At 60.7% G+C, this 57,671-nt stretch carries 54 protein-coding genes (1 of these 54 only partly in view); 28 read left to right on the top strand and 26 right to left on the bottom strand.

Translation table 11 applies throughout. The annotated features are described in order from the left end of the window. The 4 genes in view from hisA to coaA are tightly spaced (at most 17 nt apart) and all read left to right on the top strand, a layout consistent with a single transcriptional unit that may run on beyond the window. On the top strand, nt 1–493 hold the 3' portion of the coding sequence (hisA, locus tag K6N12_RS10590; protein WP_097625126.1) for a 1-(5-phosphoribosyl)-5-[(5-phosphoribosylamino)methylideneamino]imidazole-4-carboxamide isomerase. Its footprint begins 254 nt before the window's first position; the window shows 493 of its 747 coding nt (coding positions 255–747); the start codon falls outside the window, past its left edge; it ends in the stop codon at nt 491–493. Then, nucleotides 494–1,282 (top strand): imidazole glycerol phosphate synthase subunit HisF, encoded by a 789-nt coding sequence (hisF, locus tag K6N12_RS10585; RefSeq protein ID WP_097625125.1) that lies wholly within the window; start codon nt 494–496, stop codon nt 1,280–1,282. A gap of 17 nt (nt 1,283–1,299) precedes the next feature. Further along, on the top strand, nt 1,300–1,623 hold the full coding sequence (locus K6N12_RS10580) for a phosphoribosyl-ATP diphosphatase (RefSeq protein ID WP_097625124.1): 324 nt from the start codon (nt 1,300–1,302) through the stop codon (nt 1,621–1,623). Then, the gene (gene coaA / locus K6N12_RS10575; RefSeq protein WP_097625123.1) at nt 1,620–2,615 is read left to right on the top strand and encodes a type I pantothenate kinase; all 996 of its coding nucleotides are present in this window, start codon (nt 1,620–1,622) and stop codon (nt 2,613–2,615) included. Before K6N12_RS10580 ends, coaA begins: the two co-directional genes overlap by 4 nt. 20 nt (nt 2,616–2,635) lie before the next feature. Here the strand turns inward: coaA and K6N12_RS10570 are convergent, their stop codons facing one another. The 4 genes from K6N12_RS10570 to K6N12_RS10555 form a co-directional block, all read right to left on the bottom strand. Then, nucleotides 2,636–3,253: an alpha-ketoglutarate-dependent dioxygenase AlkB family protein gene (locus K6N12_RS10570; RefSeq protein ID WP_222148807.1), complete on the bottom strand. Its 618-nt coding sequence runs from the start codon at nt 3,251–3,253 to the stop codon at nt 2,636–2,638. 1 nt (nt 3,254) lies between these two features. Further along, nucleotides 3,255–3,698, bottom strand: a complete 444-nt coding sequence (arfB, locus tag K6N12_RS10565; protein ID WP_097625121.1) for an alternative ribosome rescue aminoacyl-tRNA hydrolase ArfB — start codon at nt 3,696–3,698, stop codon at nt 3,255–3,257. A gap of 107 nt (nt 3,699–3,805) precedes the next feature. Then, nucleotides 3,806–5,416: a phosphoenolpyruvate carboxykinase gene (locus K6N12_RS10560; RefSeq protein ID WP_097625120.1), complete on the bottom strand. Its 1,611-nt coding sequence runs from the start codon at nt 5,414–5,416 to the stop codon at nt 3,806–3,808. 104 nt (nt 5,417–5,520) lie between these two features. Beyond that, complete coding sequence (locus K6N12_RS10555) at nt 5,521–5,664, bottom strand: hypothetical protein (protein ID WP_165503893.1); 144 nt, start codon at nt 5,662–5,664, stop codon at nt 5,521–5,523. Between the two features lie 89 nt (nt 5,665–5,753). Between K6N12_RS10555 and K6N12_RS10550 the strand changes: the two genes are divergently transcribed. From K6N12_RS10550 to trxA, 12 genes are all read left to right on the top strand, one after another. Beyond that, nucleotides 5,754–6,488, top strand: coding sequence for a response regulator transcription factor (locus K6N12_RS10550; RefSeq protein ID WP_003589490.1), 735 nt, complete (start codon nt 5,754–5,756; stop codon nt 6,486–6,488). A 79-nt stretch (nt 6,489–6,567) separates the two neighbouring features. Continuing rightward, nucleotides 6,568–8,358, top strand: a complete 1,791-nt coding sequence (locus K6N12_RS10545; protein WP_003589491.1) for a sensor histidine kinase — start codon at nt 6,568–6,570, stop codon at nt 8,356–8,358. Continuing rightward, entirely contained in the window at nt 8,355–8,804 is a 450-nt protein-coding gene (locus K6N12_RS10540) for an HPr kinase/phosphorylase (protein ID WP_097625119.1), read from the top strand. The genes K6N12_RS10545 and K6N12_RS10540 overlap by 4 nt, the downstream gene beginning before the upstream one ends. Nucleotides 8,805–8,954: 150 nt before the next feature. After that, nucleotides 8,955–9,356 (top strand): PTS sugar transporter subunit IIA, encoded by a 402-nt coding sequence (locus K6N12_RS10535; RefSeq protein WP_003544139.1) that lies wholly within the window; start codon nt 8,955–8,957, stop codon nt 9,354–9,356. Between the two features lie 9 nt (nt 9,357–9,365). Next, on the top strand, nt 9,366–9,641 hold the full coding sequence (locus tag K6N12_RS10530; RefSeq protein WP_012559412.1) for an HPr family phosphocarrier protein: 276 nt from the start codon (nt 9,366–9,368) through the stop codon (nt 9,639–9,641). A 273-nt stretch (nt 9,642–9,914) separates the two neighbouring features. After that, nucleotides 9,915–11,315, top strand: a complete 1,401-nt coding sequence (gene ahcY, locus K6N12_RS10525; protein ID WP_097625118.1) for an adenosylhomocysteinase — start codon at nt 9,915–9,917, stop codon at nt 11,313–11,315. A 203-nt stretch (nt 11,316–11,518) separates the two neighbouring features. Then, nucleotides 11,519–14,104, top strand: a complete 2,586-nt coding sequence (locus K6N12_RS10520) for a PAS domain-containing sensor histidine kinase (RefSeq protein ID WP_131710937.1) — start codon at nt 11,519–11,521, stop codon at nt 14,102–14,104. Beyond that, nucleotides 14,101–15,612, top strand: a complete 1,512-nt coding sequence (tsaE, locus tag K6N12_RS10515; RefSeq protein WP_131710936.1) for a tRNA (adenosine(37)-N6)-threonylcarbamoyltransferase complex ATPase subunit type 1 TsaE — start codon at nt 14,101–14,103, stop codon at nt 15,610–15,612. Before K6N12_RS10520 ends, tsaE begins: the two co-directional genes overlap by 4 nt. Nucleotides 15,613–15,625: 13 nt before the next feature. Continuing rightward, nucleotides 15,626–16,357, top strand: a complete 732-nt coding sequence (locus K6N12_RS10510) for a nucleotidyltransferase family protein (protein WP_097625115.1) — start codon at nt 15,626–15,628, stop codon at nt 16,355–16,357. A gap of 3 nt (nt 16,358–16,360) precedes the next feature. After that, a complete protein-coding gene (addB, locus tag K6N12_RS10505) occupies nt 16,361–19,555 on the top strand; it encodes a double-strand break repair protein AddB (RefSeq protein ID WP_222135131.1) in 3,195 nt (1,064 codons plus the stop codon). Next, the gene (gene addA, locus K6N12_RS10500) at nt 19,548–23,099 is read left to right on the top strand and encodes a double-strand break repair helicase AddA (RefSeq protein WP_097625113.1); all 3,552 of its coding nucleotides are present in this window, start codon (nt 19,548–19,550) and stop codon (nt 23,097–23,099) included. Before addB ends, addA begins: the two co-directional genes overlap by 8 nt. Before the next feature lie 71 nt (nt 23,100–23,170). Continuing rightward, entirely contained in the window at nt 23,171–23,491 is a 321-nt protein-coding gene (gene trxA, locus K6N12_RS10495) for a thioredoxin (protein ID WP_003589503.1), read from the top strand. 75 nt (nt 23,492–23,566) lie between these two features. Here the strand turns inward: trxA and K6N12_RS10490 are convergent, their stop codons facing one another. From K6N12_RS10490 to K6N12_RS10450, 9 genes are all read right to left on the bottom strand, one after another. Next, a complete protein-coding gene (locus K6N12_RS10490; protein WP_179867096.1) occupies nt 23,567–24,919 on the bottom strand; it encodes a bifunctional folylpolyglutamate synthase/dihydrofolate synthase in 1,353 nt (450 codons plus the stop codon). A 27-nt stretch (nt 24,920–24,946) separates the two neighbouring features. Then, on the bottom strand, nt 24,947–25,852 hold the full coding sequence (accD, locus tag K6N12_RS10485) for an acetyl-CoA carboxylase, carboxyltransferase subunit beta (protein WP_097625111.1): 906 nt from the start codon (nt 25,850–25,852) through the stop codon (nt 24,947–24,949). 132 nt (nt 25,853–25,984) lie between these two features. After that, entirely contained in the window at nt 25,985–26,824 is an 840-nt protein-coding gene (gene trpA, locus K6N12_RS10480; protein WP_097625110.1) for a tryptophan synthase subunit alpha, read from the bottom strand. A 3-nt stretch (nt 26,825–26,827) separates the two neighbouring features. After that, a complete protein-coding gene (gene trpB / locus K6N12_RS10475) occupies nt 26,828–28,048 on the bottom strand; it encodes a tryptophan synthase subunit beta (RefSeq protein ID WP_097625109.1) in 1,221 nt (406 codons plus the stop codon). Between the two features lie 2 nt (nt 28,049–28,050). Next, nucleotides 28,051–28,719 (bottom strand): phosphoribosylanthranilate isomerase, encoded by a 669-nt coding sequence (locus K6N12_RS10470; protein ID WP_097625108.1) that lies wholly within the window; start codon nt 28,717–28,719, stop codon nt 28,051–28,053. Nucleotides 28,720–28,923: 204 nt separating this feature from the next. After that, a complete protein-coding gene (locus tag K6N12_RS10465) occupies nt 28,924–29,682 on the bottom strand; it encodes a M48 family metallopeptidase (protein WP_097625107.1) in 759 nt (252 codons plus the stop codon). An 87-nt stretch (nt 29,683–29,769) separates the two neighbouring features. After that, on the bottom strand, nt 29,770–30,204 hold the full coding sequence (locus tag K6N12_RS10460) for a DUF2852 domain-containing protein (RefSeq protein ID WP_003571403.1): 435 nt from the start codon (nt 30,202–30,204) through the stop codon (nt 29,770–29,772). Between the two features lie 145 nt (nt 30,205–30,349). Continuing rightward, nucleotides 30,350–31,627: a polyhydroxyalkanoate depolymerase gene (locus K6N12_RS10455; RefSeq protein ID WP_097625106.1), complete on the bottom strand. Its 1,278-nt coding sequence runs from the start codon at nt 31,625–31,627 to the stop codon at nt 30,350–30,352. A gap of 201 nt (nt 31,628–31,828) precedes the next feature. Beyond that, nucleotides 31,829–32,671, bottom strand: coding sequence for a fumarylacetoacetate hydrolase family protein (locus tag K6N12_RS10450; RefSeq protein ID WP_097625105.1), 843 nt, complete (start codon nt 32,669–32,671; stop codon nt 31,829–31,831). 253 nt (nt 32,672–32,924) lie between these two features. Here K6N12_RS10450 and K6N12_RS10445 point away from each other — a divergent pair, with 253 nt between their 5' ends. Together K6N12_RS10445 and K6N12_RS10440 are read left to right on the top strand one after the other, a co-directional pair. Further along, a complete protein-coding gene (locus tag K6N12_RS10445) occupies nt 32,925–33,209 on the top strand; it encodes a DUF2218 domain-containing protein (protein ID WP_097625104.1) in 285 nt (94 codons plus the stop codon). Nucleotides 33,210–33,249: 40 nt separating this feature from the next. After that, nucleotides 33,250–33,849, top strand: a complete 600-nt coding sequence (locus tag K6N12_RS10440; protein ID WP_097625103.1) for a nitroreductase family protein — start codon at nt 33,250–33,252, stop codon at nt 33,847–33,849. A 66-nt stretch (nt 33,850–33,915) separates the two neighbouring features. On the opposite strand, the gene gyrB is transcribed toward K6N12_RS10440, so the two are convergent. The 5 genes from gyrB to K6N12_RS10415 form a co-directional block, all read right to left on the bottom strand. Then, on the bottom strand, nt 33,916–36,351 hold the full coding sequence (gyrB, locus tag K6N12_RS10435) for a DNA topoisomerase (ATP-hydrolyzing) subunit B (RefSeq protein ID WP_097625153.1): 2,436 nt from the start codon (nt 36,349–36,351) through the stop codon (nt 33,916–33,918). Between the two features lie 135 nt (nt 36,352–36,486). Next, complete coding sequence (locus tag K6N12_RS10430) at nt 36,487–36,864, bottom strand: helix-turn-helix domain-containing protein (protein WP_012559396.1); 378 nt, start codon at nt 36,862–36,864, stop codon at nt 36,487–36,489. Further along, entirely contained in the window at nt 36,861–37,430 is a 570-nt protein-coding gene (locus K6N12_RS10425; protein ID WP_097625102.1) for a Smr/MutS family protein, read from the bottom strand. The genes K6N12_RS10430 and K6N12_RS10425 overlap by 4 nt, the downstream gene beginning before the upstream one ends. Beyond that, nucleotides 37,430–38,548, bottom strand: a complete 1,119-nt coding sequence (gene mltA, locus K6N12_RS10420; RefSeq protein ID WP_097625101.1) for a murein transglycosylase A — start codon at nt 38,546–38,548, stop codon at nt 37,430–37,432. Before mltA ends, K6N12_RS10425 begins: the two co-directional genes overlap by 1 nt. Next, on the bottom strand, nt 38,541–39,245 hold the full coding sequence (locus tag K6N12_RS10415; protein WP_097625100.1) for a Tim44/TimA family putative adaptor protein: 705 nt from the start codon (nt 39,243–39,245) through the stop codon (nt 38,541–38,543). The genes mltA and K6N12_RS10415 overlap by 8 nt, the downstream gene beginning before the upstream one ends. Before the next feature lie 131 nt (nt 39,246–39,376). On the opposite strand from K6N12_RS10415, the gene K6N12_RS10410 reads away from it, so the two are divergent. Continuing rightward, on the top strand, nt 39,377–39,883 hold the full coding sequence (locus K6N12_RS10410; RefSeq protein ID WP_097625099.1) for an FxsA family protein: 507 nt from the start codon (nt 39,377–39,379) through the stop codon (nt 39,881–39,883). Between the two features lie 101 nt (nt 39,884–39,984). Further along, on the top strand, nt 39,985–40,467 hold the full coding sequence (gene secB, locus K6N12_RS10405) for a protein-export chaperone SecB (protein ID WP_003589527.1): 483 nt from the start codon (nt 39,985–39,987) through the stop codon (nt 40,465–40,467). Between the two features lie 67 nt (nt 40,468–40,534). On the opposite strand, the gene dnaQ is transcribed toward secB, so the two are convergent. The 5 genes from dnaQ to K6N12_RS10380 are packed head-to-tail and all read right to left on the bottom strand — an operon-like array spanning nt 40,535 to nt 44,165. Continuing rightward, nucleotides 40,535–41,257: a DNA polymerase III subunit epsilon gene (dnaQ, locus tag K6N12_RS10400; protein WP_097625098.1), complete on the bottom strand. Its 723-nt coding sequence runs from the start codon at nt 41,255–41,257 to the stop codon at nt 40,535–40,537. Beyond that, entirely contained in the window at nt 41,250–41,861 is a 612-nt protein-coding gene (coaE, locus tag K6N12_RS10395; protein WP_097625097.1) for a dephospho-CoA kinase, read from the bottom strand. Before coaE ends, dnaQ begins: the two co-directional genes overlap by 8 nt. Beyond that, the gene (locus tag K6N12_RS10390) at nt 41,861–42,718 is read right to left on the bottom strand and encodes a shikimate dehydrogenase (RefSeq protein ID WP_097625096.1); all 858 of its coding nucleotides are present in this window, start codon (nt 42,716–42,718) and stop codon (nt 41,861–41,863) included. Before K6N12_RS10390 ends, coaE begins: the two co-directional genes overlap by 1 nt. Next, nucleotides 42,711–43,310, bottom strand: coding sequence for a Maf-like protein (locus K6N12_RS10385; RefSeq protein WP_097625095.1), 600 nt, complete (start codon nt 43,308–43,310; stop codon nt 42,711–42,713). Before K6N12_RS10385 ends, K6N12_RS10390 begins: the two co-directional genes overlap by 8 nt. A gap of 33 nt (nt 43,311–43,343) precedes the next feature. Continuing rightward, nucleotides 43,344–44,165 (bottom strand): pyruvate, water dikinase regulatory protein, encoded by an 822-nt coding sequence (locus tag K6N12_RS10380; RefSeq protein ID WP_097625094.1) that lies wholly within the window; start codon nt 44,163–44,165, stop codon nt 43,344–43,346. 400 nt (nt 44,166–44,565) lie between these two features. Between K6N12_RS10380 and hemE the strand changes: the two genes are divergently transcribed. The 8 genes from hemE (at nt 44,566) to K6N12_RS10340 (ending at nt 53,330) form a co-directional block, all read left to right on the top strand. Continuing rightward, a complete protein-coding gene (gene hemE / locus K6N12_RS10375; protein ID WP_097625093.1) occupies nt 44,566–45,597 on the top strand; it encodes a uroporphyrinogen decarboxylase in 1,032 nt (343 codons plus the stop codon). A 2-nt stretch (nt 45,598–45,599) separates the two neighbouring features. Continuing rightward, nucleotides 45,600–46,136: a protoporphyrinogen oxidase HemJ gene (hemJ, locus tag K6N12_RS10370; RefSeq protein ID WP_097625092.1), complete on the top strand. Its 537-nt coding sequence runs from the start codon at nt 45,600–45,602 to the stop codon at nt 46,134–46,136. 199 nt (nt 46,137–46,335) lie between these two features. Then, the gene (rho, locus tag K6N12_RS10365) at nt 46,336–47,601 is read left to right on the top strand and encodes a transcription termination factor Rho (protein ID WP_003589536.1); all 1,266 of its coding nucleotides are present in this window, start codon (nt 46,336–46,338) and stop codon (nt 47,599–47,601) included. Between the two features lie 101 nt (nt 47,602–47,702). Continuing rightward, the gene (gene mnmE / locus K6N12_RS10360) at nt 47,703–49,022 is read left to right on the top strand and encodes a tRNA uridine-5-carboxymethylaminomethyl(34) synthesis GTPase MnmE (protein WP_097625091.1); all 1,320 of its coding nucleotides are present in this window, start codon (nt 47,703–47,705) and stop codon (nt 49,020–49,022) included. Nucleotides 49,023–49,089: 67 nt separating this feature from the next. Then, on the top strand, nt 49,090–50,967 hold the full coding sequence (mnmG, locus tag K6N12_RS10355; protein ID WP_097625090.1) for a tRNA uridine-5-carboxymethylaminomethyl(34) synthesis enzyme MnmG: 1,878 nt from the start codon (nt 49,090–49,092) through the stop codon (nt 50,965–50,967). Nucleotides 50,968–50,989: 22 nt separating this feature from the next. Next, entirely contained in the window at nt 50,990–51,607 is a 618-nt protein-coding gene (gene rsmG, locus K6N12_RS10350) for a 16S rRNA (guanine(527)-N(7))-methyltransferase RsmG (RefSeq protein ID WP_097625089.1), read from the top strand. 19 nt (nt 51,608–51,626) lie between these two features. Continuing rightward, nucleotides 51,627–52,421: a ParA family protein gene (locus tag K6N12_RS10345; RefSeq protein WP_097625088.1), complete on the top strand. Its 795-nt coding sequence runs from the start codon at nt 51,627–51,629 to the stop codon at nt 52,419–52,421. A gap of 27 nt (nt 52,422–52,448) precedes the next feature. Next, a complete protein-coding gene (locus K6N12_RS10340) occupies nt 52,449–53,330 on the top strand; it encodes a ParB/RepB/Spo0J family partition protein (RefSeq protein WP_003589542.1) in 882 nt (293 codons plus the stop codon). 60 nt (nt 53,331–53,390) lie between these two features. On the opposite strand, the gene holA is transcribed toward K6N12_RS10340, so the two are convergent. From holA to leuS, 3 genes are read right to left on the bottom strand one after another with little or no spacing between them, the layout of a single operon-like run. Continuing rightward, nucleotides 53,391–54,431 (bottom strand): DNA polymerase III subunit delta, encoded by a 1,041-nt coding sequence (gene holA, locus K6N12_RS10335; RefSeq protein ID WP_097625086.1) that lies wholly within the window; start codon nt 54,429–54,431, stop codon nt 53,391–53,393. 10 nt (nt 54,432–54,441) lie between these two features. After that, nucleotides 54,442–54,963 (bottom strand): LPS assembly lipoprotein LptE, encoded by a 522-nt coding sequence (lptE, locus tag K6N12_RS10330; protein WP_097625085.1) that lies wholly within the window; start codon nt 54,961–54,963, stop codon nt 54,442–54,444. Continuing rightward, nucleotides 54,953–57,583, bottom strand: a complete 2,631-nt coding sequence (gene leuS / locus K6N12_RS10325; RefSeq protein WP_097625084.1) for a leucine--tRNA ligase — start codon at nt 57,581–57,583, stop codon at nt 54,953–54,955. The genes lptE and leuS overlap by 11 nt, the downstream gene beginning before the upstream one ends. Between the last annotated feature and the right edge of the window lie 88 nt (nt 57,584–57,671).

Here is a 57,671-nt window from a genome sequence, read left to right as displayed (position 1 = left end):
GCTCGATCATATCGAGGCATGGCTGTCGCGGGGGCTGCGGCGCGTCATTCTCGGCACCGTCGCGGTCAGAAATCCTGATCTGGTCATCGAAGCCTGCCGGAAATTTCCCGGTCACGTCGCCGTCGGCATCGATGCCAAGGGGGGCAAGGTGGCCGTCGAGGGCTGGGCTGAAGCTTCCGAACTCGGTGTCATCGAGCTCGCCAGGAAATTCGAAGGCGCCGGCGTCGCCGCGGTCATCTACACCGATATCGACCGTGACGGCATCCTTGCCGGCATCAACTGGGCCTCGACGCTGGAACTTGCCGAAGCCGTCTCCATTCCGGTCATCGCCTCCGGCGGCCTTGCCTCTCTCGACGACATCAGGCGTATGCTGGAGCCGGATGCGCAGAAGCTCGAAGGGGCAATTTCAGGCCGGGCGCTTTACGACGGCCGTATCGACCCCGCGGAAGCACTGGCGCTGGTCAAGGCCAGCAGGGCAAAGGAGACTGCGTAAATGACCCTCAAGGCCCGTGTCATCCCCTGCCTCGACGTCAAGGACGGCCGCGTCGTCAAGGGCGTCAATTTTCTCAATCTCGTCGATGCCGGCGATCCCGTCGAAGCGGCGAAAGCCTATGATGCGGCCGGCGCCGACGAGCTCTGCTTCCTCGACATCACCGCTTCTTCGGACAATCGCGATACGATCTTCGATGTCGTGTCGCGCACGGCCGACCAATGCTTCATGCCGCTGACGGTCGGCGGCGGGGTGCGCACCATCGCCGATATACGCAAGCTCTTGCTGTGCGGCGCCGACAAGGTCTCGATCAATTCGGCAGCGGTCAGCAATCCCGACTTCGTCACTGAGGCGGCCGACAAGTTCGGCGACCAGTGCATCGTCGTCTCGATCGACGCCAAGCGCAGACGCACGCAGGCGGTCGGCGGCGACAATCTCAGCGCCTGGGAAGTCTATACGCATGGCGGCCGCAATGCGACCGGCATCGACGCCGTCGAATTCGCCCAGAAGATGGTTGAACGCGGCGCCGGCGAATTGCTGGTCACCTCGATGGACCGCGACGGCACCAAGGTCGGCTACGATCTGGAGCTAACGCGGGCGATTGCCGATGCGGTGCGTGTGCCTGTCATCGCATCCGGCGGCGTCGGCGATCTCAACGATCTCGTCGCCGGGGTGAAAGAGGGTCATGCCAATGCCGTTCTCGCCGCATCGATCTTCCACTTCGGCACCTATTCCGTCGGCGAGGCGAAGCACTATATGTCGAAGTGCGGCATCGACATGCGTCTCGACTGAACCTTGAAAGCGGACATATGAGCGGATTTTCCCTTTCCGATCTCGAAAGCATCGTCGCAGAGCGCTCGACAGCCTCGCCGGAGCAATCCTGGACGGCGAAGCTCGTCGCCGCCGGCCAGCCGAAGGCGGCCAAGAAGCTAGGTGAAGAGGCGATCGAAGCGGTGATGGCGGCGGTGACCGGCGACCGCGAGAATCTGACCTATGAAGCCGCCGATGTGCTCTATCACCTTTTGGTCGTATTGAAGATTGCTGAAATACCGTTAGAGAATGTCATGGCCGAACTCGAGCGCAGAACCGCGCAGTCCGGCCTCAAGGAAAAGGCCGGCCGGCAGAGTTCATGAGTATCGCGACTGAGATTATCGGGGTGCCGGAAACGTTGGATCACTTCCAGTCGGACTCCTATTCGCCCTATCACTTCTTCTCTTCCGAACAATGGGCGAAGTTCCGCGCCGACACGCCGTTGACGCTGACCAGCGACGAGGTCAAACGGCTGCGCTCGATGGGCGACCCGATCGATCTCGACGAGGTCAGGCGCATCTATCTGTCGCTGTCGCGGCTGCTGTCGGCGCATGTCGAATCCTCGCAGATGCTGTTCGAGCAGCGCAACCGCTTCCTCAGCATCTCCGATGTGACGAAGACGCCTTTCGTCATCGGCATCGCCGGCTCGGTCGCCGTGGGAAAATCGACCACGGCCCGTGTTCTCAAGGAACTGCTGGGGCGCTGGCCTTCGAGCCCGAAGGTCGATCTCGTCACCACCGACGGCTTCCTTCATCCGAATGCCGTGCTGCAGCGGGAAAAGCTGATGCAGCGCAAGGGTTTTCCGGAGAGTTACGACACGGCCGCAATCCTGCGCTTTCTCTCGGCGATCAAGGCCGGACAGCCGGATGTCAAGGCGCCGAGCTATTCGCACCTCGTCTATGACGTGCTGCCGGACGAATACAAGATCGTCGACCGGCCGGACATCCTGATCTTCGAGGGCATCAACGTATTACAATCGCGCGACCTGCCGGCCGGCGGCAAGATCGTGCCGATGGTCTCCGACTTCTTCGACTTCTCGATCTATATCGATGCCGCCGAAGACCTGATTCACAACTGGTACGTCGCACGTTTCATGCGGCTGCGCGAGACCGCCTTTCGCGATCCGAATTCCTATTTCCATCGCTACGCTTCGATCAGCGACGCGGAAGCGCTCGAAATTGCCGGGGATCTCTGGGCGAACATCAACCTGAAAAACCTGCGGCAGAACATCCTGCCGACGCGGCCGCGCGCCGATCTGATCCTGAAAAAAGGCAAGGATCACCTGATCGAACAGGTCGCGCTGCGGAAACTATAGCAGGCGATCTTTGCTGACCATCAGCTTGGAGGATTGATGCGGCGCAGCGTCAGATTGATGCGGCCGCCATTCTTCAAGAGCGTCGACGTCGCCGGATGAATGCGGTCGACGCCGTGAAAACACAGTCTCCCCTCGCCGCCCAGAACGACCAGATCGCCGCTGGAGAGCTTGACGGATAGCGTGCGATGATTGCGGCTGAGGCCGCCGACGCGAAAAAGGCAGCTGTTGCCGAGCGAGATCGAGACGACCGGCGCCTGCAAATCCCTCTCGTCCTTGTCCTGATGCAGGCCCATGCGGGCTTCGTCGGAATAGAAATTGATCAGGCAGGCTTCCGGCGGTTTGTCGTAGCCGGCAACATCATTCCAGATATCGAGCAATTCCTGCGGCAGATCGGGCCAACGCCTGCCGGTTGCCGGATGCGTCGGCTGGTAGCGATAGCCGCGCTCCTTGTCGGTCACCCAGCCGAGCGGCCCGCAATTGGTCATCCGCACCGACATCGGCTTGCCGGTCCCGGGCATGACGGGCACATAAAGCGGCGCCTCGGCGACAATCGTGCGGATCACCTCGACCAAGGCCTCCTGACGCGCCCGATCGAGATAGCCGGGAAGATGGCGAATACCGCTCAAGAACTCCAGCATGTCATTCACCACTGCCGCCGCCAGGGCGGCCACGCATTTTCTTGACTTCCGAGCGGCCGGATTTTTCCTTCAGGCGGCGCTCGACCGAACCCTTGGTCGGCTTGGTCTTCTTGCGCGGCGGCGGCGGCGGCTTGGCGGCCTCCAATATCAATTCCTTCAGCCGCTCGCGCGCATCCTCGCGATTGCGGTCCTGGCTGCGAAACCGGCTCGCCTCGATCATCAGCACGCCGTCCTTCGACAGACGCCGACCGGCGAGCTTGACCGCATTGGTTTTGACACGATCGTTCAGCGACGGCGAATTCGGGATATTGAAAAACAGCTGAACCGCGGTCGAGACCTTGTTGACATTCTGCCCGCCGGGCCCGCCCGCCAGAACGAACTGTTCCGTCAGCTCCCATCCTGATATGGTGATCCTGTCGTCGATATAGAGTGCGTCGCTGGCCATGCGCCGTTCTATCTCACATCGGCAGCCAGTTGAAAATATCGGCCGTCAACCGAAAAACCCGGCAATCCTGCGATGCCGGGTTTCACGTGAGTCAAAGATTATTCGTTTTATTCAGCCGCAACCTTCACGCCCGGGGCCGCGTCGCGGACGCCGCCATCGACGTGACCTTCGAATTTGGCGAAGTTGGCGATAAACATCGAGACCAGCTTTTCGGCCTGCGCGTCATAGGCTGCCTTGTCGGCCCAGGTCGAGCGCGGGTCGAGAATGCTGCTGTCGACGCCGTTGACGGAGACCGGCACGGCGAAGCCGAAATTGGAATCCGCACGGAATTCGACTTGGCCGAGTTCGCCGGTCAGGGCGGCGGCGAGCAGCGCGCGTGTCGCCTTGATCGGCATGCGCTTGCCGGTGCCGTAGGCGCCGCCGGTCCAGCCGGTGTTCACCAGCCAGCATTCGACGCCGTGGCGGCTGATCAGTTCCTTGAGCAGATTACCGTATTCGGCCGGATGGCGCGGCATGAACGGAGCGCCGAAGCAGGTGGAGAAGGTCGCTTCCGGCTCGACGACACCCTTTTCGGTGCCGGCCACCTTGGCGGTGTAGCCGGAGAGGAAGTGATACATCGCCTGGTCGGGCGTCAGCCGCGCGATCGGCGGCATGACGCCGAAGGCATCGGCGGTCAGCATGATGATCGTCTTCGGATGCCCGGCCCGGCCGGTTTCCGAAGCGTTGGGGATGAAATCCATCGGATAAGCGCAGCGGGTGTTCTCAGTCAGCGAGCCGTCATCGAAATTCGGCTCGCGGCGCTCGTTCAGCACGACGTTTTCAAGCACGGTGCCGAAGCGCTGGGTCGTCGCGTAGATTTCCGGCTCGGCTTCGGCCGACAGACGGATGGTCTTGGCGTAGCAGCCGCCTTCGAAATTGAAGATGCCGTTTTCGCTCCAGCCGTGTTCGTCATCGCCGATCAGCGTGCGGGCCGGGTCGGCCGAAAGCGTCGTCTTGCCGGTGCCGGAAAGGCCGAAGAACACCGCTGCGTCACCATTCGGGCCGACATTGGCCGAGCAGTGCATCGGCATTACGCCCTTGGCGGGCAGCAGGTAGTTGAGGACGGTGAAGACCGACTTTTTCATTTCACCGGCATAGGAGGTGCCGCCGATGAGGACGAGACCGTTGGTCAAGTCGCAGGCGATCACCGTTTCCGAACGGCAGCCGTGGCGGGCCGGATCGGCCTTGAAGCTCGGCAGATCGATGATCGTCAGCTTCGGCGCAAAGCTCGGCAGTGCTGCGGCGTCGGGGCGAATCAGCAGATTGCGGATGAACAGCGAATGCCAGGCAAATTCGGTGACGACGCGGGTCGGCAAAGCATGGCCTTCCTCGGCACCGCCGATGAGATCCTGAACGAACAGGTCCTTGCCCGCGGCATGCGCCAGCATATCCGCGCGCAGCAGCGCGAAATGTTCCGGCGAGAGCGGCTTGTTGTTGTCCCACCAGATTTCGCCGTCGGTATTGCTGTCGCGAACGACGAACTTGTCACGCGGCGAACGGCCGGTGTGCTGGCCGGTGATAGCCCGCAGCGCCCCCTGAGCGGTGAGTTCGGCTTCGCCCCGGCGGATCGATTCTTCATAGAGCGCGGCGGCGGAAAAGTTGTAGCGAACGCTGGCTGCGCCGCCCAATCCAACCGTTGCCAGCTCTGTTGCCGGGTTATGAACTCCGAACATTTCCATGGCTAGTTCCCTTCGCTCAGGCTCGTTGCCGTTAAAACTAATCGCGAAAATACGGGTAGAATTTTTAAAACACAAGAGACAAAACTTGAAAAAATATAGTAATATCAATTATTTAATCGATTTAAATTTAACGCCATAATTTTAAATCGTTTTAAATTGGCGCGTTGAAACATTTTACCGCACCACTCACGATTGCCTTCGAATTCCACGACAATCTTTCCCTTTATCTTTGCCACAATTTGTTCCACCTTTATCCTCCATAAGCGCATCCGGTCACTGAGACCGCCTGGGGAGAGCAAATCCGGGAGATTGCGCACTGATGACGGAGACGAACACCATGCCGACAATCGCGCTCGTTGATGACGACCGCAACATCCTCACCTCGGTGTCGATCGCACTGGAGGCCGAAGGATATAAGGTCGAGACCTACACGGACGGTGCTTCGGCCCTCGACGGCCTGCTGGCGCGCCCGCCGCAGCTGGCGATCTTCGACATCAAGATGCCGCGCATGGACGGCATGGAATTGCTGCGCCGTCTGCGGCAAAAGTCGGATATTCCCGTCATCTTCCTCACCTCCAAGGATGAGGAGATCGATGAGCTGTTCGGCCTGAAGATGGGCGCCGACGATTTCATCACCAAGCCTTTTTCGCAGCGCCTGCTGGTCGAGCGCGTCCGCGCCGTGCTGCGCCGCGCCTCGAGCCGTGAAGCCGCAGCCGCCGGCGCCAGCCCTGTCGGCGCGCCGAAGAACGGCGCCGTGCAGCAGGCCCGCTCGCTGGAGCGCGGGCAGTTGGTCATGGATCAGGAGCGCCATACCTGCACCTGGAAGGGTGAGGCCGTGACGCTGACGGTCACCGAATTCCTGATCCTGCATTCGCTGGCGCAGCGCCCCGGCGTCGTCAAAAGCCGCGACGCGCTGATGGACGCAGCCTATGACGAACAGGTCTATGTCGACGACCGGACCATCGACAGCCACATCAAGCGGCTGCGCAAGAAATTCAAGATGGTCGACACCGACTTTGATATGATTGAAACACTCTACGGAGTGGGATACCGCTTCCGCGAAGCAGCCTGAGCCCAAACGGCGCAGCGCGAGACATTGTTGAGGGCTGCGGGCCGGTTTATCCGGCCTCGCCCTTCGAAAGGGCCAGTCGTTGGCACAGTTGGTGCAGGAAAGGGATCTCGACGATGCGGAGGGCGTGAGCACCCGTCGCGTCCGGGGCCGCCGTTGGTCGCATCCCTTCACGCTGATCCGCCGCATCTTCGGCAATGCCGTATTTTCGAGCCTGACGCGGCGCATCGTCTTCTTCAATCTCGTCGCACTGCTGGTGCTCGTCGGCGGTATCCTCTACCTCAACCAGTTTCGCGAGGGACTGATCGACGCCCGCGCCGAGAGCCTTTTGACGCAAGGCGAGATCATCGCCGGCGCCATTTCGGCCTCCGCATCGGTCGATACCAACTCGATCACCATCGATCCGCAGAAGCTGCTCGAGCTGCAGGCCGGCCAGAGCATCACCCCGGTGCCGAACGACGAAGACCTCGAATTCCCCATCGATCCCGAGAAGGTCGCGCCGGTGCTGCGCCGGCTGATATCTCCGACGCGCACGCGCGCCCGCATCTTCGATGCCGATGCAAATCTCCTGCTGGATTCCCGCCATCTTTATTCGCGCGGCCAGGTGCTGCGCTTCGACCTGCCGCCGGTCGAAGAGGAGAAGCAGACCTGGAGCGAATGGTTTGCCACCCTGTTCAACAAGGCGCTACAGCCCGGCAACCTACCGCTCTATAAGGAAGCGCCGGGCGGCGACGGCTCGATCTATCCCGAGGTGATGAACGCGCTAACCGGCGTGCGCGGCGCCGTCGTGCGCACGACCGAAAAAGGCGAGCTCATCGTTTCGGTCGCCGTGCCGATCCAGCGTTTCCGCGCCGTGCTCGGGGTGCTGCTGCTGTCGACGCAGGCAGGCGACATCGACAATATCGTGCATGCCGAGCGGCTTGCCATCATGCGCGTCTTCGGCGTCGCGACGCTCGTCAACGTGTTGCTTTCGCTGGTGCTCTCGTCGACGATCGCCAATCCGCTGCGCCGCCTTTCGGCCGCCGCCATCCGGGTGCGCCGCGGGGCAAAGACACGTGAGCAGATTCCCGACTTCTCCGCCCGCCAGGATGAAATCGGCAATCTTTCCATTGCATTGCGCGAAATGACGACGGCACTCTACGACCGGATCGATGCGATCGAGAGTTTCGCCGCCGATGTCAGCCACGAACTCAAGAATCCGCTGACGTCGCTGCGCAGCGCCGTCGAAACGCTGCCGCTTGCCCGATCCGACGATTCCAAGAAACGGCTGATGGACGTCATCCAGCACGATGTCCGCCGCCTCGACCGGCTGATCAGCGATATCTCCGACGCCTCGCGCCTCGATGCCGAGCTTGCCCGTGTCGATGCCGGTTCCGTCGACATGGAGGTGCTGCTGCGCGACCTCATCGAGGTTTCGCGCCAGGTCAGGAGCACCAAGAAGCAGGTGGAGATCGAATATGCGATCGACCGCAAGCCGAACGTCAAGACCCGCTTCGTCGTTACCGGCCACGACCTGCGCATCGGCCAGATCATCGCCAACCTGATCGAGAACGCCCGCTCCTTCGTGCCGGAGAAGGGTGGCAAGATTACCGTGCGGCTAGTGCGGACACGGTCGCGCTGCGTGACCACGATCGAAGACAACGGGCCCGGCATCCAGGCAGAAAATATCGACCGCATCTTCGAGCGCTTCTATACCGACCGGCCGGAATCGGAAGGCTTCGGGCAGAATTCGGGGCTCGGCCTGTCGATCAGCCGCCAGATCGCCGAGGCCCATGGCGGTTCGCTGAGAGCGGAGAACATCACCGATGCCGAAGGCGGACAGGTGCTCGGTGCCCGCTTTATCCTCGCTTTACCCGTCGATGCCGCCGCATGACGGCGCCCCGGAACATTCATGCGACGGCGATCGTCGTTGGCAGGACGGGGCTCTTGTTCAGCGGTCCCTCCGGCTGGGGAAAATCGATGCTTGCCTTCACCTGCATGACCGAGGCGCGCCGGCTCGGGCTGTTTACGGCATTGGTCGCCGACGACCAGGTTCTTCTCTCCGAAGAGACCGGCAGCGTGGTGGCCACATGCCCGCCATCGATCGCCGGGCTGATCGAGCTTCGCGGCACCGGCATCGTCCGACAGGAGCATGTGCCCCAGGCGGCGATGCATTATGCCGTGCTTCCGGGCAGCGCGTCCGGCGAAAACCGCGTGCCGCCGGAGGGTGAAATCGTCAGCCTCGCGCCCGGCCTTTCGCTTCCCGCATTGCGGCTGCTCACAGGCGTCGCTTCACCGCTGGCAATGTTGATGGCGAAAGCGCCCGATATCGGACATTGAAGCCTTCCGGATTGATCAATCTGCCTTATATATTCGCATTTTTATCTTGCACTTCGGCTTTTCATGGCCAAGATGTGCCCCCACCGGTGGACGTAATTGCTGCATTGCGATATTGGGGCCACCGTTCGCGTATATGGGAGCAGTAATATCATGATCGGACTTGTGCTTGTCACTCATGGCAAGCTGGCTGAAGAGTTTCGTCATGCTGTCGAGCACGTCGTCGGTCCTCAGAAATTCATCGAGACGGTCTGTATCGGCCCCGAAGACGACATGGATCAAAGACGGCAGGACATTCTGGAAGCTGTATCCGGTGCCGATGACGGCCATGGCGTCGTCATTCTGACCGACATGTTCGGCGGAACGCCGTCCAATCTCGCCATTTCAGTCATGAGCAGCGGCCATACCGAAGTCATTGCCGGCGTCAACCTGCCGATGCTGATCAAGCTCGCCGGCGTGCGTGGCGAGAACAACATGGAGAAGGCGCTGGTGGAGGCTTCCGAAGCCGGGCGGAAATATATCAATGTCGCGAGCCGCGTGCTCAGCGGAAAATAACGGCCCTTCATGACATCGCTCTCCCGGGAACTCCTCATCATCAACAAACGCGGCCTTCACGCACGCGCCTCCGCCAAATTCGTGCAGATGGTCGAGACCTTCGATGCCGCCATCACCGTTTCCAAGGACGGAATGACGGTCGGCGGCACCTCGATCATGGGCCTGATGATGCTGGCGGCAAGCCCCGGATCGAGCGTCGTCGTCTCGGCAAGCGGCAGCCAGGCCGCGGAAGCGCTCGAGGCCCTGGACCAACTGATCCAGAACCGGTTCGGCGAAGAGATGTGAGCTTTCCGAGCTCATATAAACATATAAAGACTTCTTTATATCCTTATTGCCTTCCCACCCGAAGCCTGCTAAACGGCGGATATGCCGTGCGCTAACGCATGTTGCATCGAACTTGCTTCATGCGACACGCTTCAGCTCTCTTTTTTGTGCATGTCGTCATCCCGGAACCGCTGCGCATCTCCGGGTGACCTGCATCAGGACGCGGCCCATCCATCGCGCGGTCATCTTCGCGCTTGCGCCAATTTTGAGACGTTTTTCAGCCTGGAGGCCTCTATGAGCACTGAAAAAGATTATGTCGTCGCCGATATCGGGCTTGCGGATTTCGGCCGCAAGGAAATTACCATCGCCGAAACCGAAATGCCGGGGCTGATGTCCTGCCGCACCGAATTCGGCGACGCAAAGCCGCTGAAGGGCGCGCGCATCACCGGCTCGCTGCATATGACCATCCAGACGGCCGTGCTCATCGAAACGCTGGTGGCGCTTGGCGCCGAAGTTCGCTGGGCCTCGTGCAACATCTTCTCGACGCAGGATCACGCCGCTGCCGCAATCGCCGCTGCCGGCGTTCCTGTTTTCGCCATCAAGGGCGAGTCGCTTGAAGATTACTGGGTCTATACCGACAAGATCTTCCAGTGGGCCGATGGCGGCCTTTCCAACATGATCCTCGATGACGGCGGCGACGCCACCATGTACATCCTGCTCGGCGCCCGCGCCGAAGCTGGCGAAGACGTGCTGTCGCATCCGCATTCCGAGGAGGAGGAAATCCTCTTCGCACAGATCAAGAAGCGCCTCGCCGCTTCGCCTGGCTGGTTCACCAAGCAGCGCGACGCGATCAAGGGCGTCACCGAGGAAACAACGACCGGCGTCAATCGCCTCTACCAGCTCAGCCAGAAGGGCCTGCTGCCCTTCCCGGCGATCAACGTCAACGACTCGGTCACCAAGTCGAAGTTCGACAACAAGTACGGCTGCAAGGAATCGCTGGTCGACGGCATCCGCCGCGGCACCGACGTGATGATGGCCGGCAAGGTTGCCGTCGTCTGCGGCTACGGCGATGTCGGCAAGGGTTCTGCCGCTTCGCTCTCCGGCGCCGGCGCCCGCGTCAAGGTAACCGAAGCCGATCCGATCTGCGCCCTGCAGGCCGCCATGGACGGTTATGAAGTCGTGCTGCTCGAGGACGTCGTTTCCTCGGCCGATATCTTCATCACTACCACCGGCAACAAAGACGTCATCCGCATCGACCACATGCGTCAGATGAAGGACATGGCGATCGTCGGCAATATCGGCCACTTCGACAACGAAATCGAAGTCGCCGCGCTGCGCAATCTCAAGTGGACCAACGTCAAGCCGCAGGTCGACCTGATCGAATTCCCCAAGGGCAACCGCATCATCCTTCTTTCCGAAGGCCGCCTGCTCAACCTCGGCAACGCCACCGGCCATCCGTCCTTCGTGATGTCGGCCTCCTTCACCAACCAGACGCTGGCGCAGATCGAGCTCTTCACCAAGCCCGATCAATATTCGAACCAGGTCTATATCCTGCCGAAGCATCTCGATGAAAAGGTCGCACGCCTGCATCTCGACAAGCTCGGCGTGAAGCTGACGGAGCTTTCCGAAGAGCAGGCTGCCTATATCGGCGTCTCGCCGAAGGGCCCGTTCAAGTCCGACCACTACAGATATTGATCTGATCGTTAATATCCACAAGATGTAGAAGCCGCGGCATTGACAAATGCCGCGGCTTATTTTTTGGGCGCTCTCTTCCCGCCGATTCCCATCCGAAGTATTGTTTTAAGACTTGATTCGTGGCGCCGGACCCCGTCCGGCCGCTCCGGAAATGGGATGTCTTGTCGTAATGCGGCACATTGAAGGACGGAGACATACCGCGGATGTCGGAACTGAAACACAGCCTGCCGGGTCAGGCGGATGATGGCGTTCGCGCCGGTCGCCGCCCGCTCATGGCGGGCCAAGAACAGCAATATGCAACGGCACACGAGGCCGCAAAGCAAGAGCATGGATCATTGGCGCGCTTTCTGAAAGCCTGCGCGGCTGGCACGGCGCTTGCCGCGCTGGCGCGGCCAGTTCTGGCCCAGACGGAGCAGCAAGCGGCGGCCGCGGCTCACCTTTTCACATCCTCGCAGGTCGTCGGCGTTTCCGTCGTCATCGGCGTCATATCGGCAGCACTGCTTTCGACATTGTGGCTGGTGCGCCAGCGCGGCAATCTGGAAAGCGAGAGCCGGGAAATCCGCTCGGCGCTGTCCGATGCCCAGCAGCGCATTTCGCAATACCAGGCGCTGATCGCCGACAAGAACCGGCGGATCGTCATCTGGGACGGCAATGCCCGTCCCGAACTGCTCGGCCAGCTTCCGCCCGAGACCGGTGCCCCGCAGGACGGCGAATTCCTGGCCTTCGGACTCTGGCTGAAGTCCCGCTCGGCCGCCGATCTGGAAAAGGCGATCGACCGGCTGCGCGATGGGGCACAGAGCTTCGACATGGTGGTCGAAACCATCCGCGATGAAATTCTCGAAGCACAGGGCCGGGTTTCCGGCGGCCGCGCCTTCGTCCGTTTTGTGGCGCTCAACAATCTGCGCGCCGAGCTTGCGGAGCTCAGGATCGAGCGCGACCGGCTGATGACCTCGATCTCGGCCTTCCAGACCATGCTCGACGCGATCGACATGCCGGCTTGGCAGCGCGATCCCGCCGGCCGCCTCACCTGGGTCAACCAGGCTTATGGCGAGGCCGTCGAAGCGCGCTCGCCGCAGCAGGCGATCAATGAAGGCCGCGAGATGCTGACGACCGTGGCGCGCGAACGCATTCGCGCGACGGTGACGCCGGAATCGCCCTTCCACGACACGATCTCGACGGTGGTGCACGGCAACCGCACCTTCTTCGACGTCGTCGACGTCAGGCTTCCCGGCGGCTCGGCCGGCATCGCAATCGATGTGTCCGACATCGAGGCGGTGCGCGCCGAGCTGGAACGGACGCTGAAGAGCCATGCCGAAACGCTCGACCATCTCGCCACGCCGGTCGCGATCTTCGACGGCGACCGCCGGCTGCAATTCTACAACCAGGCCTTCGTCGCACTCTGGGAGCTGGATATCGCCTTCCTGGAAGGCCGGCCGGACAATAGCGAGCTGCTCGAGCGGCTGCGGGCAGCCAAGAAGCTGCCGGACCAGCTCAACTGGAAGAGCTGGAAGGAAGCAGCCCTTTCCGTCTACCGCGCGCTCGACACGCAATCCGATCTCTGGCACCTGCCGAACGGGCAGACATTGCGCGTCTTTGCGACCGCCCATCCGCAGGGCGGCGCCACCTGGGTGTTCGAAAATCTGACCGAGCAGGTCGATCTCGAAACGCGCTACAACACGCTGGTCAAGGTGCAGGGCGAAACGATCGACCATCTATCCGAAGGTGTGGCGGTGTTCGGCCCGGATGGACGCATCCGCCTGTCGAACCCGGCTTTCCGCGCACTCTGGGGGATCACCGAAACCGAAGCCAAGCCCGGCACCCATATCCGCGCGTTGGGCGAGGCCTGTGCGCCGTCCTATGACCGGCCGGACGGCTGGAAGACCTTCGCCGAGCTGATCACCAGCTTCGACGACGAACGCCGCTCGGGCCAAGGAACGCTGGAACTGTTCTCCGGCCTGGTGCTCGACTATGCGGTCATCCCGCTGCCGAATGCCCAGACCATGCTGACTTTCGTCAACATGACGGACAGCGTACGGGCCGAACGGGCGCTGACCGAGAAGAACGAAGCGCTGCGCAAGGCCGACGAGCTGAAGAACGACTTCGTCCAGCACGTCTCCTACGAGCTGCGCTCGCCGCTGACGAATATCATCGGCTTCACCGACCTGCTGCGGACGCAGGGCGTCGGGCCGCTGAACGAACGGCAGGCCGAATATATCGACCATATCTCGACCTCGTCCTCGGTTCTTTTGACGCTCGTCAACGACATTCTCGACCTCGCGACCGTCGATGCCGGCATCATGCGGCTCAACTATGCGGATATCGATCTCAACGACCTGCTCGACGACGTCTCGATGCAGATCGCCGATCGCCTGCATGAAAGCGGCGTCGCGCTCGAAATCACCGCGCCGGCCTATCTCGGTTCGATCGTCGCCGACCCGCAACGGCTGAAGCAGATCCTTTTGAAGCTGCTTTCCAACGCGGCGAATTTCTCTCCCGAGGGCACCTCGATCTCCCTGGAATGCCATCGCGAAGGCACGGATTTCGTTTTCGCCGTCAGCGATCGCGGCCCCGGCATCTCACCCGATATGATCGCCACCGTCTTCGACCGCTTTGCGACCGGAGCGAAAAGCGGCAAACGCGGCGGTGCCGGCCTCGGCCTCTCGATCGTCGACAGCTTTGTCAGCCTGCATCATGGCGACGTGACGATCGACAGCGAGCCGGGCAAGGGCACGACCGTCGTCTGCCGCATTCCCTCGGTCGATATCCCGCATTCAGCTGCCGCCGAATGACGACCGGCGATACGATCTCGGTTTTTCTGAAGGACGAAGCGGCAACGATCCGCTTCGGCGACGATCTGGCGCTCGCCCTGAAAGCCGGCGATTGCCTGGCTCTTTCCGGCGATCTCGGCGCGGGCAAATCCTCACTCGCCCGTGCGATCCTGCGCGCCATGGCCGATGACGAGGGGCTCGAAGTCCCAAGCCCGACCTTTACGCTGGTGCAATCCTACGATCTGCGCATTCCGGTTTCGCACTTCGATCTCTACCGGCTCGGCGATCCGGCCGAATTGACGGAGCTCGGATTCGACGAGGCCCTGGAGAACGGCATCTGTCTCGTCGAATGGCCCGAGATGGCTGAGGGCGAACTGCCGGCCGATCGCATCGCACTAAGGCTGGACCAGGACGGCAGCGGCCGCCGGGCAACGATCAAAGCCGCAGAGCCGCAGGCCTCACGCATCCGCAGGGTCCTGGCGATCCGTGCCTTCCTCGACGAAGCCGGCTTTCCCACTGTCAAACGCCGCTTCCTGACCGGCGATGCTTCGCTGCGCGCCTATGAGGCGATCTATCTGGACGCTGCCCCGCGAAAAATACTGATGGATTGGCGCCCGCATCCCGAGGGACCGCCGGTCCATGACGGCAAGTCCTATCCCAAGGTCGCGCATCTGGCACAAAACGCCTATCCTTTCGTTGCGATTGCCGATGCCTTGCGCGAGCGCGGTTTTGCAACGCCGGAGATTTATCAGGTCGATTATGAGCAGGGTATCCTGCTGATCGAGGATCTCGGCACCGAAGGCGTGCTCGATGACGACGGGCAGCCGATCGTCGAACGTTACCGGCAAAGCGTCGCCTGCCTTGCCCATCTTCATTCCATGCAGATCCCTCAGAATATCCCGGTGTCTGCAACGCACACGCATCACATTCCGGACTTCGACCGCACGGCAATGAAGATGGAAGTGCAGCTTGTGCTCGATTGGCATATTGCCTGGAAGCGCGGCACACCTCCCACCGATATCGAACGGGCGGAGTATCTGGCGATCTGGGACGCGCTCATCGACGAGCTCGCGACAGCCGAGAAGAACCTGCTGCTGCGCGACTTCCACTCGCCGAACATTATCTGGCGCGATGAGAAAAGCGGTATTGGCAAAATCGGCATCATCGACTTCCAGGATGCAATGATCGGCCCGACCGCCTATGATCTGGCTTCCATCGTCCAAGATGCGCGGGTCACGATCAAACCGGCGCTCTTCCGGCAGCTGATGGATGATTATCTCGCCCTTCGCCGTGCCCAAGGCGGCTTTGACGAAGCCGAATTCATGAAGGCCTGGGCGATCATGTCTGCGCAGCGCAATTGCAAGCTCGCCGGTCTTTGGGTGCGGCTGTTGCAGCGCGACGGGAAGCCCGGCTATCTCAAGCATATGCCGCGAACGCTCGCCTATCTCCAGGTCGCATTCGAGCACGAAGCGCTTGCCCCCTTGCGTGATTGGTGCGCAAGGGCTGGAATAGGCCAAAGCGAATCATAAGTTCCGGATCAGGATGACAATCAGACAAGCCATGGTACTGGCCGCGGGTCTTGGAACCCGTATGCGCCCGATCACCGACACGATCCCGAAGCCGCTGGTGAAAATCGACGGCAAGCCGATGATCGACTATGCGCTGGATTCGCTGGTTGCGGCTGGCGTCGAACGGGCCGTCGTTAACGTTCACCACTTTGCCGGCCAGATGCTCGACCATCTCGAGGCCTATCGCGGCCTCGACATCATCATCTCAGACGAGCGGGAAGCACTGATGAATTCCGGCGGCGGGCTGGCGAAGGGTTTGAACCTGCTCGATCGCGAGAACGTTTTCGTCATGAATGCCGATCTCTTCTGGATCGGCGAACAGCTCGGGCGACCGACGAACTTGCAGCGCTTAGCCGGATTCTTCGATGCCGAACGCATGGACATGGCGCTTCTCTGTGTGAGGATCGAGGATACGACGGGTCACAACGGCAAGAACGATTTCGGCATGGCGGCCGACGGCCGGCTGGCGCGGTATCGCGACGATCCGTCCAATCCCGTCGTCTATGCCGGCGCGATCGTCATGAACCCGTCGCTGCTCGACGATGCGCCAAAGGATGCCTTCAATCTCAATATTTATTTCGACAAGGCGATCGCGCGCGGGCGGCTTTTCGGCATGCTGCTCGAGGGCCACTGGCTGACGGTGGGAACGCCGGAGGCAATCGGCGAGGCGGAGGAAACGATCCGACGGCTGCGGGCGTTCGCGTGAGATATGGCGGAGCGGTACCAGCCACGCATTCTGACGATCCCGGCGGGCCACTCCTTCCTGAAAACGCTGGCGACGAGGCTTTGCGACGGCCGGCTGACGCCGCTGTTCCGGCATGAGGCCGATGATCCGCTGTCGCTTTCCAGGGTAACGATCTACCTGCCGACGCGGCGCGCCGTGCGTGTGCTGCGCTCGGAATTCGTCGATCTGCTCGGCGGCCGCTCGGCGATCCTGCCTGTTATTCGTCCCCTCGGCGAAACCGACGACGACAGCGGCTATTTCGACGAGGCGCTGCCGGCAACGATCGATCTCGCCCAGCCGCTGTCGAATACGGCCCGCCTGCTGGAGCTTGCGCGCCTCATTCTCGCCTGGCGCAACAAACTGCCGGAGATCGTCCGCCACATTCATTCGGACTCGCCGCTCGTTGCGCCGGCAAGCCCGGCGGATGCGATCTGGCTCGCCCGCAACCTCGCGGAACTGATCGATTCCATCGAAACCGAAGACCTCGACTGGTCGGAGCTGTCGAAACTCGACACCGGCGATTATGCCGCCTGGTGGCAGCTGACGGCGGAATTCCTGCAGATCGCCAGCGCCTTCTGGCCGGAGCGGCTTTCCGAGCTCGAAAAATCCTCACCGGCGCGACACCGAAACGCCATTCTCCGGGCCGAAGCAAAAAGGCTTTCGGCGACGAAGCCCGCTGGACCGATCATCATTGCCGGTTCGACGGGCTCCGTTCCTGCCACCGCCGATCTGATCGCCGCCGTCGCCAATATGCCCGAAGGCGTGATCGTGCTTCCGGGCCTTGATCTTTCCATGCCTGAAAGGCACTGGCAGATGGTGGCGCCGGAGCTTTCCCCGGGCCAGCATGCTAATCCCGCAAGCCGCAGCCACCCGCAATATGGCCTGTCATCGCTGCTCAAGCGACTGAAGCTCACGCGCGCCGACGTCAGGCTCCTCGACAGGCCGGAAGCCGATCTTGACCGGCGCGCCGAAATCCTGTCCCGGGCACTCGTACCGGCGGAGGCGACCAGCGATTGGGGCACTTGGAAGAGCGAGCTGCCCGAGGGCGCGTTTTCTTCAGCTTTCGCCGATGTTTCGCTGATCGAAGCCGCGAACGAACGCGAGGAAGCGACGGCGATTGCCATTGCGCTCCGGTTGGCGTTGGAAAGACCGGGGCAGGACGGCGAAAGCCGGGCGGCGCTCATCACGCCGGACCGCAATCTCGCTCGCCGGGTGATGGCCGAGCTTTCCCGCTTCGGCATCCTCGCCGACGATTCGGCCGGCACTCCGCTTGCGGCCACGCCGCAGGGTACGCTTCTGCAATTGCTGCTGGAGGCGGCATTGCGCCCGGGCGATCCGGTGGCGATCGTCTCGCTGCTCAAACATCCGCTGGCCCGCTTCGGCCTTGAACGCGCCACATTGATTTCCGCCACCGAGGCGCTCGAGCTGCTGGCACTGCGCGGCGGCGTGACGGAGGTGGATATCAGCAGACTCGAGCCGCTGCTCACCCATCAGCTTGCCGAACAGGCTGAGGATAGGCACCCGCCGCAATGGCGAAAAGCGCTTACGCCGGACGCCGCCGATGCCGCTTACGACCTTGCCCGCCGGGTCACACAAGCGACCGAGCCGCTGGCTTCGGCCTTGATGCGGCACCGGCCGGAAGATCGCGGCAGGACGGCCAGTTTTACCTTGTCCGAATGGGCGGAGCGCACCGGCCGCTCGCTTGAAGCGGTGGCGGCCGATCCGCATGGCAATCTCGCCGATCTCTGGTCGGGCGAAGCCGGCGATGCGCTTGCCGCCCTGCTCGGTGAAGTGATCGACACCAACGGCCAGATGGAGGCCGGCGGACCGCAATGGATCGACATCATGGCAGCCCTTGCCGCCGGTCATGCGGTGAAGCCGCGGGCGCTCAGCCATCCCCGCCTCTTCATCTTTGGCACGCTGGAAGCCCGCCTGCAGAGCGTCGATACGATGATCCTCGGCGGCCTGAACGAGGGCACCTGGCCGGGGCAGACCGCCAACAATCCCTTCATTCCGCGCATGATGAAGACGGAGATCGGCCTTGAGCCGCCCGAACGGCGCATCGGTCAACTGGCGCATGACTTCGAGATGGCGAACGGCACGCGCCATCTGATCTATTCGCGCGCGCTACGCCAGGGCTCGACGCCAACGGTCGCCTCGCGCTGGCTGCAGCGGCTGCTGGCGCTTGCCGGAGAGGCCTTCGAAGCGGAATTGAAGGGACGCGGCAACCGCTTCCTCCAATGGGCCGGCCTGATCGACCGGGGCGAGCCCCAGGCCCCGGCGCAGCGGCCTTCGCCGAAACCGCCGCTGACGCTGCAGCCGACATCCTACTCTTTCAGCGAAGTCGGACGGCTGCGCCGGGACCCTTATGCCATCTATGCCCGCCGCATTCTGCGGCTCGACCCCGTCGATGCGTTCAACCGCGATCCGGGAGCGGCCGAACGCGGCACGCTCTACCACACGATCATCGACCGGTTCATTCGCGAAGGACATGTCGCCGGCACGCCGGATGCGGCAGCGGCGATGGAGCGCATTCTTTCCGAGCTCTTCGACATGGAGCAGCTGCCGCCGCATATCGATGCGGTGTGGCGGCCGCGATTTCGCGCCGTGGCCGGCGCCTTCCTCGACTGGGAGGCCGGACGGCGGCCCGGCATCCGCAAGACGCTGACGGAGGTGCGGGGCGGCGTCGAACTGGAAGCGATCAATATCCGGCTCAACGGTGTTGCCGACCGGATCGACGTCACCGGACCGCAGGCCGCCGATATCATCGACTACAAGACAGGCTACAATCCCTCGCCGACACAGGCACGGGTGCTTCTCGATCCGCAGCTAGCGCTCGAAGCGGCGGCCCTGAGCGCCGGTGCCTTCCGCGATGCCGGCAGTCTCGTGCCGCAGGACCTGCTTTATGTCCGCCTGCGGCCGGGACGCCGTTTTCAGGTCGACACCGTCAACAACGAAAGTTCGGCGCGCAGCGACAAGGCGAAATCGGCGATGGATCTCGCCGAAGAATCGATCGATCAGCTGGTCAAGTTCGTGAGCTTGCTGCAGTCCGGCGAGAAAGGCTTTACCTCGCGGCTGATCCCGGCACAGCAATTCGATTTCGGCGGCGATTATGATCACCTCGCCCGCGTTTCCGAATGGTCGACGGCAGAAACCGAAGAAGGCGGCGGTGATGAGTGACGTGACCGCGCTTCCCAATGACGATGATCCGGGCGCCTGGATCGGCTGGACGACGATCCAGCAGGCGATCGCCTCCGATCCCGAGCGCTCGGCATGGGTCTCGGCAAATGCCGGCTCCGGCAAGACGCATGTGCTGACCCAGCGCGTCATCCGGCTTTTGCTTGCCGGTGCGCGGCCTTCCGCCATTTTATGCCTCACCTATACCAAGGCTGCCGCTTCCGAAATGTCGAACCGCGTCTTCGAACGGCTGGCGGACTGGGTGGTGCTTGACGATGAAGACCTTAGCCGGCGGATTACCCAGATCGAGGGGACCGCTCCCGACGGAATAAAGCTTGCCGAGGCCCGCCGGCTGTTTGCGAAGGCGCTGGAGACACCGGGTGGACTGAAGATCCAGACCATCCATGCTTTTTGCGAGGCGCTGCTGCATCAGTTCCCGCTGGAGGCCAATGTCGCCGGGCATTTCTCGGTTCTCGACGATCGCGCGGCGGAAGCGCTGCTGTCCGATGCGCGCCGAGCACTGCTGACGGCGACCGCGCCGGAGGGAGACAGCGCCCTTGCCGAGGCATTCGCCTATGTGCTCGATCTCGGCGACGAATCCGGCCTGGAAAATCTGCTCGGCGACATCGTCGCCAACCGCAACGCCATCCGTCGTTTCACGGCAACGGCCGAACGGCGGGGCGGCATCGAGGTGGTTTTGCGCGAAAGACTTGGTCTTGCCCCCGATGACACGGAGAGCCGGATCGCGGCGCAATATTGGCCGTTGCCGGAGCTTTCCGGCGGTATGCTGGAGCTTTATCTGTCGCTTGCCGATCAGAGGGGCGGCGCGAAGGCACAGGAAGTTGCCTATGGTCTCAGGCTTGCCGGGCGGGAACGTGACGACGCAAAACGCGCCGAGTTTCTCGAGAAAATCTTTCTGACGGTGAAGGGCGAGCCGAAGGCGGATTCGCAATTCACGGTCAAGGCGATGCTTGCCGAAGCGCCGCAGCTGGCGGGCGCCATTGCTGCTGCCCGCGCCCATGTCGCTGCAAGCCGCGACCGGCTGAAACTGATACGGATGCATGGCGCGACGCATGCCGCGCTGGTGCTGGCAGAGCGGCTCAATCACGACTATGAGGAGCTGAAGAAGCAGCGCAGCCAACTCGATTTCGAGGATCTGATCACCCGCACCGCCGACCTGCTGACGAAAAGCGGCGTCGGTCCCTGGATCCATTACAAGCTCGATCGCGGCATCGATCATATCCTCGTCGACGAAGCGCAGGATACCAGCCCGATCCAGTGGAGCGTCATCCAGTCGCTCGCCGAGGATTTCTTCTCCGGCGAAAGCGCCCGTCCGATCGTGCGCACGCTCTTTGCCGTCGGCGACGAGAAACAGTCGATCTATTCCTTTCAAGGCGCGCGGCCTGAGCGTTTTTCCGAGGAAAGCGACCGGACGCGACGGCGCGTCTCCGACAGCGGGCAAAACTTTTCCTCTGTGCGGCTGCCGCTTTCCTTCCGCTCGACCGCGGATGTGCTCGAAGCCGTCGACCACATATTCAGGGAACCCGACAATTCGCGCGGCCTCAGCGCGCTCGGCGAACCGGTCGTGCATCGCTCCAGCCGCATCGGACATCCCGGCGCCGTGGATCTTTGGGAAATGGTCGCGCCCGAGGCGGTGGTCAAGGAAGAGGACTGGACGGCGCCCTTCGACGCAACGCCGGAAAGCGCGCCGGCCGCAATCCTGGCACGACGGATCGCCCATTCGATCGGCACGCTTGTCGGCCGCGAGACGATTGTCGACAAAGGCAAAGAGCGCCTGATCGAAGCCGGCGACATCCTGGTGCTGGTGCGCAAGCGCGACGCCTTCGTCAATGCCTTGACACGCGCCTTGAAACGCCGCGGCGACATTCCGGTCGCCGGCGCTGACAGGCTGGTGCTGACCAGCCATATCGCCGTGCAGGATCTGCTGGCGCTCGGTCGTTTCCTGCTGCTGCCGGAGGACGATCTTTCGCTCGCCGCCGTGCTCAAGAGCCCGCTTTTCGATCTTTCCGAGGACGACATCTTTGCTATCGCCGCGCTACGCGGTGACAATGAGAGCGTCTGGCACCATCTCAAACGCTTCGCCGCCGACGGCACCGAGCGTTTCCGCGCGGCCGTGGAGAGGCTGGAGCTGTTCCTTCGCCAATCCAGAAGCCTGTCGGTTCATGATTTCTATGCGCGTGTGCTGGGCAGCCATGGCGGGCGGCGGCAATTCCTTGCCAGGCTCGGCACCGAGGTCAGCGATATCCTCGACGAATTCCTGACTTTCACCATCGACCATGAGAGCTCCGGCCTTCCCGGGCTGCAATCCTTCATCTCGACGCTGGAGCTCGAAGCCCCGGTGGTCAAGCGCGAGCAGGACAAGGGGCGCAACGAGGTGCGGATCATGACCGTGCATGCCTCCAAGGGTCTCGAGGCACCTATCGTCTTCCTGGTCGACGGCGGTTCGAAGGCCTTCACCCATACCCATCTGCCGAAACTTCGCCTGATCGAGACCGATGCCGACGAACCGCCGATGCCCGTCTGGGTTCCCGTCTCCGATCTCGCCAATTCGCTGACCCAGAACGACGCCGTCCGTATCCAGATGCTGGCGGAGGAAGAGTACCGCCGATTGCTCTACGTCGCCATGACGCGTGCCGCCGACCGGCTGGTCGTCTGCGGCTATCGCGGCGTGCGTCTCAACAACGACACCTGGCATATGATGATTTCGACGGCACTGCGCGACGACCATCCGCATGTCGAGGCGACGACATTCTCCAGTCCCGATGGCCAATGGCCGGGTATCGAATGGCGTGTGCCGCGGGTGGAGCGAAGCTTCGAGCGCATCGACCGCAGCCAGGAGCGCAACAGCGAGGAGAGCCTGCCGGACGGCCTGTTGCGGCCATTGCCGCCGCAGGCCGAGCTGCCCCGGCCGCTCAGCCCCTCCGGCGCCGGTACGATCATCGACGAAGACGAGGGCGGTTTGCTCGTCGTTTCGCCACTGTTCGGCGAGAAGGAGCGCAGCGATCGGTCTCTGGAGAAGGGTCGGCTGATCCATCGCATGCTGCAGGCGCTTCCCGAAATCCCGCCTGCTGAACGAGCTGATGCCGCAGGCCGCTATGCCGAACGGGCGGCGCGGTTCTGGCCGGAAGCCGAACGGCGCAAGCTGGTCGATTCGGTTCTGAAACTATTGGACGAAGAGGGTTTGCAGGCCGTCCTCGGTGACGAGGCACAGCCCGAGGTCTCGATCATGGGAACATTGACTCTTGAGGACAGGCGCTATGCCGTCTCCGGCCGCATCGACCGGCTCGCCGTCTTTGCCGATCGTGTCGTCATCCTCGATTACAAGACCAATCGGGTGCCGCCGGCGACGGAGGCGGCTATTCCCTTCGCGCACCGGGCGCAGCTGGCGATCTATCGCGAGATCCTGGCGCCGCTCTATCCCGGCAAGCCAATCGAGTGCATGCTTGTCTACACCGAGAACGCCTCGCTTTATACGCTGAGCGAAAAGGCGCTCGGTTTGGCGCTTGCAGCGGTCAAGACAAAGTGAAATACCGGACATTGAAAATTCGGCACCGCACCATCACATGTGGTTCAACACCCGAGGTAAAGGAGCAGCCCATGGCTACCGTGAAAGTCGATATCAACAATTTCCAGTCGGAAGTTCTGGAATCCGCAGAGCCCGTCGTCGTCGATTTCTGGGCTGAATGGTGCGGCCCGTGCAAGATGATTGCGCCAAGCCTTGAAGAAATCTCCGTCGAGATGGAAGGCAAGGTCAAGGTCGCCAAGCTGAATATCGATGAGAACCCGGAACTCGCCGCACAGTTCGGTGTGCGCTCCATTCCGACCCTGGCAATTTTCAAGGGCGGCGAAGTCGCCGATATTTCTGTCGGCGCCAAAGCGAAGACCGCGCTTTCGAACTGGATTTCCAGCGCCGCCTGATATCGCCCAGTTCACATTAACGAAAAAGCCCGGCTCGACCGGGCTTTTTTCATTTCGTATTCTTCATTTCGCCCATCACTTCGGCGGCGTGCCGTTGTCGCAAAGCACATCGCCGACGAGATAGAGAGAGCCGCCGACGAGGATGCGCGGGGGTAGACCCTCCGGATCGAGGACGGCTTTTATGGCTTCCAGCGCATCGCCGACGGTCGACATCGGTTCGGCAACCAGGCCGGCATCATAGGCGGCGTTCGACAAGATCACCGGGTCGATCATCGCATCGCTGTTGCGGATCGGCACGCAGAAAACCTTCTCGACCAAGCCGGCAAAGGCCTTGAAATAGCCGACCGGGTCCTTGGTGTTGATCATGCCGATAATCAGGAAAAGCGGCCGCGACTGGCGCTCTTCGAAATTGGCCATGGCTTCGGCGATCACTTCGCCGGCACCAGGATTGTGCCCGCCATCGATCCAGATCTCGGCGCCGGCGGGCGCATGCGCCAGCAGCCGGCCTTCGCCCAGGCGCTGCAGCCGGCCCGGCCATTCGACGGAATTCATCGCCTTTTCCATCATCGTCTCGGTGACGGTAAAACCCGCCGCCTTGACGGCGCGAATGGCGGCGGCGGCATTGGCATATTGATGGCGGCCGGGAAGGCGCGGCAGGGGCAGGTCGGCAAGACCGAATTCGTCCTGATAGACGAGCCGGCCATATTCCTCATGCGCCATGAAATCCTGCCCGAAGACGGCGCTCGGGCAATGCAGCCGTTCGGCCGTCGACATCAGCACGTCGAGTGCGGCGTCGTATTCCTGGTGGCCGATGACGACGGGAAGCCCCGGCTTCATGATGCCGGCCTTTTCGGCGGCGATCAATTCGACCCTATCGCCGAGATAGGGCTGGTGATCCAGCGAGATCGGCATGATCACCGAAACCGCCGGATCGGAAATGACATTGGTGGCATCGAACCGGCCGCCGAGACCGACTTCGATGATCGCGGCATCGGCCGGCTGTTCGGAAAATAGGATGAAGGTGACCGCCGTCAGGATTTCGAAGACGGTAATGTGCTGTCCGGCATTGGCATCGGCCACCCGGCGCAGGGCCTCGGCAAAGACGGCGTCATCGACAAGCTGCCCGCGCCCGCCCGCCACACCGATGCGATAACGCTCGTGCCAATTGACGAGATGCGGCGAGGTGTGAACATGAGCGCTGTAGCCGCCGGCTTCGAGCAGAGCGCGGCAGAAGGCGGTGACCGACCCCTTGCCGTTGGTGCCGGCGACATGGATCACCGGCGGCAGTTTTCGGTGCGGATTGCCGAGCACATCGAGAAGACGGGTGATGCGATCGAGAGACAGATCAAAACCCTTGGGATGCAATCCCATGAGCTTGTCGATCTCCTGTGCTGCCTCACTCACCGCGGTTTGGCCTCTGGGTATCAATTCGGCACCCCGCCTGCTTATCGGTTATCAGGCGCTCGCCGCCAGGGCGATCGTACCGCTATTCATGTCATTCGCCGCTGACACCGGCTTCTTCGTCAGAATCTTCAGGACGCGCGCCAGCGTTTCCGGGATATCGTGACGTTTGACGACCATATCGACCATACCATGCTCCAGCAGATATTCGGAGGTCTGGAAGCCTTCGGGCAGTTTTTCGCGCAAGGTCTGCTCGATGACGCGCTTGCCGGCAAAGCCGATTTCGGCGCCCGGCTCAGCCAGATGAATATCGCCGAGCATGGCATAGGAGGCCGTGACGCCGCCTGTGGTCGGATTGGTCAGCACGACGATATAAGGCTGACCGGATTCCTTCAGCAGGTCGACGGCAACCGTCGTGCGCGGCAGCTGCATCAGCGACAGGATGCCTTCCTGCATGCGCGCGCCGCCGGAGGCGGGGAACATCACCAGCGGGCACTTTTCAGACGTCGCACGCTCGAAAGCCTTGACGATGGCCTCGCCGGCAGCCATGCCGAGCGAACCGCCGATAAAGTTGAATTCGTGCACGACCGCCACGAGCTTCAGTCCCTGCACCTTCCCGAGCCCGGCGAGGATGGTATCCTCCTGTTCGGTCTTCAGGCGGCTGTCGCGCAGGCGATCGCTATATTTCTTCGAATCGCGGAACTTCAGCGGGTCCTGGGCGACCTTCGGCTGCGGCAGCGATTCATATTCGCCATTGTCGAACAGATCGGCCAAGCGGGCCTTGGCCGGCATCTTCATGTGATAGCCGGAGGCCGGAATGACCCATTTGTTGCCTTCCAGATCCTTGTGGAAGACCATCTCGCCGGTTTCCGGGCACTTGATCCAGAGGTTCTCCGGCACTTCGCGACGGCCCAGCATGGAATTGATCCGCGGGCGAACGTAGTTGGTGATCCAGTTCAACTCGAGTACTCCTGATTGACTAAAGCCCGTCACGATCTTTCAGATCGCTTGCCACGCTTTCGGTCTTTGTGTTCCCGCATGTCGTTGCCGCCAAACCGCTGTGCGACATGCTTTGACGCCAATGTGGGAAAACTATTCGGCAGCAACAAGGCGCGCCGAACGTGTTCCCGTGGAAAGGCCGCGCACCAGCGTGGCAACAGCCTGAACCGTGTCCGCCGTTGCCTTGCCGTCACTCGTCAGGCTGGTCGCGACCTGATTGACGATGGCGGTGCCGACGACGACGCCATCGGCCAAACCGCCGATGACCTTAGCATGTTCCGCCGTCTTGACGCCGAAGCCGACGCAGACGGGCAGTTGGGTGTGCTGCTTGATGCGTTCGACCGCGCCCGAAACCAGCGATGGATCCGGCAGCGCCGAACCGGTGATGCCGTTCATCGAGACGTAGTAGACGAAGCCGGAGGTATTCTTCAAAACCTTCGGCAGGCGCTTCTCATCCGTCGTCGGCGTCGCCAGGCGGATGAAATTGATGCCTTTGCGGATCGCCGGGATGCAGAGTTCGTCGTCCATTTCAGGCGGCAGATCGACGACGATCAGGCCGTCAATGCCGGCAGCAATCGCATCGTCGAGGAATTTCTCGACGCCGTAAATATAGATCGGATTGTAGTAGCCCATCATCACGATCGGCGTGGCGTCGTTGGTCTTGCGGAAATCGGCCGCCAGCTGCAGCGTCTTCTTCAGCGTCTGGCCGCCTTTCAGCGCACGCTGACCGGCGAGCTGGATCGCCGGGCCGTCGGCCATCGGATCGGAAAAGGGCATGCCGAGCTCGATTATGTCGGAGCCCGCCTCCGGCAGCGCCTTCATGATGCCGAGAGAGGTATCGTAGTCAGGATCGCCGCCCATGAAATAGGTCACAAGCGCCGGACGGCCCTCGGCCTTCAGCTCGGCAAAGCGTTTGTCCATGCGTGCGGTCATGTCTTACAGTCCCATTCCCAGAATCTTGCCGACGGTGAAGATATCCTTGTCGCCGCGGCCGGAGAGGTTCATCAGGATGATCTCGTCCTTGCCCATCGTCGGTGCGCGCTTGATCACCTCGGCAATCGCATGCGCGGCCTCGAGCGCCGGGATAATGCCTTCGAGGCGGGTCAGGGTCTGGAAGGCCTCGAGCGCTTCGTGATCCATGATCGGTACATAATCGACGCGGCCGATATCGCTGAGCCAGGAATGTTCGGGGCCGATGCCGGGATAATCAAGACCGGCCGAAATCGAATGGCCTTCCTTGATCTGGCCGTCGCCATCCTGCAGCAGATAGGTGCGGTTGCCGTGCAGCACACCCGGCGAACCGGCGGTGATCGACGCGCAATGTTCGTCGCCCTGCAGGCCCTTGCCGCCGGCTTCGACGCCGACGATCTTCACTGTCGGATCATCGAGGAAAGGATGGAAAATGCCGATCGCGTTCGAACCGCCGCCGACGGCAGCGATGACGAGATCCGGCAGGCGGCCTTCGGCTGCCAGCATCTGCTCTTTCGCTTCGGTGCCGATCACCGACTGAAAATCGCGGACCATCTCCGGATAGGGATGCGGACCCGCCGCCGTTCCGATCAGGTAGTAGGTATCCTCGACATTGGTGACCCAGTCGCGGAGCGCCTCGTTCATCGCATCTTTCAGCGTGCCGCTGCCGGCCGTCACCGGCTTCACTTCCGCGCCGAGCAGCTTCATGCGGAAAACATTCGGCGCCTGACGCTCGACGTCGGTGGCGCCCATATAGACCACGCAGGGCAGGCCGAAGCGGGCGGCAACGGTGGCGGAGGCAACTCCATGCTGGCCGGCGCCGGTTTCGGCGATGATCCGGGTCTTGCCCATGCGCTTGGCAAGCAGGATCTGGCCGATGCAGTTGTTGATCTTGTGCGAGCCGGTGTGGTTCAGCTCCTCACGCTTGAAATAGATCTTCGCGCCGCCGAGTTCGGCCGTAAGCCGCTCGGCGAAATAGAGCGGGCTCGGGCGGCCGATATAATGGGCGCTGAGATGCTTCAATTCGGCCTGGAATGCCGGATCGTTCTTCGCCCTGTCCCATTCGTCCTGCAGATCGAGGATCAGCGGCATCAACGTTTCGGCAACGAAACGACCGCCATAGATGCCGAAGCGGCCGTCTTCATCAGGCCCGGAACGGAAGGAATTCGGTTTAGGCGTCTCGTTCACTCTCAACTCCCTGAGGCCATGACAGGCGCATCCGCCTCGTCGACCGCATCGAAAAATTCATCGATCATTGCGACGTTCTTCACGCCAGGCGCAGTTTCGACGCCCGAGGAGACGTCGATACCACGTGCCTTGGTATTCGCCAGCGCATCAGCGACATTGTTCTTGTTCAGACCGCCTGACAGCATGTAGTCGATGCTGCCGTCGAGCCAGCTCAGAAGGCTCCAGTCGAAGGAAATGCCGTTACCACCCGGCAATTCGGAACCCTTCGGCGCTTTTGCATCGAAGAGGAAACGATCGGCGATGCCGATATAGGCCTCGACGCGTTTCAGATCGTCGGCGGTGCGCACCGAAAATACCTTCATGACCGGCAGACCGTAGAGCGCCTTTATGGTCAGCACATGTTCGGGGCTCTCATTGCCGTGGAGCTGCAGGATATCCGGCTTCAACAGCGAGACGATCTCGTCCAGTTCGTCATTGCTGGGATCGACGACGACGGCGACGATCTTCGCTTTGCCACGCGCGGGCTCGGCAAGTTTTGCCGCCAAGTCCGGCTCGATATAACGTGGGCTCTTTTCGAAGAAAATAAAACCGATATGGGTCGCGCCGCGCGTCAGCGCGCGATCGACAGCATCAGGCGTCGTCAAGCCGCAGATCTTGATATCCGGTCTCATGGCAGCGAAGTGACACGAAACGCGGCAAGAGTCGAGCCAATTTGCATGGAAAGCTGTATTTAGAGCGGCCTTCGGCAAAAGCGCTTAGCGATCTTTCAGGTTCGCTCCTCGCGCTTTAGCCCTTTGTTTTTACGCATGTCGTTTGCGGCAAAAGCGCTCAGCGCTTGCCTGGCAAAACCGCTGCACACTTTTGCGCGACATGCTCTAATCGAAATCAATGGCGTGCAGCTGGCTGCCATGCCGCTTCAGCCAGGATTTCGCTTCGTCCATCCCGGGGCAAAGCTTCCGGCAGAGCGCCCAGAAGTGCGGGCCGTGGTTCATTTCCTTGAGATGGGCGACCTCATGGGCGGCGAGATAATCGATCACCGAGGGCGGCGCCATAACGATGCGCCAGGAAAAGCTCAAATTTCCCTCCGACGAGCACGAGCCCCAACGGCTGCGCGTGTCCTTCATCGAGATCGAGCGGATCGGCGCCCGGATCGTTCCGGCATGCATCGTCGCGAGCTTCACCAGCTCTGCGCGCGCCTCCTTCTTGAGAAAGGCCGCGATGCGCCGTCCGATATGTTCCTCCATGCCGCTGACGCGCAGCACCGGTCTGCCGTCTATCGAAACCGCCTCCGTCAGCCCGCGCAAGCTGCCGGTATGCTGGATGCGATGGGAAACGCCGCGAAAAAGAATTTCGCCGCCGTCGCGAAGGCCGGCATCGGTCGAAAACTTGGCAAGTTTGGTCAGCAGCCAACCCTGGTGCCGATCGAGAAAGGCATTGACCTCGCGCGCCGCAAGACCCTTCGGCACTGTCATCTTCAAGGCCCGGCCGCCCGGCTCGATGCGCAAGGTGATGCGGGTCGCCCGGTCATGCTGCTTGATGGTCAACGGCATCAGCCGGCCGGCCACCTCAAGCGTCCGCGTTTCGGGCGGCGCCGGTTTCCGCGCTTTCGGCCTTGTCTTCAGAAGCGAGAACATGGGTGTTTTCTATCCGATTCGCCGAGGGAGCGGACATAGAAAAACCGGCATCGGAAGATGCCGGTCATCAATTCAGCGCTCAGGCCTTCAAGGCGTCTGGTATTCGGCGACCGGGCCATTGTCGTCACGCTTGGCGTTCTTGCGGTCACGCATGAAGCGATCGAACTCTTCCTGGTCCTTGGCGCGGCGAAGTTCGCGCATGTAGGCGTCGAATTCCTCGCGCATTTCATCGAGCTTGCGGCGCTCTTCCTCGATCCGGTCGATCTCGGCCTTGCGCCAGTCGTCGAAGGCGACGTTGCCGGTCGAGAAATGCGGGCGGTGACGGCCGTTCGAGCGGCGGCAGGAGGCAAAGAAGCCATCGGTCGCCTGGTTGACGTCACGCTTGAAGCCGCGCAGACGGTCGCCGAAGATGATGTAGGCAAGCATGGCAAGACCCAGAGGCCAGAAAACCATGAAGCCGAGAATCATCAGGGCAATGGTAGCCGGAGTCCAATCCGGTCGAAGCAATGCTGACTGGTTCATCGTGCGGGTATCCCTCGCTTTCCACGTCCGGCAGGATACCGAACGCTGAAATCGATGTGGTTACCGCAATAACCACCTTCAAGACGATTGCCCGTGAAATCGGACAAGGCCTTGAATCCATTTTGCTAATTCAGCCATGCCTGATTTAGGCTGTCCGCCCGCCCTTGATGACACGCGGAACCGGAGGCTTCACGGCAGAACGGGAATGCTGGCGGACGAAATCGAGGATACGCGGCGCGATCTCGCGGCGGAACCGCGAGCCGTTGAAAACACCATAATGGCCGACATCCGGCTGCAGGTAATGCATGCGCATATCTTCGGGAATGTTGACGCAGATGGTCTGCGCCGCCTTGGTCTGGCCGACCCCCGATATATCGTCATTCTCACCTTCGACGGTCAGAAGCGCCACTTTGCGGATCGCTGCCGGATCGACGCGTTTGCCGCGATGCATCAATTCGCCCTTCGGCAGGGAATGCTTGATGAAGACCTCCTCGACCGTCTGCAGGTAGAATTCGGCGGTCAGATCCATGACGGCGAGATATTCGTCGTAGAAATCGCGATGCTTTTCCGGTTCGCCGTCGTTCTTCACGAGATGCATGAAGAATTCCTTGTGCGCGACGAGGTGTCGGTCGAGATTCATCGACATGAATCCCGAAAGCTGCAGGAATCCCGGATAGACCGGGCGCATGAAGCCCGGTTGCGGCCAGGGCACGTTCATGATGACATTGTCGGAGAACCACTGAAGCGACCGCTCCTGGGCGAGCTTGTTGACCGCCGTCGGGTTGATGCGCGTATCGATCGGGCCGCCCATCAGCGTCATCGACGCCGGCGACAGCGGATCATTGGCTTCCTCCATCACCGCAGCCGCAGCCAGCACCGGAACGGAAGGCTGACAAACGGCGATGACATGTGTGTCGTGACCGAGGAAATGCAGCATCTCGATGACGTAATCGACATAGTCGTCGAAATCGAAGGTGCCTTCCGTCATCGGCACCATGCGGGCGTCGATCCAGTCGGTGATGTAGACATCGGCACTCGGCAGCAGCGCCTCCACTGTGCCGCGCAGCAGCGTCGCATAATGGCCGGACATCGGCGCAACAATCAGAATGCGCGGATCGTTGCCGCGGGCGGCTGGAACATTGCGTGCGAAATGCAGGAGATTGCAGAAGGGCCGCGACCAGACGATCTCTTCGCGGACGGAAACCATCCGATCGCCGATCGTCGTTTGCTTCAGTCCGAATTCCGGCTTGCCGTAACGGCGCGTCGTGCGTTCGAACATTTCGAGGCTTGCCGCCATCGTCCGGCCGAGCGGCGTATGGGAAAACGGGTTCAGCGGATTGGCATAGGCAAATCGCATGATATCGGCCGCGGCGCGAAACGGCGCCATGGCGGCATGGTTCAATTCATAAAGCTGATAAAACAAAGGCGCCACCTTTCTCTATCGAAAAGATGAGGCCGATTGAGCGGCATCGACTCTTTCCGTTACGCGGGCACGTAACGCAGACTAACAGTTTTTTGTTGCACAGCAACATGGACGAACCAGACCCACACAAGAAATGCCGGAGATTTGATCCCCGGCATCATAATCGCCCTGAAAACTTAAGTTTCTCAGCAGGAAGCGTCGTTAACGGTCCGCTACGAAAGTCTGCTTCTGTATGCCGAGACCTTCGATGCCGAGCTCGACCACGTCGCCAGCCTTGAGAAAACGCGGCGGCTTGAGACCCATGCCGACACCCGGAGGCGTGCCGGTCGAGATCACGTCGCCGGGATGCAGCGACATGAACTGACTGAGGTAGGAGACCAGGAAAGCCACCCCGTAAACCATGGTCTTCGACGAACCGTTCTGCATCTTCTGGCCGTTGACCGTCAGCCACATGCCGAGGTTCTGCGGTTCGGGGATTTCGTCCTTGGTCACGAGCCATGGGCCGATCGGGCCAAAGGTGTCGCAGGATTTGCCCTTTGTCCACTGGCCGGACCGCTCGGTTTGGAAAGCGCGCTCGGAAACGTCGTTGGAGACGCAATAACCGGCGACATAATCCAGCGCTTCGGCTTCCGTCACATATTTTGCGGTCTTGCCGATGACGACGCCAAGTTCGACTTCCCAATCGGTCTTTTCCGAACCGCGGGGAATGATGACATCGTCGTTCGGCCCGACGATTGCCGATGTTGCTTTCATGAAGATGATCGGCTCGGGCGGAACGGTGGCGCCAGTTTCGGCAGCATGATCCGAATAATTCAAGCCGATGCAGATGAATTTGCCAGTGCCGGCGACACAGGCGCCAATACGGCCGGGCATAAGTTCCGGAAGGCTCTTCGGATCGATCGCCGCCATCTTCGCAAGACCGGCCGGCGTGATCGCCTCGCCGGCGATATCGGCGACATGACCGGAGAGATCGCGGATCTTGCCATCGGCATCGAGAAGCGCGGGTTTTTCATTGCCTGCTTGGCCAACACGCATCAGCTTCATGGAATTTCCTCCTCATCGAAAACGGATTTGCAGCCACCTATGAACGAATTATTCACCGGTGTCATTACGGCTTTGGCGCGAAGCGGTACGGCTTTCCTCGAATTTAGTCGGATTTCGGCGATGTTTTGCATGTCGTAGACCGCTTTTATGAAGACAGTCTGTGCACCCGAATTGCGACGATGCTGCGCTTGCCAAGCCCATGAAGCAGGAAATATGACTCCCAACCGATCCGAAGATGACGTGGAGTTCGAAAATGCATCTCTCCCAGGCTGTCGTGCGCACGGAACATGCAAGCCGCTATCTACAGCAGCTCTGCAAACACTGGAGTCACAAATTCAGCGTCGATTTCGATCCGAACAAGGGCCGCGTGCCGTTCAGCGAGACGGCAGAGGTGACGTTCACCGCCGATGATGCGGCGCTGACCATGATACTTTCCGTCGCCGACCCCGAACAACAGCTAAGAATGCAGGGTGTCATCGACGATCATCTGAAGCGCTTCGCCTTTCGCGAGGAACTCGACATCGTCTGGACCGACTAACACGAACCCCGATCCAAATTTCTGCCCTCAGGGAATAAGCATGACCAAGAGCAATAGCCGCGAATCCCAATATCCGATCGATCCGATGTTTCTCGACCGCTGGTCACCCCGCGCCTTCACCGGCGAAATTATCGAGGAAGCCCAACTGCTCAGCCTGCTCGATGCCGCCCATTGGGCGCCGTCTTCGTCCAATCACCAGCCCTGGCGTTTTATCTATGCGCTTAAGGGTTCGGAACATTGGGAGAAATTCGTCGCATTGCTCGTCGATGCCAATCAGGAATGGGCCAGGAATGCCTCGGCGCTGATTTTTGTCGTGTCGCGCAGCTTTACCGGCGTTGCCGGTTCTGGCGAGGAGAAACCCAGCTACACCCATTCCTTCGATGCTGGCGCGGCATGGGGCCACCTGTCGCTGCAAGCGCGCCTCTCTGGTTTCTACGCCCATGGCATGGGCGGCATCAAACACCAGGAAATCATGAAGAGCTTCGGCATTCCCGAGGGTTACCGGGTGGAAGCCGGCGTTGCCGTCGGCCGTCTGGCCGACAAGAGCGTTCTTTCCGAACGCAACCAGGCGCGCGAATTCCCCAGTCAGCGCAAACCGCTCGCCGAGATCGCGTTCAACGGCCGTTTCCTCGCGGATTAATCGCCCCTCACAAGCAAAAGCCCCGCCATCTAGAGACGGCGCGGCTTCTGCTTGGTAAAATAACAATCAGATATCGAGGTTTGCGACGCTCAGTGCGTTATCCTGGATGAATTCGCGCCGCGGTTCGACTTCGTCACCCATCAGCCGGGCGAAGAGGCCGTCAGCATCAGTGGCGTCGTTGACCTTGACCTGCAGCAGGGAGCGCACGTTGGGATCCAGCGTCGTTTCCCAGAGCTGCTCGGCATTCATCTCACCAAGACCCTTGTATCGCTGCATGGTCAGGCCCTTGCGGCCGGTTGCAAAGATGGCGTCGAGCAAGGCGCGCGGGCCCGAGATCTCGAGGTCGCCTTCGCGTCGATGCAGGGACGGCGGCGTCTGATAGATTTCCTTGAGCCGTGACGTCAGCTGGTCGATGTGCCGAGCATCCGAGGAGCCGATCAGCGCCATGTCGAGCACGACGATTTCCTTGACGCCGCGGACCATGCGTTCGAGGCGCAGGCCGCCATCGCTGGCCAGATCACCCTGCCAACCGCGTTCGGTTTCCTCGGCGATGATGTCGAGGCGGCTTGCCACCTCGCTCGTCAATGCCTGCGCTCTTGCCCGAACGCTGACGCGTTCGGCATTGAGGGCGCCGGCGATCGCCGCCTGTTCGATGGCCGCGCGATTGTAACGCGAATGGAGATTGTCGAGCAAAGCGCGCATGCGCAACGCGTCGAGGATGACCTCGCGCAGGTCCTGGCCGGTGCGGACTTCGCCGCTGCCGAGTTTCAGAGCCGCATCTTCCAGGCCCTGGCTGATGAGGTATTCCTCCAGCGCCTTTTCGTCCTTCAGATACTGCACCGACTTGCCGCGCGAGACCTTATAGAGTGGCGGCTGGGCGATATAGAGATGGCCGCGCTCGATAAGTTCCGGCATCTGGCGGAAGAAAAAGGTGAGCAGCAGGGTGCGGATATGAGCGCCGTCGACGTCAGCATCCGTCATGATGATTATCTTGTGATAGCGCAGCTTTTCGACGTTGAACTCGTCCTTGCCGATGCCGGTGCCGAGTGCTGTGATCAGCGTGCCGATTTCCTGGCTCGACAGCATCTTGTCGAAACGGGCACGCTCGACATTGAGGATCTTGCCGCGCAACGGCAGGATCGCCTGGTTTTCGCGCGAGCGGCCCTGCTTGGCCGAGCCGCCGGCGGAGTCGCCCTCGACGAGGAAGACCTCCGATTTTGTCGGATCACGCTCTGAGCAGTCGGCGAGCTTGCCAGGCAGCGAGGCGATATCGAGTGCGCCCTTGCGGCGGGTCAATTCGCGGGCCTTGCGGGCCGCTTCGCGCGCCGCCGCTGCCTCGACGACCTTGCCGACCAGAATCTTGGCTTCGCTCGGATGCTCTTCGAACCAGGTGTTCAGCGCCTCGTTAACGAGGCTTTCGACAACCGGACGGACTTCCGAGGAAACCAGCTTATCCTTGGTCTGCGAGGAAAATTTCGGATCAGGCACCTTGACCGAGAGCACCGCCGTCAGGCCTTCGCGGCAATCCTCGCCCTGCAGCGTCACCTTTTCTCTTTTGGTGATGCCGGAACTGTCGGCGTAGGATACGACCTGGCGCGTCAAGGCTGCCCGGAAACCGGCCATATGGGTGCCGCCGTCGCGCTGCGGGATGTTGTTGGTGAAGCAGAGCACATTCTCGTGGTAGCTGTCGTTCCACCACATCGCCACTTCGACGGTGATGCCGTCTTTTTCGCCGCGGATGGCGACCGGCTTGTCGACGAGCGACTTCTTGGCACGGTCGAGATAAGCGACGAAAGCCTCGAGGCCGCCGTCATAACGCAGCTCCTCCTGCTTGATATCGGAATGGCGCTTGTCGGTCAGCAGGATGCGCACGCCCGAGTTCAGGAAGGCGAGTTCGCGCAGGCGATGCTCGAGCGTGCCGTAGTCGAACTCCGTCATGGTGAAAGTATCGGTGCTCGGCATGAAACTCACTTCCGTGCCGGTCTCATTGGGCGCTTCGCCGGTGACCTTGAGCGGCGCATCGGCCACACCATGGGTGAAGCTCATTTCATGGATCTTGCCCTGGCGGCGGATCTTCAGTTTCAGCCAAACGGACAATGCGTTGACGACGGAGACGCCGACGCCGTGCAGACCGCCGGAGACCTTGTAGGAATTCTGGTCGAACTTGCCGCCGGCATGCAGCTGAGTCATGATGACTTCGGCCGCCGATACGCCTTCCCCGGTATGAATATCCGTCGGGATGCCGCGGCCGTTATCGGTGACGGTCACCGAGCCATCCGGATTGAGCGTGACGGTGACGATGTCGGCATGGCCGGCAAGCGCTTCGTCGATCGCGTTGTCGACGACCTCATAGACCATGTGATGAAGGCCGGAGCCATCGTCGGTATCGCCGATATACATGCCGGGACGCTTGCGCACGGCATCAAGGCCCTTCAGAACCTTGATGGAATCTGCGCCATATTCGGTGCTTACGCCGTTTTCCGTCGCGGATGTGTCGCTCATTCTGTCGAGATTTTCCCTGTTGTCGTAAAGCTGCGGCGCGCCTTGCGAATCACCGGCTTTCTTCACTCTCGTATATAGGTTTTTTGGACACACTTCCCAATGGCAAGTCCCCTGAACAAGGCATAAAACAGGGGATTATGACGCTTTTCCGTCGCCTTTGACGCCATTTTCGAGAAGAGCGGATAGCCGGCCTATCTCTGCGCTGTCAAGGCTGCGGATCCGCCGCGCCAATCGGTTGGCAAATTCGGTATATTCCGGCGGCAGGCCTGATGTGTCGATGACGACGCGCGGGTCGGAGGAGCGGGCGAGCAGAAACAGTTCCTCGGCCTCATCCCAGATGATGTTGAAATAGCCGGCGATGCGCTGCAGCAGATCGAATGTCGGTAAACCACGCTTGCCATGTTCGAGCGCCGAGAGATAGGCGGGAGAGACATTCAGCGCTTCCGCCATCTCCTTCTGCGAGACACCCTTACGCGCTCTCAGCTTGCGAATCGCCTCTCCGAAAGGGGTCATGGCTTTTCCCCATGCCGCCGCGACAGGCGAATGTAGAGAGCGCCCTCCCCGCCATGATGCTGTGCGGCCGATTCATAAGACGAGATCAGGTAGCGGAATTCCGGCTTCGAGAACCAAAGCGGCACGGCCCGCTTCAGCGCGCCGTCGCTGCCCATCGAGCTGCCTTTGCCGGTGATGACCAGGACATGGCGCATGCCGCGCTCATGGGCGCGCATCAGGAAATCGAGCAGGATGACATGAGCCTCGCTCTGCACCAGCCCATGCAGGTCGATCCGCGCTTCGAGCGCCAGCCGGCCCTTGGCGATCTTGCGCTTGACCGGCTTTTCCAGTGGATGATGCACGCCTGTCGGCGGTTTCGGCGCCGAGGGTGCTGCGTGCTGCGGCGACAGAGGTGCGGCGGATGTCTGCTTTCCTGCCTTCTCCTGTTCGGCCGCCGCTTCGGCTTCGACAAGAAAAGCATCGAGTTCGGTCAATTCACCCGCCTTACCGGGCATCGGCCTTGTGCTGCGGGCAACCTTGCCCCAGAGGATCCTCTCGTCCGCGCTGAGTTTCCGATCCCTGGCCATCAGTCGAATCGTCCGGCGGCAGCTTGGGGAATAAGGATGGCGAAATCGGCATCGTTGCGAACTGTGCCGGCCCTTTCTCCGGCCAGATCCCCCGAGCCGGTGAAGATATCGCCGCGCGCCGGCCCGACGATCGCCGAGCCGGTATCGAGCGCCAGCATCAGCCGGCGGAAGGGCCGGGCGTCATCGAGATGGGTGAGGCTTTCGGAGCGGATGAAGAAGGGAAAGCCGAAGGTATGGACCATCCGGTCGACGGCAAGCGAGCGTCCGGCCAAAAGCGGAACCTTGGCGGCGGCGACCGGACCGGCCTCGGGATCGGCAACGGGCGCCTCCCGGAAGAAGATATAGGAGCGGTTATGCCACAGCACCTCGTCTACGTACTCGGGATTGCGCGCCAGCCAGGCGCGGATCGACTGCATCGAGACGTCGGCGCGAGCGATCTCGCCTCGGTCGATCAGCAGCTTGCCGACCGCCGAGAAAGGATGGCCGGCCTTCGCCGCATAGGTGATGCGGCCGATGCGGCCATCGCCGTAACGCAAACGGGCCGCGCCCTGCACATGCACAAAGAAGACGTCGACTTTCGACTTCGCCCAGGCGATTTCAAGACCGCGGCCTTCGAGAAAACCCTGGTCGATGGCGCGGCGATCCGGATAGGCAGCGATGCGGCCATCATGCAGGCGGCCGAAAGCATAGGAATTGTCGAGATCGGCGGGGCGATTGGCATCGTCGAGATCGATCAGATCGTCCGGGCGCCGGTAGAAAGGGAAACGGAAAACCTCGTCCGGCCGCTCCGACACCTCGATATCAGGTTCGTAAAAGGCGGTGACGAAGCCGGGATTGCCATCCTTGCGGCGAATCAGGAAGGGCCGACAATGCGTCTCGAAAAAGGCGCGCGCCGCTGATGGCGATGACGGCGTGAAATCTTCGGCGGCGTGCAGAAGCGGCAGCAGGTCTTCCGAGCTCAGGCCAAGCGATCCGGTGCGGTAGAGTTTGACATCGCTGATCTGGCGGCGGCAGCGCCGCATGACCTCAAAAAGGCCGGAGGGATCGTCATCCTTCCAGCCTTCCAGAGTGTCGAAGCTTACGGCCTGCAGGACGAAGTCCGATGCGTGGTCACTCATGTTCCGATTCGGTCGCCACGAGTTTCCAGTTCGGATCGCGCGAGCGGGTGTCGCGGGCGAAAGTCCAGAGGTCGTTGACCTCGGCGACGTTTTCGGCGTCGCCTTCGATCAGCACGTCCGCTTTGTCGTAAGTGGCCGATATCAGCTGGCTGATGATGCGAACGGTGATCTGCGCTTCGCTGCCCTTCGTCTCCGCATGGGTGATTTCGGCCTTGTCGATGCCGACGAAGGTGGACTTCACTTTCTCGCCCCGGGTTTCGCGCTCGCCGATCGCGGCATCGAAGCCGTCGTATACTTCGCGCGACAGCAGGTTCTTCAGCGTTTTCCGGTCGCCATCGGCATAGGCCATGACGATCATCTCGTAAGCCATGCGGGCGCCATTCAAAAACTCTTTCGGGCTGAAGGCCGGATCGGCCTTGTTCAGCGCGCGCAGCGATTCGTTGAGCGGCGTTCCGGGTGCGGCGAAGGCGTCGATGGCAGCGAAACGATCCTCATCCTCGCTCGTCGCATCGCGGCGCGGCAGCGTCACGACCTTGCCGGCATCGGCGGTTTCGGCCGGAGCCGCATCGCGCGGCGTATAGAGATCGCGCGGCGGCTTCTCATTTCCTGTGCGGCGCCCGAGCACGGAGCGGAGCTGAAAGAAAATCAGCACAGCCGCGACCAGGAAGAATAATGTGATGAAGTCGTTCGAACTCATATCGTATCGCAGCCGCCGTTAACATCTCTGATTTGTACTCCCATATAGTCTGCCTATACAGATGATTCAAATGATGGCTGGCATCTTCGCCAGCGCCAAGAGGAGACCGGCAAGCCCGGGACATCACGACCATGCGTTTTTCGATCCTGCCAGCTTTCATTCTACTGCTGCCGCTCGCCGAAATTGCCGGTTTCGTCGTCGTCGGCCGGGCAATCGGATTGTGGCTGACACTGGCGCTCGTCATGCTGGGCTTCGTTCTCGGGGTGGTTCTGCTGCGCCGGCAGGGCATCGGTATTTTGCGCCGCATGTCGAGCGAAGGACGAAACGGGGTGATGCCGGGCCGCGAGCTGCTGCAGCCGGCGATGAACGTCATCGCGTCGCTGCTGCTGATCGTTCCCGGTTTCATCACGGATGTCATCGCAATCCTGATCCTCATTCCGCCGGTGCGTGATTTCGTCTGGCGGTGGGTCGCCAAACGCTTCGTCACGGTCAACGCCAGGAGCGGCTTTTCCGCCTCCTCGAAACCAGATTTCCGCGACGGCAACCGGAATTCGAAGGTGGTCGATCTCGACGACGAGGACTATCATAGGGAGCCGGACCGCAACTCGCCATGGTCGGGCAAACATCTCGGAGATTGAGGCGCTTCGACCGATCAACGGCGCCAAGCGCTCAGGGTTGTAAGCCCTTCCCTGAAATGTTAGATGGCGGCACCATTCCCATGCCCCTCGAGGAAAAGCCAATGGCAGACGATAACAACACCAACGGTGCGGCCAGCCCCACCCTTTCGATCCTTGCGCAATATACCAAGGACCTCTCCTTCGAAAATCCGGGTGCGCCGCGTTCGCTGCAGGCCCGCGACAAGGCGCCGACGATCAACATCAATGTGAACGTTAACGCCAACCCGCTTTCGGATACGGATTTCGATGTCGTGCTGTCGCTGAATGCCGAAGCCAAGGACGGCGACAAGACGGTGTTCCATACAGAACTCGCTTATGGCGGCGTCTTCCGCGTTGCCGGTTTCCCGCAGGAACACATGCTGCCGGTTCTCTTCATCGAGTGCCCGCGCATGCTCTTCCCCTTCGCCCGTCAGATCATCGCCGACGTCACCCGCAACGGCGGTTTCCCGCCGCTGATGATCGACCCGATCGACTTCACGCAGATGTTCGCCCAGCGCGTTGCCGAAGAACAGGCCCGCGCAAAGGTTGAGGCCGTTCCGAACTGATCGGATCTTTTCGGTTTTGAGATGCAGATGCCCGGGCAAGTCCCGGGCATTTTCAATTGCGGCCGGTTTAGTTCGGGCTGGCGTATTTTGCCCAGATGCCTTTTTCACCGAGCTTGGCGACGAGCGCCTCATGCGCCTGCGCCTCGGACTGGCTGAGCCGGGGGGCAAGCGGGCGAGGCCGCTCGAACACGGATGCAATCACCACATCGTCCTCCTCAGTCGCATCGCCGCGACCGTTCTGACCTGAGGTAGCGGTCATGCTGAGGCCGAAAGCTGCCTGCCTGCCGCCGATCATCTCGATATAGACTTCGGCGAGCAGTTCGGAGTCGAGCAGCGCGCCGTGTTTGGTGCGGTGCGAATTGTCGATGCCGTAGCGCCGGCAGAGCGCGTCGAGTGAATTCGGGCCCATCGGATGTTTGCGCCGCGCCATCGACAGGGTGTCCAGCACCCGCTCCGGCAGGATCGGCGGCAAACCGATCCGCGCCAATTCGGCGTTGATGAAGCCCATATCGAAGGTGGCGTTATGGGCAATCCACTTTGCGTCGCCGAAGAAGGTCAGGATTTCCTCGGCGACCTCAGCAAAGGGTTTCTTGTCCTTCAGGAATTCGTCGGTGATGCCGTGCACGGCGAGCGCATCCGGATGAACCTTCTGATCGCCTGGATTGATGTAGATATGGATCACATTGCCGGTCGGGAAATGGTTGAAGAGCTCGATGCCGCCGATTTCGATGATGCGGTCGGCACGGTTGTCGAGGCCCGTGGTTTCCGTATCGAAGATGATCTCACGCATTCCGGAAATCTCCCTTGGCAATCCGCGTTTTCAGGTCGGCGATAATCTCGAGCACCCGTTCCTTCGTCTCCGCGATACTGCGGCTGCTGTCGATCAGATAATCCGCCCGCCGCCGTTTTTCCCCGTCCGGCGTCTGGCGTGAGAGAATCATCTCGAATTTTTCCTCGGTCATGCCTTCGCGCGCAAGCACCCTCTCGCGTTGAATCTGTGGACCGGCGCTGACGACGACGACGACATCCACTCTTTCCCAGGCGTTGGTTTCGAAGAGCAACGGAATATCGAGCACGACCATCCCGGCGCCGGCGCGGCGCTGCCGTTTTAAAAATTCCATCTCGCGTTTGCGCACCAGCGGATGAACGATCGCTTCCAGGCGTTTGAAGCCGCCGGGATCAAGCGCCAGCTGACGGCCAAGTTCGTGGCGGTCGACGGCGCCATCCTTCATCGTGCCGGGAAAGGCGGCATCCACCAGGGGTGCGGCCTCGCCGGCATAGAGATCGTGGACCACGGCATCCGAATCATTCAGCGGGATGCCGGCCTCGGCAAAGAGCTTGCCCGCCGTCGATTTTCCCATACCGATGGAGCCGGTCAGTCCAATCTTCAGCATCAGTGTGCTTCCATATCCGCGATGATCAGCGCGCGCAGTGCCGCGTCGACGACAGGACGCTTGCCGAACCATTTTTCGAATCCCGGCACAGCCTGATGCAGCAGCATGCCGAGACCATCGACGATCGGAAAGCCCTGCTCTTCCGCCTGCGCCAGGATCGGAGTCTTCAGGGGGATATAGACGATATCGGTGACGACGGCCTCAGTTGCGAGAGGCGTGAAATCGAGCTGGGGTGCGGCCTCGCCGTCCATGCCGAGCGAGGTGGTATTGATGAAGAGGCCGGCGCCTTTCATCACCTCGGCCAGGGCACCCGCCGGATGGGCCTGAACTTTCGGACCAAAACGGTCGGCCAGTTCACGGGCGCGTTCGACGGTACGGTTGACCACATGGATCGTCTTGAAACCGCGGTCGCGAACCGCCTGGATGATCGCCCGGCTGGCGCCGCCGGCGCCAAAGACGACCGCCGTGTCGTGGCGGTCCCACCCCGGATGGCGTTCGTCGAGATTGGCAGTGAAGCCGACGCCGTCGGTGTTCGTCGCATGCAGGAGGCCATTCTCCCGCCAGAGCGTGTTCGAGGCGCCGAGTTCGCGCGACAGTTCGTCCGGCTTGTCGGCGAGACGGAAAGCCAGTTCCTTGTGGGGAATGGTGACATTGCCGCCGGCAAAGCCGGAACTGCCATCCTTCAGCGAAGCAATAAAATCGGCAAAGCCCTCGGGCGCCACTTCATGGGCGCGATAGCTGCCTGGCAGGCCGAGCGTCTTCAGCCAATATCCGTGGATCAACGGCGAGCGCGAATGCTTGACCGGAAAGCCCGTGACAAACGCTTTCGGCCCGAATGTTTCACGTGAATCACCCATCGATCGCTCCGAGGTCGCGTAATTTTTCCAGAAGCGGTAACATCGGCAGGCCGAGAATGGTGAAATAATCACCTTCGATTTTCTCGAACAGCTGAATGCCCTCCCCTTCCAATTGATAGGCGCCGACGCTGGAGAGCGCCTTGTTGCCGACACGGGCCAGGTGCCGCCCAATGAAATCCGCGGTCAGCGGCCGCATGGTTAGATCGGCATGGGCGAGATGTTCCCACACCACAGCCCCGTTGCGGACGATTGCCACAGCACTGTTCAGGCGGTGGGTTGCTCCAGAAAGAGTCTGGAGGTGATTTGCCGCTTCGGCCATATCCGTCGGCTTATGGAAGACGCGATCGCCGAGCGACATCGTCTGATCTGAACCGATGACCAGGCCATCGGGGAAACGGCTGCTGACCTCTTGGGCCTTGGCCTTGGCGAGGACGAGAGCAACGGCATCCGGCTGAGCGCCGGCTTTTTCCAACGGGGCTTCGACCGCCCTTTCATCGATCCGCGCGGCATGCGCCTCAAAGAATAGGCCGGCATTTTCCATCAGCATCCGCCGAAACGGGCTCGACGATGCAAGGATGAGTTTTGTTATCATAGGCTCCTCGACGTACCGGCTGCCGGTCAGCGCTTAGCGCAGCTTTGGGCGCAGGGCAACGATTGCCGCGGCGGTTTCCTCGATGGATCGGCGAGTGACGTCGATCAGCGGCCAGTTATGGCGAGCGCAGAGCGAGCGGGCATATTTCAGCTCCTCGGATATTGCCGCGCGATCGGTATAGTGTTCACGATCGAAACCATGCGTCGCGCCGAGGATGCGATTTTCCCGCACCTGGGAGATGCGGTCGGTGGTGGCGATCAGGCAGACGATCAGCGGCTTGGTCGTCGTGAACAGGCTCTCCGGCAGCGGCACGCCATAAACGATCGGAATATTCGCCGTCTTGATGCCACGGTTGGCGAGATAGATGCTGGTCGGCGTTTTCGACGTGCGGCTGATGCCGATGATGACGACATCGGCGCCATTATAATCATCCGGCATCTGGCCATCGTCATGATCCATGGTGAAATTCAACGCTTCGATGCGTGCGAAGTATCCGGCATTCATCACATGCTGAGCGCCGACCCGACGGCGCGATGGGGCGCCAAGATAGATCTGGAACGCATTCATGACCGGCTCCAGCACATTCACCGAGGCAACACCCATCTCGACGCAGCGCTCATCGATCAGGCTCGCAAGCTCCCGGTCGACAATCGTATAGAGTACGATGCCAGGGGCATCATCGATCGCCTGCAGAACCGGCAGCAGCTGTTTGCGGTTGCGGATCAGCGGATAGACATGTTCGATCGGCTGCGCGGATCTGAACTGCGCCGATGCGGCGCGGCCGGCGGAGATCAGAGTCTCTCCGGTTGAGTCAGAAATCAGATGCAGATGAAAGAAGTTCGTTCTGTTCTCCACGCTATTTTCCACTGCCTGTTGAAAAGACTGGATGAAACAGAGCTAAGGCGGCGAGGCATCTCCCGGCAAGGGAAAACATGCCCCCTTATCCACATTTCGAATTTTGCGGATCGCTTTCCGCAGGCCCTGTGGACGATGTGGAAGAGGTTGATTTGTCGAGATGGGGTCCACAGCTTATCCACAGCGACGAGAAAAATCGTCTCTCCGGAAGGATTTGGAATCATTTTCAGATTCGGTTTCTCCCCAAACTTTCGATGAAATAGCGAAATCCTTCCGATATTTTTTGCCAGCACGCGACAAATGGCATCGGCAGTGGATGGATATTAATCCTTGATAGACACCGACTCTAAGAAATAGAAACCTTTAAAAATATCTTTGATTTTTTATAGGGAAGAAGCGCTTGAGCGACACGCGCCGAAAGATCATGAGGGTTCTCGATGGCGAAAGCCTCTCCCCTCCTCCTCTCTGGCTGATGAGACAGGCGGGACGTTATCTCCCGGAATATCGGCAGACACGGGCAAAGGCCGGAAGCTTCCTCGATCTCTGCTATACGCCCGATCATGCCGTCGAAGTGACATTGCAGCCGATCCGGCGTTATGGCTTTGACGCCGCCATTCTGTTTTCCGATATCCTGGTCATTCCCGATGCAATGAAGCGGAACGTCCGGTTCACCGAGGGCCATGGCCCGGAGATGGATCCAATCGACGAAACCGGGATCGGGCGATTGAACGGGGAAGAGGTCGTCGATTATCTCAGACCGGTTCTGGAAACGGTGCGGCGGCTGCGCCAGGAGTTGCCTGATGAGACGACGCTGCTCGGCTTCTGCGGGGCGCCCTGGACGGTTGCGACCTATATGATCGCCGGTCACGGCACGCCGGATCAAGCCCCTGCCCGTCTCTTCGCCTACAACCATCCCCGCGCCTTCGAACAGCTGCTGATGCTGCTTGCCGACGTATCGGCTGATTATCTCGTCGCTCAGATCGATGCCGGTGCCGATGCCGTGCAGATCTTCGATTCCTGGGCTGGGGTTCTCGGCGAGAGGGAGTTCGAGGCGTTCGCGATCCGGCCGGTTGCGCGAATGATCGCTTCGGTCAAATCGCAGCGGCCGCATGCGCGCATCATCGCCTTCGCAAAGGGCGCCGGTTACCAGCTGAAGAACTATCGTCAGAAGACGGGCGCCGATGCGATCGGCCTCGACTGGTCGGTGCCTTTGGCCTTTGCCGCCGAACTTCAGAGGGACGGACCGGTGCAGGGCAATCTCGATCCGATGCGCGTCGTTGCCGGCGGCCGGGCCCTGGAAGAAGGTATTGACGATATTCTGCAGCATCTCGGCCAAGGACCGCTGATCTTCAATCTCGGCCACGGCATCACGCCGCAGGCCGACCCCGAGCATGTGCGCCTGCTGGTCGATCGTGTGCGGAGTGCGAAGTGACGATGGAAAGGCAGACCGATCGCAGACCCGGCGCTTATGCCCGCCGGCGCGCCCATTTTGCGCTGGTTTTCTTCGCGCTGATGGCGGTCGGGCTTTTCGCCTGGAACCCTGATAATCTCTACCTCTGGATCAAGGCGCTCCACATCATCGCGGTGATTTCCTGGATGGCCGGGTTGTTCTATATGCCGCGGCTGTTCATCTACCACACCGATGCCGAACCGGGCTCGGTGCAATCGGAAACCTTCAAGGTGATGGAGCGCCGGCTGCTTCGGATCATCATGACGCCGGCGATGATGCTGACATGGCTTTTCGGCCTCTATCTCGCCTGGTCGGTCTATGGATTCCAGGGCGGCTGGCTGCATGCTAAGATCGGCCTCGTCGTGCTGCTGACCGGTGTTCATATGTTTTTCAGCCGGGCGGTCCGAGCCTTCGAGCGAGATGAAAATCGCCGCTCCGCGCGCTATTGGCGCTTCATGAACGAGGCGCCGACCTTGCTGATGATCGTGATCGTGATTCTCGTCGTGGTGAAGCCGTTCTGAGGGGAAAATCGCCCTGAGGTTAAATTTGCTTCATTTTAAGCAGCCCTCTTGCGGCGGCGATTGCGAGTCGCTATTTTCCGCGCAACTCATCTACGTGGCATGTGTGTAGAGTTCAGTCGTCTGCGAGCCCTTTCGCAGTACCGAATACGACCCAACATCGCCTTTCCCCTTCAAAATTGAAAAGAGTATTGGTCACTTCATGGCTGAAATGAAGCTTCAGGAACTTAAAAGCAAATCCCCGACGGATCTTTTGGCTTTCGCCGAATCGCTCGAGGTCGAGAATGCCAGCACGATGCGCAAGCAGGAGCTGATGTTTGCGATCCTCAAAATGCTTGCCAGCCAGGATGTCGAAATTATCGGCGAAGGGGTCGTCGAGGTTCTGCAGGATGGTTTCGGTTTTCTGCGTTCGGCCAATGCAAACTACCTGCCGGGTCCGGACGACATCTATATCTCCCCCTCGCAGATTCGCCGGTTCTCGCTCAAAACAGGCGATACGGTCGAAGGACCGATCCGCGGACCAAAAGAAGGCGAGCGCTATTTTGCGCTGCTGAAAGTCAACACCATCAATTTCGACGATCCGGAAAAGATCCGTCACAAGGTACATTTCGACAATCTGACGCCGCTCTATCCGAACGAGCGCTTCAAGATGGAACTCGAGATTCCCACTTCCAAGGATCTGTCGCCGCGCGTCATCGACCTGGTGGCGCCGCTCGGCAAGGGCCAGCGCGGACTGATCGTCGCGCCGCCCCGCACCGGTAAGACCGTGCTGCTGCAGAATATCGCCCATTCAATCACGGCAAACCATCCGGAATGCTATCTCATCGTTCTTCTGATTGATGAACGACCCGAGGAAGTGACCGACATGCAGCGCTCCGTTCGCGGCGAGGTCATCTCCTCGACCTTCGACGAACCGGCGGTGCGTCACGTCCAGGTGGCGGAGATGGTCATCGAAAAGGCGAAGCGCCTTGTCGAGCACGGCCGCGACGTCGTCATCCTGCTCGATTCGATCACCCGTCTCGGCCGTGCCTACAACACGGTCGTTCCCTCCTCAGGCAAGGTTCTAACCGGTGGTGTCGATGCCAATGCCTTGCAGCGGCCGAAGCGTTTCTTCGGTGCGGCCCGCAACATCGAGGAAGGCGGTTCTCTGACGATCATCGCCACGGCGCTGATCGATACCGGCAGCCGTATGGATGAAGTCATCTTCGAAGAGTTCAAGGGTACCGGCAACTCGGAAATCGTCCTCGATCGCAAGGTTGCCGACAAGCGTATCTTCCCGGCGATGGATATCCTGAAGTCCGGCACGCGTAAGGAAGATCTGCTTGTTCCGCGGCAGGATCTGCAGAAGATCTTTGTCCTCCGTCGCATTCTGGCGCCGATGGGCACGACCGATGCGATCGAATTCCTGATCGACAAACTGAAGCAGACGAAGAACAATTCCGACTTCTTCGATTCGATGAATACATAATCCTTAGCCGGATTCATCCTATAGAAGCTGGAGGCATCCGACGATGTCGCCAGCTTTTCTGTTTGGCAGGATCGATTCGGGGTCGAACCGAAACAGGCGATATGGCCATGCTGTATGACACGATCTATGCGCTATCGAGCGGTGCCACACCCTCAGGTGTGTCGGTCGTTCGAATCAGCGGCCCGTTGACCAAGGACATATTGGCTACGCTCGTCGGATCGGTTCCGGCAGCCCGATATGCAGCGCGTCGAACGATTCGGACTCGTAACAACCGCCAGATCGACAGCGGCCTCGTACTGTTTTTCCCTGGGCCACGCTCGTTTACCGGCGAAGATGTCGCCGAACTGCAGCTGCACGGCAGCAAAGCTGTGCTGGCGGCATTGTTTGAGACCCTTAATGAAATCCCGGGCGTTCGAATGGCGGTTGAGGGCGAGTTCTCCCGCCGCGCTTTTGAAAACGGCAAGCTTGATCTCGTCGAGGTTGAGGGCCTGGCCGATCTTATCGGCGCAGAAACCGAGATGCAGCGGCGCCTTGCGGTCGAACAGAGTGCTGGCGGTCTTTCCTTGATTTACGATTCGTGGGCGGAACGATTAACGCGTGCACGCGCGCTGATCGAGGCGGAACTTGATTTTCCCGATGAGGATGATGTTCCAGGCTCGGTATCCGACATGGTCTGGGCTGACATGGAACGGCTGCGCGATGATATCGGGCAGCACCTGTCGGTAGCGTCGGCGGGAGAGATTATCCGGGACGGCTTCAAGGTGGTCATCGCCGGGGCACCGAATGCGGGGAAATCCAGCCTGCTGAACGCTCTCGCGCGACGCGAGGTGGCGATTGTCACGGATATCGCCGGAACCACCCGCGATGTCCTTCAGGTCGATCTGGATATTGATGGTTACCTGATCAAGCTCTATGACACGGCGGGTCTTCGCGAGGCGGATGACCGGGTCGAGAAGGAGGGCGTGCGGCGCGCCCGTGTCGCGCTGCGAGATGCCGATCTCGTCTTGCTGCTGGTCGACATGACGAACCCCCTGCTCCCTGACGACTTGGACCAGGCTGCGCCACATGTTACTGTCGGCACGAAGAAGGATCTTGTGGATGTGATCTCGGGTCATTACGACCTGCAGATATCGACGACAACAGGTGACGGCTTGTCGGAATTGCGGCAGGTGATCGGCAACAGCGTCGGCACGCGGTTTACCGGCCTGTCCATGGCAATCCCAAGCCGCCAGCGGCATAAGGATTCGCTAGCGAAATGTTTGGCGGCACTTGAGAACGCCATTTCGGCGACAGATGTCAATCTGGAGCTGCGGACCGAGCAGCTTCGCATTGCTGCGGACTATTTGGGCAGAATCACCGGGAGAGTGGATGTCGAGCAGCTGCTCGGCGTGATCTTCTCAGAGTTTTGTATCGGCAAGTGATTCACGTGAAACACCGGGGTTTATGCCGCGGCTTCACCTGAAACGACGGGTAGATTTGGAGTATCGTATGACCGATAATGTCTATGATGTCATTGTGATCGGTGGTGGCCATGCGGGGTCGGAAGCTTCCAGTGCGGCCGCGCGCCTTGGCGCCAAAACCGCTTTGGTGACACATAGACGCGATACGATCGGGGTGATGTCCTGCAATCCGGCAATCGGCGGGCTCGGCAAGGGCCATTTGGTTCGCGAGATCGACGCGATGGACGGGCTCATGGGGCGCGTCGCCGATGTCGCCGGTATCCAGTTCAGGATGCTGAACAAGAAAAAAGGCGCGGCCGTACGCGGACCGCGGACCCAGGCCGATCGAAAACTTTATCGTCTGGCGATGTTGGCGGCGATCGAAGCCACTGCCGGTTTGGATATCGTCGAAGGTGACGCCTTTGATCTGAAGGTCGTCGATGGCCGCGTGGCCGGGGTGATCATGCAGGATGGTCGCATGCTTGGAGCGGCGGCCGTTGTTCTGACGACCGGGACCTTTCTTCGCGGCCTCATTCATATCGGTTCAGAAAAGACGCCGGCTGGCCGCGTGGGCGAAGCACCGTCGATCGGGCTGTCGGCTACCCTGGCCAGGCTTGGATTGCGGCTGGGACGGCTGAAGACCGGGACACCGGCGCGACTGGATGGAAAGACCATCGACTGGCAGGCCGTTGGTCGCCAGGGGGCCGACGAGGAGCTTACCCCCTTCTCGCTGATGACCGATGCGATTACCACTCCGCAGATCAAATGTGGGGTCACCCGGACGACCGAGGCGACACATCGCATCATCGTTGACAACATCATGCGGTCGGCCATGTATTCCGGCCAGATCGAAGGCGTGGGTCCGCGCTATTGTCCGTCGATCGAAGACAAGCTGGTCAAGTTCGGAGAGCGGGACGGACATCAGGTCTTTCTTGAGCCTGAAGGTTTGGACGATGATACTGTCTATCCGAATGGGATCTCAACATCTCTGCCAGCAGAGGTCCAAGCTGAATTCATCAAGACGATTCCCGGTCTCGAGAGGGCGAGAATTATTCAGCCAGGTTACGCGATCGAATATGATCATGTCGATCCGAGGGAGCTGACGCGCTCGCTTGAGGTCAAACGGCTGAGAGGTCTGTTTCTCGCGGGTCAAATCAATGGCACCACGGGTTACGAGGAGGCGGCCGCCCAGGGTTTGGCCGCGGGGCTGAATGCTGCGTTGCGAAGCAGCGATTCGGATCCGTTTCATTTCAGCCGCACGAATTCCTATATTGGGGTGATGATTGATGACTTGACGTCCCGCGGCGTTACGGAACCGTATCGAATGTTTACGTCGCGTGCGGAATATCGGCTGACGCTCAGGGCTGACAATGCCGATATGCGCCTGACGCCGTTGGCGATACAGCTTGGATGTGTGAGCGGTGAACGAAAACGGCGATTCACACGATATCAGACAGAGATCGAAGCGGGACGGGTGCTGCTGCAGTCATTGACCGTGACGCCGAACGAGGCGCGCCGCGTCGGTTTGAACATCAATCTCGACGGCCAGCGCCGAACGGCCTATGACTTGCTCTCCTATCCGAACTATGATTTCGATGTCCTGCGAAAAGTGTGGCCTGATGAGCTTGGAACGATTTCCGAGAAAGTCACGGAGGCATTGGAAATCGAAGCGGGCTATTCAGTTTATCTCGATCGGCAGGCCGCGGCGATTGCCGATCAGCAGCGCGACGAGGAACGGTATATCCCGGCTGATTTCGACTATGCGGCGCTTTCCGGGCTTTCGAACGAGCTTAAGGCAAAGCTCGGCGCTGCGCGGCCTTTCAATATTGCCCAGGCCGCAGTCGTGGAAGGAATGACGCCTGCGGCCATCGCACTATTGCTCGTGCACCTGCGTCGACGCAACACTTCCGAGCGATATAGCGCCTAGATACAATATATTGAGAGTGAGAATGGAATTAAACGGCTTACGTGTTTCACGTGAAACACAGGAACGGCTTCAACACTTCGCGGCGCTCTTTCAGAAGTGGGCAAAAACCATCAACCTGGTGGCGCCGTCGACACTCGACGATCTCTGGAACCGGCACATCGCCGACAGCAGCCAAGTGTTTCAAATCCATCCCAAGCCGGTTATCTGGGCCGACCTCGGAAGCGGCGGCGGTTTTCCCGGTGTCATTACGGCGATCTTTCTGGCCGAGCTGCAGGACGGATGGGTACATCTGGTCGAGAGCAATCATAAGAAGGCCGCCTTTCTCCGGACGGCGTTGCGGGAAACAAATGCTCGCGGGAGCGTGCACAGCACCCGGATCGAAGATGCCCATGCAGAGATCGGTAGATGCGGGGCGATTTCGGCCCGGGCGCTCGCCGACCTTGACGGACTGCTCGGATATTCCGCTCACTGGATGCTGGGCCAAAAAGATTGCCGCGGCTTTTTTCATAAAGGCCGGGATTACCTGAGGGAAATCGACAAAGCACGTGGTCGGTGGGAATTCGATCTGTTAGAACATAGTAGCGCCGTCGAGCAGGAATCTGTCATTCTGGAAATATCGAATCTCCGGCGCTTGGTTTAACAGATCGGATATTGCGGCAATGGCTGGCGAACGACATCGGATTATCACCATCGCAAATCAAAAGGGTGGCGTTGGCAAAACGACTACCGCTATCAATCTGGCAACGGCGCTCGCTGCTATTGGCGAGCGTGTCCTGATCGTCGATCTCGATCCGCAGGGAAATGCCAGCACTGGCCTCGGCATCGACCGTCGAGATCGCAAGCTATCCTCCTACGACCTGATGATCGGCGAGCACGGAATCACCGAAGTGACACTCGAGACCGCCGTGCCCAATCTCTTCATCGTTCCTTCGACGATGGATCTGCTCGGTGTCGAGATGGAGATTTCGCAGCAGAGCGATCGGGTGTTCAAATTGCGCAAGGCGCTGTCGTCGCCCGAAGCCATGGCATTTTCGTATATTCTCCTGGACTGCCCACCCTCCTTCAACTTGCTGACAATGAATGCGATGGCGGCGGCCCATTCGGTGCTGGTACCGCTGCAGTGTGAATTCTTCGCCCTGGAGGGGTTGAGCCAATTGCTCGAGACCGTCAGCCAAGTTCGCCGGACGGTTAACCCGCGCCTGGATATTCAGGGAATCGTCTTGACGATGTTCGATGCGCGCAACAATCTTGCCCAGCAAGTGGTCAACGATGTGCGCACACATCTTGGCGAAAAGGTTTACCACACGTTAATTCCGCGCAACGTTCGGGTCTCCGAGGCGCCCTCCTACGGCAAACCGGCCATTCTCTATGATTTGAAATGCGCCGGCAGCCAGGCCTATCTGCAGCTTGCGTCGGAGGTCATTCAACGCGAGCGCCAGAGGCTGGCAGCATAGTTATTATTGCAGGGGTGAGTTTGGATCATGAATGACGATGTATCGAAAAGGCGATTGGGCCGCGGCCTTGCGGCGCTGATTGGTGAAATGGATCAGCCTGTTCCGGTGGAAGCCGAGCGGACGATCAGTGCTGATAGAATGATCCCGATCGAGTTCGTCAGCCGCAATCCGCGCAATCCCCGTCGTTTCTTCGATGATACCGAACTGCACGATCTCGCCAGCTCCATTCGACAGCACGGTATCGTGCAGCCGATCGTCGTGCGGACGATGGACCGCGACCGATACGAGATCATCGCCGGCGAGCGACGCTGGCGCGCCGCCCAACTGGCTGGGCTGATCGAGATCCCTGTTATTGTCCGGGACGTGGATGACAAGACGGCGCTGGAGATCGCCATTGTCGAGAACGTACAGCGCGCCGATCTCAATCCACTCGAAGAGGCCCTGGGTTACGAGCAGCTGATCGCGGAATATGGTTATACGCAAAACGACCTCGGCGAAATCATCGGCAAGAGCCGCAGCCATGTTGCAAACTCGCTGCGGCTGCTGAAACTGCCCGATCCGGTTCGTGATCTGTTGGCCGCTGGCAGCTTGTCGGCCGGGCATGCGCGCGCACTGGTTTCGACGCCGGATCCAGCGGGTCTTGCTCGCACCATCGTTGCCAAAGGCATGTCGGTGCGCGATGCAGAAAAGCTGGCGCAAAACAATATCAAAGCTCAATCCGAGCCGCAGCTGGCCGCCTCGCGGCGAGATCAGAAGGATTCAGACACGCTGGCCTTGGAGCGGACGCTGTCCGATGCACTCGGTCTCGATGTTGCGATCAATCACAAGACGAGCGGTGGCCAGATCAAAATTTCGTACAAGTCACTGGAGCAGCTCGAAGAAATCTGCCGTTTGCTCGAAAGGCGTTGATGCAAGTTGCCGGAACTGCGCACCAGTTCCGGGATAACGACATGTATTGACGAGGTTTGGTCAGGCGGATTTGCGGCCGGATTGAAGGGTCGTGGACAAAAGCGTCTGCATCGCAACGCTATCTTCCAGCACCTGTCGCCGGCGGCTTTGCAGAATGGCGGCCTGCAGACGATTGGATTCACGCGCGATGGCTTCCGCGGTCCACTGGCGCAGCGCCTGTTCGATAATCGGCTTGCGGCGGAAATGCAAATGGCGGCCCATCGTCTGCATGATCTGAGGCGCCTGCAGGCGTTTTTCTTCCATTTCGGCCCGCATTGTATCGAGAAGCTGAAACTGCTTGAGGCATGCTTGCAACACAAGAAAGATCGCGGTTTTAGAGCTGCTGATCTTCTGCATTGCGTGCAGAAAACCGTTGAGATCGCCACTTAAAATGGCGTCGACGGCATCGTCAACGGAGATCGCACTGGCGTCGCCGATTATTTCGGTAACGTGATGTTCTTCGACCGTCGGGAAACCACGGCAATAGAGCGCGAGCTTGCGCACCTCGTTGCGTGAAGCGATGCGGTCGCCGCCGATCAAGGCAATCAGCGCCTGGCGGGCGGCCGGCGTGATGCCGAGCTTTTCCGCATTCAATTCGGCATCGATCAGAGTGTTCAGGGCGCGACTGTCATCGGCATAAGACGGGATCGTCATGATCGATCGCGCGCTCTCAGCCGTCTTGCGCAGCAGCGAACCCTTCTTCAAATCGCCGGCTTCGACGATCAGACGGGTGGCTTCGAGTGGCTTTTCGGCCAGCAGCGCCAAGGGGTCGACAAGATATTTCTCATTGGCGGCGCCGCGGATCCAGATCAACTTCTCACCACCGAACAATCCGATAGATTGGGCCTCGTCGACCAACCGTCCGGGATCCTTCTGCAGGTCGCCGATATCGAGTTTGGTCAGCGAGAAGGGATCATCAAGGGCCACACCGGTCTTACCGGCCAGCTGAGCGGCCCGTTCGGACACCAGACCGCGGTCGGGCCCATAAATGACGAAGATCCGATAGTTCCGCGCCGATTTCTGCAGGAAGGTTTCGAATTCGTGGGATTTGATCTCCGCCACATCCCCGCCCTCAGCGGCTGAGCGCAGCGGCGATATCGGCCCCGACGAATTCCGCCACCTGGTCCGCCGCGCGGTTCTGGGCATCGCGGATTGCCCGCTGCTTGGCGAACTCCTGGTCAGGGAAATCCACCAGTGCCGTGGTCGAGCGGCTGCCGGCCTTGATGACATGGTTGTCGGTTGCCGCGCGCAGCGTGTAGGTAACGCTGACGGTGACGCGACCGGCACGCGACGTATCGGCTGAATCTGTAAGCAGCGTATCGGCCACGGATGAAGTGACGTGCAAGTCGACCTGATAATCCGGTTTTTCAGGTTCGCCGGCACCACGCGACGCCATGAAGATCAGATGATTGCGGACCTGCTGCTCGATCCGGCTGCCTGCCGGGGAAAAGCCGACCGCGGCAAGCTTTTCGATGAGACCGGAATTTTCCGAATAAAGCGGCCGGACCTGGCAGGCAGAGAGAAAAGCCGCGGAGGCAAGGATCATGGCGATGCCGGCGTTGCGAGCCAGCTTGCAAGCGATATCAGACGACAATGTTCACAATCCTTTGGGGAACCACGATGATCTTCTTCGGTGCCTGTCCGTTCAACGCGTTCTTCACCGCATCCAGATCCAGCACGGCGTTGGTGACGGCATTCTGATCTGCGTCGCGAGAAATTGTCAATTCAGCGCGTTTCTTGCCGTTGATCTGGACCGGCAGGACGACATCATTTTCGATGACGAGCGTTTCGTCGTATTGCGGCCAGCCGGTCCGGGCAAGCAGCCCTTCATTGCCGAGTGCCATCCAGCATTCCTCAGCCAGATGCGGCGTCATCGGGGCGACGAGTTGGATCAGGATCTCTGCGGCATTTCGCACTGCCGCCCGATAGGTGGTATCGCCCTCGCCCGCCGCAACCCTCGTCATCGGCGCCGCCAGCGCGTTCACCAGTTCATAGATACGGGCAACGGCCTTGTTGAACCAGAGCTTGTCATAATCGTTCTCGACAGCCTTCAGGGTCCTGTGGGCGGCCTGCGAGATCGACAGTGCTTCCCCCTCGGTTGCCGGCGCAGGCGCGACGGCGGAAAGCGCAGCCGCGGCTTCGGAAATCAGCCGCCACAGGCGCTGGGTGAAACGATGGGCGCCTTCGACGCCGGCTTCGGACCAGATGACATCGCGCTCCGGCGGAGAGTCGGACAGAACGAAGAAACGGGCGGTATCAGCGCCATAGGAGGCGATGATATCGTCGGGATCGACAACGTTCTTCTTCGATTTCGACATCTTCTCGATCGAGCCGATGGCAATTTCCTCACCGGTCGTCAGCAGAAGGGCGCGGCGTTTGCCGTCGATCTCCTCAATGCGGATGTCGGCCGGCGCTACCCACTCGCGGCTGCCGCCGGCACCGCGGCTATAGGTTTCATGCACCACCATGCCTTGCGTGAACAGGCCCTTGAAGGGCTCCGTGACGCCGACATGGCCGGTTTCGCGCATGGCGCGGGTGAAGAAGCGGGAATAGAGCAAGTGCAGGATCGCATGCTCGATGCCGCCGATATATTGGTCGACCGGCAGCCAACGGTTAGCCGCCTCAGGATCGGTTGGCTTTCCCTCCCATGGGGCGGTGAAGCGGGTGAAGTACCAGCTCGAATCGACGAACGTATCCATCGTATCCGTCTCGCGGCGGGCATCCTTGCCGCAGGTTGGGCAGGAGACGTGCCGCCAGTTCGGATGACGGTCGAGCGGATTGCCCGGCTGGTCGAAGGTGACGTCGTCGGGCAGCTTGACCGGCAGGTCCTTCTTCGGCACCGGCACGACGCCGCAATCATCGCAATGGATGACAGGGATCGGGCAGCCCCAATAACGCTGCCGGGAAATGCCCCAGTCGCGCAGACGGAAATTGACCTTGCGCTCACCCTGCGGCGCATTGCCGAGCGAAGCGGCCGACAGCCGGTCGGCCACGATATTGAAGGCTTCTTCCGTCGTCTTGCCATCAAGGAAGCGCGAATTGATCATCACGCCATCGCCGTCGTAGGCCGTGTCGCCGACGGAAAAGCTCGCCGCATCGCCATCCCTCGGCATGACGACGGCCACAACCGAAAGGCCATATTTCCTGGCAAAATCAAGGTCGCGCTGGTCGCCCGAGGGGCAGCCGAAGATCGCGCCGGTGCCGTAATCCATCAGCACGAAATTGGCGACGTAGACGGGCAGCTCCCAGGATGGATCGAGCGGATGGCGGACGCGGATGCCGGTATCCATGCCCTTCTTCTCGGCGGTCTCGAGGGCGGCGAGCGAGGTGCCGGCGCGGCGGCACTCCTCGCAGAAGGCCTCGATATCGGCATTCCTTGCGGCGGCATCCTTTGCCAGTGGATGATCGGCGGCAATCGCCAGGAAGGAGGCGCCGAACAGCGTGTCCGGCCGGGTCGTATAGACGGTGATCTCGGTCTCCCCGGCGGGTGCCGTTTCCGCCACGATCTCCCAGCGGATCGTCAGGCCTTCCGAGCGGCCGATCCAGTTCTTCTGCATCAGGCGCACTTTTTCCGGCCACTGGTCGAGCGTATCCAGCGCGTCGAGCAGATCCTGGCTGAAATCGGTGATTTTGAAGAACCATTGCGTGAGTTCGCGCTGTTCGACCAGCGCGCCGGACCGCCAGCCGCGGCCGTCGATCACCTGCTCGTTGGCGAGCACGGTATTGTCGACCGGATCCCAGTTGACCTTCGACTGCTTGCGGTAGACCAGGCCCTTCTCCAGGAAATCCAGGAAGAGATGCTGCTGGTGCTGGTAATACTCGACGTCGCAGGTGGCGAATTCGCGGCTCCAGTCCAGCGAAAGCCCCATGGCCTTCAACTGCGCCTTCATCGAGCCGATATTCTGGTAGGTCCAGGACGCCGGGTGCACGCCGCGCTCCATGGCGGCGTTCTCCGCCGGCATGCCAAAAGCGTCCCAGCCCATCGGATGCAGCACGTTGTAACCGCGGGCGCGCTTGTAGCGGGCGACGACATCGCCCATGGCGTAATTGCGGACATGGCCCATATGGATGCGCCCCGACGGATAGGGGAACATTTCGAGGACGTAATATTTTTCGCGCGGATCTGAATTGTCGGTCTCGAAGACCTTGTCTTCGTTCCATTTCTGCTGCCAGCGGGGCTCGGCATCGCGCGGATTATAACGTTCGGTGGCCATGGTATTCGAATTCCGGAAAATCAGGGGAGGTTGGTCGAGACCTTCACCATGAAACCACGGTAGCGTCAAGTTTTGCAGGCGGTACAAG

This window comes from Rhizobium redzepovicii (genome assembly GCF_019793435.1).
GTDB lineage: Bacteria > Pseudomonadota > Alphaproteobacteria > Rhizobiales > Rhizobiaceae > Rhizobium > Rhizobium redzepovicii.
This window is presented reverse-complemented; position numbering and strand designations above follow the sequence as displayed.

Excerpts from the sequence above, each read along its gene's own strand:
- addA (WP_097625113.1), top strand. The coding sequence starts at position 19,548 with ATGAGTGACGTGACCGCGCTTCCCAATGACGATGATCCGGGCGCCTGG.
- K6N12_RS10550 (WP_003589490.1), top strand. The coding sequence starts at position 5,754 with ATGCCGACAATCGCGCTCGTTGATGACGACCGCAACATCCTCACCTCG.
- hemJ (WP_097625092.1), top strand. The coding sequence starts at position 45,600 with ATGGAAAGGCAGACCGATCGCAGACCCGGCGCTTATGCCCGCCGGCGC.
- K6N12_RS10410 (WP_097625099.1), top strand. The coding sequence starts at position 39,377 with ATGCGTTTTTCGATCCTGCCAGCTTTCATTCTACTGCTGCCGCTCGCC.
- trpA (WP_097625110.1), bottom strand. The coding sequence starts at position 26,824 with ATGACCGCACGCATGGACAAACGCTTTGCCGAGCTGAAGGCCGAGGGC.
- K6N12_RS10510 (WP_097625115.1), top strand. The coding sequence starts at position 15,626 with ATGACAATCAGACAAGCCATGGTACTGGCCGCGGGTCTTGGAACCCGT.
- K6N12_RS10465 (WP_097625107.1), bottom strand. The coding sequence starts at position 29,682 with ATGTTCTCGCTTCTGAAGACAAGGCCGAAAGCGCGGAAACCGGCGCCG.
- K6N12_RS10470 (WP_097625108.1), bottom strand. The coding sequence starts at position 28,719 with ATGAGACCGGATATCAAGATCTGCGGCTTGACGACGCCTGATGCTGTC.
- addB (WP_222135131.1), top strand. The coding sequence starts at position 16,361 with ATGGCGGAGCGGTACCAGCCACGCATTCTGACGATCCCGGCGGGCCAC.
- K6N12_RS10580 (WP_097625124.1), top strand. The coding sequence starts at position 1,300 with ATGAGCGGATTTTCCCTTTCCGATCTCGAAAGCATCGTCGCAGAGCGC.
- K6N12_RS10345 (WP_097625088.1), top strand. The coding sequence starts at position 51,627 with ATGGCTGGCGAACGACATCGGATTATCACCATCGCAAATCAAAAGGGT.
- K6N12_RS10520 (WP_131710937.1), top strand. The coding sequence starts at position 11,519 with ATGTCGGAACTGAAACACAGCCTGCCGGGTCAGGCGGATGATGGCGTT.
- K6N12_RS10450 (WP_097625105.1), bottom strand. The coding sequence starts at position 32,671 with ATGAAGCTGATGCGTGTTGGCCAAGCAGGCAATGAAAAACCCGCGCTT.
- rsmG (WP_097625089.1), top strand. The coding sequence starts at position 50,990 with ATGGAATTAAACGGCTTACGTGTTTCACGTGAAACACAGGAACGGCTT.
- trxA (WP_003589503.1), top strand. The coding sequence starts at position 23,171 with ATGGCTACCGTGAAAGTCGATATCAACAATTTCCAGTCGGAAGTTCTG.
- mnmG (WP_097625090.1), top strand. The coding sequence starts at position 49,090 with ATGACCGATAATGTCTATGATGTCATTGTGATCGGTGGTGGCCATGCG.
- mnmE (WP_097625091.1), top strand. The coding sequence starts at position 47,703 with ATGGCCATGCTGTATGACACGATCTATGCGCTATCGAGCGGTGCCACA.
- coaA (WP_097625123.1), top strand. The coding sequence starts at position 1,620 with ATGAGTATCGCGACTGAGATTATCGGGGTGCCGGAAACGTTGGATCAC.
- mltA (WP_097625101.1), bottom strand. The coding sequence starts at position 38,548 with ATGAGTGACCACGCATCGGACTTCGTCCTGCAGGCCGTAAGCTTCGAC.
- K6N12_RS10440 (WP_097625103.1), top strand. The coding sequence starts at position 33,250 with ATGACCAAGAGCAATAGCCGCGAATCCCAATATCCGATCGATCCGATG.
- leuS (WP_097625084.1), bottom strand. The coding sequence starts at position 57,583 with ATGGCCACCGAACGTTATAATCCGCGCGATGCCGAGCCCCGCTGGCAG.
- K6N12_RS10425 (WP_097625102.1), bottom strand. The coding sequence starts at position 37,430 with ATGGCCAGGGATCGGAAACTCAGCGCGGACGAGAGGATCCTCTGGGGC.
- coaE (WP_097625097.1), bottom strand. The coding sequence starts at position 41,861 with ATGCTGAAGATTGGACTGACCGGCTCCATCGGTATGGGAAAATCGACG.
- gyrB (WP_097625153.1), bottom strand. The coding sequence starts at position 36,351 with ATGAGCGACACATCCGCGACGGAAAACGGCGTAAGCACCGAATATGGC.
- arfB (WP_097625121.1), bottom strand. The coding sequence starts at position 3,698 with ATGGCCAGCGACGCACTCTATATCGACGACAGGATCACCATATCAGGA.
- K6N12_RS10385 (WP_097625095.1), bottom strand. The coding sequence starts at position 43,310 with ATGATAACAAAACTCATCCTTGCATCGTCGAGCCCGTTTCGGCGGATG.
- tsaE (WP_131710936.1), top strand. The coding sequence starts at position 14,101 with ATGACGACCGGCGATACGATCTCGGTTTTTCTGAAGGACGAAGCGGCA.
- K6N12_RS10445 (WP_097625104.1), top strand. The coding sequence starts at position 32,925 with ATGCATCTCTCCCAGGCTGTCGTGCGCACGGAACATGCAAGCCGCTAT.
- K6N12_RS10340 (WP_003589542.1), top strand. The coding sequence starts at position 52,449 with ATGAATGACGATGTATCGAAAAGGCGATTGGGCCGCGGCCTTGCGGCG.
- secB (WP_003589527.1), top strand. The coding sequence starts at position 39,985 with ATGGCAGACGATAACAACACCAACGGTGCGGCCAGCCCCACCCTTTCG.
- K6N12_RS10540 (WP_097625119.1), top strand. The coding sequence starts at position 8,355 with ATGACGGCGCCCCGGAACATTCATGCGACGGCGATCGTCGTTGGCAGG.
- K6N12_RS10535 (WP_003544139.1), top strand. The coding sequence starts at position 8,955 with ATGATCGGACTTGTGCTTGTCACTCATGGCAAGCTGGCTGAAGAGTTT.
- ahcY (WP_097625118.1), top strand. The coding sequence starts at position 9,915 with ATGAGCACTGAAAAAGATTATGTCGTCGCCGATATCGGGCTTGCGGAT.
- K6N12_RS10415 (WP_097625100.1), bottom strand. The coding sequence starts at position 39,245 with ATGAGTTCGAACGACTTCATCACATTATTCTTCCTGGTCGCGGCTGTG.
- K6N12_RS10460 (WP_003571403.1), bottom strand. The coding sequence starts at position 30,204 with ATGAACCAGTCAGCATTGCTTCGACCGGATTGGACTCCGGCTACCATT.
- K6N12_RS10560 (WP_097625120.1), bottom strand. The coding sequence starts at position 5,416 with ATGGAAATGTTCGGAGTTCATAACCCGGCAACAGAGCTGGCAACGGTT.
- K6N12_RS10530 (WP_012559412.1), top strand. The coding sequence starts at position 9,366 with ATGACATCGCTCTCCCGGGAACTCCTCATCATCAACAAACGCGGCCTT.
- rho (WP_003589536.1), top strand. The coding sequence starts at position 46,336 with ATGGCTGAAATGAAGCTTCAGGAACTTAAAAGCAAATCCCCGACGGAT.
- K6N12_RS10430 (WP_012559396.1), bottom strand. The coding sequence starts at position 36,864 with ATGACCCCTTTCGGAGAGGCGATTCGCAAGCTGAGAGCGCGTAAGGGT.
- dnaQ (WP_097625098.1), bottom strand. The coding sequence starts at position 41,257 with ATGCGTGAGATCATCTTCGATACGGAAACCACGGGCCTCGACAACCGT.
- hisF (WP_097625125.1), top strand. The coding sequence starts at position 494 with ATGACCCTCAAGGCCCGTGTCATCCCCTGCCTCGACGTCAAGGACGGC.
- K6N12_RS10570 (WP_222148807.1), bottom strand. The coding sequence starts at position 3,253 with ATGCTGGAGTTCTTGAGCGGTATTCGCCATCTTCCCGGCTATCTCGAT.
- K6N12_RS10390 (WP_097625096.1), bottom strand. The coding sequence starts at position 42,718 with ATGGGTGATTCACGTGAAACATTCGGGCCGAAAGCGTTTGTCACGGGC.